Consider the following 56,233-nt stretch of genomic DNA (forward strand, 5'->3'; position numbering starts at 1 on the left):
ATAAAAACCGCTGCCTCAACCACCCGCCGAACACATTCACGACCAGTCCGACCATCACCAGCACCGCCCCCACGAATTGCATCGGGCTGAGTCCTTCATCGAGCAGCAATGCCGCTGATGCCAGCCCGACAATGGGCACGAGCAACGAAAACGGCGCGACCTGACTTGCCGGATAACGCGCCAGCAGCTTTCCCCACAAGGTGTAGCCAAGCATCGTCGCGATGAATGCGAGATAGACGATCGCCATGACCGACGTGAGCGAAATGCCCGACAAGCTGGCCGAAATGCGCGCGGGCCCCTCAACCATCAGCGAAAGCACGAGGAACGGCAGCGGCGGCACCAGGCTTGCCCACACCACGAGCGACAACAGGTCGACCTTGCCCATGCGCTTCGTGATGACATTGCCCATGCCCCACATGGACGCCGCCGCGAGCGTGAGCAGGAAGCCGGCAACGGTCATGGCGTGGCCCGCCTGAGCGCCGATCACAGCCAGCCCGCACGCAGCGATCAGCAAGCCCACGACGTTCGGCGCGCGAAAGCCCTCACCGAGGATCATGGCCGCGAAGATCAGCGTGAAAAACGCCTGCGCCTGCAACACCAGCGACGCAAGCCCGGCCGGCATGCCAACGGACATTGCGTAGAAAAGCAGCACGAATTGCCCGAACGAGATAGTCGCGCCATAAGCGAACAGCCAGCGAAACGGGATGGCTGGGCGCTTGACGAAGAACACGGCCGGGAATGCGACCAAGGCGAAGCGCAAGGCGCCAAGCAGCATGGGTGGAACGCCGTGCAAGCCCACCTTGATCACGACGAAGTTCACGCCCCAGGCGAGAATGACAATCAGCGCGGACAACAAATCCTTGGGCGACATCGCCGTCTCCGTGAGTTTTTTCGAAGCTGTGTTCAGGATCAGACCGGAGTCCCGAAGCCCCGAGTCAAGATCGAACGCAATTCGACACTGTAGCGGACGATTTTGCAAATGCGCTGCACAAACTCACGTCATAGACCATTCGGATAAGGCGATCTCTCGTGACGGACCAACGAAAAAAGCGCTTGCGCCGGTCAGGGCACAAGCGCTTTCTATCTGAAACGTTACCTCTTGAAACGAAATGCCCCGGGCGTCCCAAACTACTTGCTTTGACCGTTTTCCGTCGCGGCACTGGCGCCCGTTTCCACTGCGGGTGTTTTGCTCGGGTTAGCCGACTGCCCGACCGACGACTGCGGGTTCGCGTGCTTGCGCATCTTGTGCTTTTTCATCGGCGCGGAAGCGGCATCGGAAGAATCAGCGCCTTGCATTGCCGGCGCGGTCGATGAATCGCCGTTCGACGTTTGGGCGTAGGCGCCGCTGGTGGCGAACAGTCCGGCGGCTATGGCGATCAAAAGCGTGTTCTTCGTCATGGTGAAACTCCTGTTTAGGCTAGGTGAAAAAGGTCCATCGCAAAGGTGTATCGAAATGGTCCGTCGAAAGTTGCACGCTTGAACGCCCTGCCGAATGGCCTATCGCGCGGATACCGCTTGCGTACTTCCACACGGTGCCCAGTAGAATTGCAGTTCCGAGCACGCAACCCGGACGTCCTTATGTCTTCCACAATCCAAGCGTTCCTCAAGCCGCATCAGCACGACGTCGGTAACCTCATGGTGCGTCGGGTACTGCCTGCACTGGCTGCCCGTACTATCGGACCGTTCATATTCTTCGACCATATCGGCCCTGCAACGCTCGTGCCCGGCGTCGGGCTGGACGTGCGCCCCCACCCGCACATAGGCCTCGCGACGGTCACGTATCTCTTCGAGGGGGCGATCATGCATCGCGACAGCGTCGGCTCGGTCCAGAAGATCTCGCCCGGCGACGTGAACTGGATGACGGCCGGCGGTGGCATCGTGCATTCCGAGCGCACGCCCGACGAGGAACGCGCCGCCGGGCAGACCATGCATGGCATCCAGACGTGGGTTGCGTTGCCCGTCGCGGAAGAGGAGTGCGCGCCGTCATTCGAGCACCATCCGGCCGCGACGCTGCCTCAAATCGAAAGTAATGGCGTGATCTTGCGGGTGATTGCCGGCAGCGCCTTCGGCGAAACGGCGCCGACCACGACGTTCTCTCCCACCCTCTATGTCGCGGCGCGATTTTCGGCGAACAGCGCCGTGACACTCGACACGGAGCATGAGGAGCGCGGGGTGTATCTGCTGGAAGGCGATCTCTCCATTGACGGAGACGTGCTCCCCGCCGGACAGATGGCCGTTTTGAAGCCGGGGATTTCCGCCGATCTGCGCAGTACGGAAGGCGCCATCGCAATGCTGCTGGGCGGCGCGCCGCTGGACGGCCCGCGCTTCATCGAGTGGAATTTCGTCTCGAGTTCGAGGGAGAAAATCGAGGCAGCAAAACTGGCGTGGAGTGAACAGCGGATGGGCCAGGTCCCCGGTGAAACCGAATTCATCCCGTTGCCGCCGCCGCGCCGTCAAGCCAATCCGCCTGAATAGACGTCAAGCTTGAGACTGGTGGGACTTAGGATCCGGACCCCAAGCCTTCAACTGAATCAGGCACGCACCCGGTTGAACTTGGCCGGCTTGCCCCAAGATAATCGTTCATCTCGAATTGTTCATCGTTTAAGCGTTTTTGGAGGAACACCATGGATACAACACTCGCCACGTTCGAACAGGACGTAATCGCCGCGTCCACGCTTGCACCGGTGCTCGTCGATTTCTGGGCGCCGTGGTGCGGTCCATGCAAGACGCTCGGCCCAATGCTCGAACGGCTGGAAGCAGAAGGCGCGGGCAAGTGGAAGCTGGTGAAGGTCAACGTAGATGAAAATCCGGAACTGGCGCAGCACTTCCAGGTGCGCAGCATTCCGCACGTGGTCGCGTTCGCGGACGGCCATGCCGTTGACCAGTTCATCGGCGTGCTGCCGGAAGGCCAGTTGCGCGAGTTCATCGACAAGCTGGTTCCGGACGGTGCGGAAGCCGAGCGGCGTGCCGCCCATGCGGCGTACGAGGCCGGCGACGCCGATCTCGCTATCGACCATATCAAGGCAACGCTGGCGCTGGACCCCGGTTATGACGACGCGCGGCTGGACTTGATCGAGTGGCTGCTTGCCGCGAGCCGGACCGACGAAGCACGCGATGAAGAGAAGCTGCTGTCGCCAAAAACCACGCAAGGAATCGATGCTCGTTACAACGCGCTAAAGACCGAACTGGACGCCGCCGATGCGGCCGAGAGCCTGCCGCCCGCCGACGCCCTGATCGACGCCGTAAACGCCAATCCGGACGATCTGGAGGCCCGTTTCGCGCTGGCCAACCGGCTGATTGCCGGCCGCGACTACAACGGCGCGCTGGAGCAATTGTTCGCGATCGTGACACGCGACCGCAAGTTCATGGACGACGTGGGCCGCAAAACCATGCTGTCGGTATTCGGCCTGGCGGCGCATCAGCCTGAAGTGGTTTCGCAATGGCGGCGTAAATTGAGCGCGGCGATTAATTAACGGAAACCGACGCGAATTAACGCATTAAGCGTCTGAAGCCAGAAACCTTTCAAATAGTTTAATTTGATATAGACGAGCAGGGCACCGTGAAAAATGGCCGCTTGAAAGCGGCCATTTTTTTAACTGAAGCGACGTTCAAGCCCGGCCCGCGATATTTCTTAATACATAGGCCGCGGCGGCGAATCCGAAACTCGCCGTCACGCAGACACTCGATCCAAACCCCGCGCAATTCAATCCAACCGGTCCCGCGACGGCAGGTAGCGCATCGTCCGATCCGGCCACTTCGCCGGCATCGGGAACGGGTACTTCCGGGTAGATCAGCGGCTCGTCGGAATAGACCGCGCTCACCTTGAACTTCACTTTTGGTCCGCGCGGAAAGCCGTGCAATTTGCGCAGTTGCCCGCGCACTTTCGAGAGCAGCGGGTCCTGGATCGTGAGCGCCAGATCGTCGATACGAATCCGCGTCGGATCGAGTTGCCCACCCGCTCCGCCAACGGTGATCAATGGTTGCCCATGCTCGACGCACCACGCAATTAGCGCGGTTTTCGTACGCACGCTGTCGATTGCATCAATGACGAAATCGAAACCGCCGCCGAGCACCGAATCAAAATTCGCGGGCTCGATAAAATCCTCAACCTGCTCCACGCGGCATGCCGGATCGATCAGGTGAATCCGCTCGGCCATCGCGCTGACCTTCGCCTTGCCGTAGTTGCCATCCAGCGCGTGGACCTGGCGGTTCGTATTGCTTTCGGCCACGTTGTCGAGATCGATCAGAGTCAAACGCCCAATCGCATTGCGCGCGAGCGCTTCGACCGTCCACGAGCCCACGCCGCCAATCCCGATCACCGCAACATGCGCGCGTTCGAACGCCGCGAGCCCGGCCGGGCCATACAAGCGCGCCACGCCGCCAAAGCGCCGGGCGCGGTCGGCGGCTTCAAACTCCGGCGCGGTGGAGGTAAGATTTAAAGTGTCGGCGGAGGCAGGAAAAGCGGTCATGATCAGGTAGCCGGCAGGGTGGCAGAACAAGCAAAAACAAGGCAAGGAAGCATCGGGAAATCGGCAAGCGGCACCGGTCCGCGCTGACGCGCTATCACAACGATAGAACCGGATATCAGCAAGAATTCGCCGAATTGCGTATTCTGCCTTATCGAAGATTGGACGTAAGAAATCACCGGCCAGTTTTTGAAAGCAAAATGAAAATAAGTGCCGAATTGGGTCAAATTCTGTCGCCCGGGAAACATGATCTAAATCATTCAAGATCAAAGGGACGTTGGCAGTAAAGCGCAGAATTTGACGACCTTGGCTATACTAATGCGATTGAAGCGTTTGCATAAAAAATGACGACCCTCGCTGATCTTCGAAAGAATTATTCCGTCGGATCGCTGGAAACATCCGACGTGGATCCCAACCCGATTCGACAATTCGAAGCGTGGTTCGCGCAGGCGCTCGACGCACAATTACCCGAACCCAATACCATGACGCTCGCGACTGTGGACGAGCATGGACGCCCATCGGCACGCATCGTACTGATCAAGGGCGTAGACGACCGGGGTTTCGTTTTCTTCACGAATTACCTCAGCCGCAAGGGTCATGAACTCGCGAGCAACCCCGCCGCGAGCCTGCTGTTTTACTGGATCGAACTCGAACGCCAAGTGCGTATCGAGGGCTCCGTCGTCAAGACAAGTCCGGAAGATAGCGATGCGTATTTCGCGTCGCGCCCGCTTGGATCGCGAATAGGCGCGTGGGCGTCGGAGCAAAGTGAAGTGATCGAAAGCCGCGCGGTGCTTGAAACCCGCGAGCGCGAATTGGTTGCGAAATACGGTGACAACCCGCCGCGTCCGCCACATTGGGGCGGCTACCGGCTCGTCCCCGACACCATCGAATTCTGGCAGGGCCGTCCGTCACGGTTGCATGACCGTGTCGTCTATAAACGTGCTGCACACACGCTTGGGGCGAACGGCCAGCAATGGCAAATCGTCCGCCTATCGCCTTAGCCTTAGCAAGACTTCTACTTTCACCGGGTTCCTCGTGAACCCGTATTGACTGAACCGGCATTCATCCGCGTCTCGTTGCGGCGTGTGCGGGCGGTGAGGGTGAGAGAGAAAGGCGAGACGGAAAGGTATCGCGAGCAATGTGGAAAACGTGCAGTGCAATCGAACCGGTTTAGCTTCATTTTCATCTGAGCGCGGAGAACGAGCATGTTTTGGGAGAAAAAGCTGACGCAGTGGGTGCAGGACATCCGGGACCGGGCCAACCTGCCCGCCCGCTTGGTTCTGTGGGATGGACAGCAACATGACTTCGGAAGTTTCGCGGCGCCGCAAGTCACACTACATGTGAAGAGCGCGACCGCCCTGCCCTATCTGCTCGAACCGAGTCTCGACAATCTCGGTGAAGCCTATGTGAAGGGCAAGATCGACATCGAAGGCAAGCTGTCGGACATCATCAACATTGGCTACGGCTTGGCCAAGAACACGGTCACGAGCGCGAGCAAGCTGGCGCGCGTGCGGCGCTACTTCAATCATACGAAGGCGTCGGACAAGAAGGCCATTCAGTACCACTACGATGTATCGAACGAGTTCTACGAGCTGTGGCTCGACAAGAACATGGTCTACTCGTGCGCGTATTTCGAGAATGGCGATGAAGACCTCGCGACCGCGCAGATCAAGAAGATCGACCACATCCTCACGAAGATCCAGTTGCAGCCGGGCCAGCGTCTCCTGGACATCGGCTGTGGCTGGGGAGCGCTCGTCTTGCGCGCCGCCCAGAAATTCGGGGCGAAATGCGTGGGCGTCACGCTCTCGCAGAACCAGTTCGACCTCGCCACGAAGCGCGTGAAAGACGCCGGGCTGGAAGGCCAGATCGAGATCCGCCTGCAGGATTATCGCGACGTGCAAGGCCAGTTCGACCGGATCACCAGCGTCGGCATGTTCGAGCACGTCGGCCGCAAGAACCTGCCCGGCTACTTTGCCAAGGTGCGCGATCTGCTGGTCGACGACGGCATTGCGATGAACCACGGCATCACGTCGACTGACTTCGATAGCGGCGAGACAGCGCTTGGCGGCGGCGAGTTCATCGACCGCTACGTGTTCCCAGACGGCGAGCTGCCGCACATCGGGCTTGCGCTCGAAGCGCTGCAGAAAGGCGGCCTGGAAGCCGTCGACGTGGAAAGCCTGCGCCGTCACTACGCGCGCACGCTCGACATCTGGGCGGAAAATTTCGAGGCGAAGGCGGAGCAGGCGAAGGCGCTCGTCGACGATGAAAAATTTCGCATCTGGCGCGTGTATCTTGCGGGTTGCGCGTACGCGTTCGAGAACGATGACGTATCGATTTATCAGATCGTGTGCCGCAAGGCCGGGCGCAGCGCGAAAACGCTGCCGTGGTCACGCCGTTATATCTACGATAAACCGCTCTGAGTTCAACGCCTGATTCCGCCGCTGCTCATGAACCCGCATCCGATGACGAACTGGATGCGGGTTCGGAACCGCGCGTGCAATCCGCGCCGCAGGTCAATTTATTTGGCGTGGTGGAAGATCCGGAAACGTGCGCAAGCAAACCTGCTTCTGCTGCCCCATCTCCCGCCAAACCGAAATCACGCGGCGGCGTCTTGCCCGTTGTCGCCGCGCCTGAACATCACGCGTTAGCTCAGCGTCTTCCGGACACCGTTCATATCGGCCCATCGACGTGGTCGTTTCCCGGCTGGCGTGACATCGTCTATGGCGACCAATACTCGTCCCAGAAACTGTCTCGCGATGGCCTCAACGCGCTCGGCGCGCATCCGTTGCTGCGGTGTGTATCGATAGACCGGTCGTTCTACGGGCCGTTATCGGTAGCCGACTATGCGCGCTATGCGAACCAGGTGCCGGCGCACTTTCGCTTCATCGTCAAGGCGCCCGCTTCAGTCACCGATGCCACCGTCCGTGGCGACAAGGGCGCACCCGCCGGCGACAACCCCGCTTTCCTGAACGCGCAAATTGCCATCGATGAATTCGTGCAGCCGTGCATTGCCGGTCTGGGTGAAAAAGCCGGCGCGCTCGTGTTCCAGATTCCGCCGTTGCCGGATGCGCTGATCGTCGATCCAGCCCTATTCCTTGAGCGCTTGTCCGCGTTCCTCAACGCGTTGCCGGCGTTGCCGGGTGAAAGTTGCTACGCGGTGGAATTGCGCGACGCAATCATGCTGACGCCTCGGTTTATCCGCGTGCTGCGTGACGCAAGGGTCCGATATTGCGTCGGCATTCATGCACGCATGCCCGATCCACGGCGTCAGGCAAAAGCGCTCGCGCTGCTGGACGAAGGTGGGCTGGGCCCGCTGATCGTACGCTGGAGCTTGCACGGCGGATTCAAATACGAGCAGGCGAAAGCGAAGTACGAGCCGTTCGATAAACTCGTCGATGAAGATCCGGACACGCACGAAGCGCTCGCCGAACTCGCGCTGCGCTACGCGCTCGCAGGGCAGCCGGTGGTGATCGCGGTGAACAACAAGGCGGAGGGTTCGGCGCCGCTGACTTGCTTCAAGATCGCGATGTACCTGGCGGCTGGAATGCCGCTCCCGCGAGAATAAAAAACGGGCTTCGATTTCGCGAAGCCCGCTTTGACTCTACGTGCCACCAAACGCTCAGCGTTTCAGCCGATGCGCGAACTTCTGTCTGAACTTCGCCACCTTCGGCGCGACCACGAACGCGCAATATCCCTGATTCGGGTGCTGCTCGAAGTAGTTCTGGTGATAGTCTTCGGCCGGAAAATAATTGCCGTTCAACGGCGCGACGTCGGTAACGATCTTGCCATCAAAAACGCCTTCCTTCTGCAATTCGTCGATCACGTCCAGCGCGATCTTCCGCTGTTCGTCGGAGTGCGTGAAGATGGACGACCGATACTGCGTGCCAACGTCATTACCTTGCCGGTTGAGTTGCGTTGGATCGTGAGTAGCAAAGAAAATCTCCAGCACGTTGCGATACCCAATCACCGCCGGATCGAATTCCACCTTGATGACTTCGGCGTGCCCCGTCGTGCCGTCGCAGACTTGCTCATACGTTGGGTTTTTCACCTGACCGCCGGCATAACCCGATTGCACCGACAGCACGCCTTCGACGCCTAAAAAAACCGCTTCGGTACACCAAAAACATCCACCGCCAATGGTGGCGGTCTCGCGCTTTGCCTGCGCGTCATGTTGCGTCATGCTGGCTCCTGGTTCGTGTTCCGCGAGAGCTATCAAATGCGTGCGGAAGCCTGTGAATCAACCCTGCCAGCTTACTGGTTTTCGGTTGTCCGCGTTGGCTGTACGGCCTTTAGCACAGAGGCGAACGAGTCGATTCCGATAGAATCGTAACAATCGCAATCCTCCGATGACTTCGAAAACTTCATCCGGCTTATTGTTCAGCTATTGTTTGCCGCCTGGATTCCGCCGATACCGTCGAACCTGATCCCATCCCGATGAAACGCGCTAATCCACCGAATTTCGACGCCACCGCTTTCCGCGACGCCCTCAGCCAGTTTGCCACCGGCGTCACCGTGATCACCACGCGCACCGAGTCCGGCCAGTTGATCGGCATTACTGCCAGCTCGTTCAATTCTGTTTCGCTCGATCCGCCGCTGGTGCTGTGGAGCCTCGCGACCAAATCCGCATCGATGCCAGTCTTCCAGGCCAATAGTCACTACGTGGTCAACGTACTCGCCGCAACCCAAGTCGATCTTTGCAAACGCTTTGCGACGGTCAAGGGAGACCGTTTTGCCGGCGTGTCGCACGCCGCGGGCGACACCGGGATGCCGGTGCTCGATGGCGCGCTGGCTTGGTTCGAATGCCACAATCGCAGCCGTTATCAGGAAGGCGATCACGTGATCTTCGTGGGCCAGGTCGAGCGATGCGGCGTGCATGAGAATGCAGCGGAGATTGCCCCGCTCGTGTTTCAGGCGGGGCAGTTTCATACACTTGGATCGTTGTAACCGGCGCAGTCAGCCTAGGCGGAACCGGACACGCTGCCCGTTCTGTCGATCAGGGCGACCGGCACGCCCGCTTCGTCCTTCATGGTCTGAAGCACGATGTTCGAACGGATATCGATCACACCCGGTGCCTTGTACAGCTTGCTCAGGATGAAGTCCGAGTAGTGCTTGAGATTGTGTGCAAGCACCCGAAGCACGTAATGCGTGTCGCCGGTCACAACAAACGCGCCTACCACTTCCGGCCATTCCCGCACCGCGGCGGCGAATTTCTCGTGCCAGTTTTCCTGGTCGTTACGCATGGAAACGTGGACGAACGCCTCCAGTTCCACGCCGAGCCGTTCCCGGTCCAGACAGGCGCGATAGCTCGCGATTACCCCTTCTTCCTCGAGCAGCCGCATGCGCCGCAGACATGCCGACGGCGAAAGCGAAATACGCTCAGCCAGATCGAGGTTGCTGATACGTCCATCTTCTTGCAGCACCGACAAAATACGGCAATCCGTTGCGTCCAGTGAGAACCCGGTCATTTTTTAGTCTCCCTGCGGCTGTTTCATCGAATTATGTTCTAAGAGCCATGTTTTGGGATGTTATTTCTAAATCACTTTTTGACCAATTTCGACCCGATTTCACTATTAAGCGGCTTTATTCGGGCTCAATCAGGCGTCCTTCACGCCAGTCGCGCCGCTAACATCCGTAGCTTGGGCGCAACAATATTGCGGAAATAGGCTTCATCCATCGACGATGCCGGCCCGCTGCTGCTCAGAACCAGCCATCGCCCGTTGCGAATATCGCGTAAAGGCGCGGCGATCGCGTTCACATCGGCATGCCAGTCGCGAAACGAATAACAACAGCCATCGCGGGCGTAATCGTCGATCGCCTCTTTCGCCGCCTTCACCAGCCGCGCGCCGTCTTCGCCGTTTTTCACCGCTGCCGCGCCGAGTTCTTCGAGCAAAGCCGCCCGCTGATCCGGGTCCTGCACCGCCAGATATGCGCGCCCCATTGAGCTGGTCAGCATCGACAGCCGTGAACCGGGAGCCAGACCCAGTGTCAGCGCCGTCTCGCTGCGGATGGTCTCCAGATAGATCATGTCGAGCCCATCGCGGCATCCTAGCGACACCGCCGCGCCAATTTCCCGCGCCAGAACCCGCATGTGCGGACGCGCCAGTTCCAGCGCATCGGCGCCGGCCAGCAACGCGAAGCCCAGCGACAGCACGCCCGTGTCGAGCGCGTATTTGCCGGCCGGTTCGTCGAAACGCAGATAACCCAGCGTGGTCAACGTGTATGCAAGCCGGTTGACGGTGGCTTTGGGCAGGCCGGTTCTATCGACGAAATCGCGGTTGCCCAGCAAGGTCTCGCCCGGACGGAACGCTCGCAGCATTTCCAGGCCGCGAGCGAGCGCGACGACAAACTTGCGTTCATCGATTCCTTCTGACGAATCGGCAGACTCCGCGGACGATTCGGAAGACGTCGGCGACTCGGAATTCCGGATGGAAGTGCTCGGCATTGGATGCTAGACTCAGTTCTAATTTGCAAAACATTGTTCCGCTTAGCGGAACTAGAGTCAAGTCCGAAAATCGGGAATAGAGGAAACAGGAGAAAGAACATGGCCGATGACGCCCGCTTCAGTTGGGAAGATCCGTTGCTGCTCGACCAGCAACTCAACGACGAAGAACGCATGATCCGCGACGCCGCGCACGCCTATGCGCAGGACAAGCTGCAGCCGCGCGTGCTCGACGCGTTCCGCAACGAACACACGGACGTGGCGATCTTCCGCGAGATGGGCGAACTTGGCCTGCTTGGCCCGACCATTCCCGAACAGTACGGCGGTCCGGGTCTCAACTACGTCAGCTATGGGCTGATCGCGCGCGAAGTTGAACGCGTGGATTCGGGTTACCGGTCGATGATGTCGGTGCAATCGTCACTCGTCATGGTGCCGATCAACGCATTCGGCACTGAAGCGCAGAAGCAAAAGTATCTGCCGAAGCTGGCGACCGGCGAATGGATCGGCTGCTTCGGGCTCACCGAGCCGAACGCCGGCTCCGATCCGGCCAGCATGACAACGCGCGCTAAAAAGGTGGACGGCGGTTTTTCGATCTCCGGGCAAAAAATGTGGATCTCGAATTCGCCTATTGCCGATGTGTTCGTCGTGTGGGCGAAGCTGGAAGAGGATGGCCGCGACCTGATTCGCGGTTTTATCCTGGAGAAAGGCTGGAAGGGCTTGAGCGCGCCGGCCATTCACGGCAAGGTCGGCTTGCGGGCATCGATTACCGGCGAGATCGTGATGGACGAAGTCTTCGTGCCGGAAGAAAACCTGATGCCGAACGTGAGCGGGCTTAAAGGCCCGTTCACCTGCTTGAATTCGGCGCGCTATGGAATCGCGTGGGGCGCGCTGGGCGCGGCCGAAGCGTGCTGGCACATGGCTCGTCAATACACGCTGGATCGCAAGCAGTTTGGCCGTCCGCTTGCCGCGAACCAGTTGATTCAAAAGAAACTCGCGGACATGCAGACAGAAATCACCCTCGGGCTTCAAGGCGTGCTGCGGTTGGGCCGTATGAAGGACGAAGGCACGGCGGCGGTCGAAATCACGTCGATCATGAAACGCAATTCGTGCGGCAAGGCGCTGGATATCGCGCGACTGGCGCGTGACATGCTCGGCGGCAATGGAATTTCAGACGAATTCGGCGTGGCGCGTCACTTGGTGAATCTTGAAGTGGTGAACACGTACGAAGGCACGCACGATATCCACGCGCTGATCTTGGGACGCGCTCAGACAGGGATTCAGGCGTTTTTCTGAATTCGTTCCTATCGGGGTCTTGAAGGTTTCTCAAGGCGGCCGAAAAGCAAAAAAGCCAACGTGTTTCATGCGTTGGCTTTTTTGCTTTTTTGCTTTTTTACGCCTTCCAGCCGGCGCTTACTTCTTGTCCGGCTGCGGCGTCAGGCGCAGATACGGGCGCACAGCCTTGAAACCCTTCGGGAACTTGCGCTTGATTTCCTCCGGATCTTGTAGCGACGGAACGATGATCACGTCATCACCCTGCTTCCAGTTACCCGGCGTTGCAACCGAATGGCTATCGGTCAGTTGCAGGGAATCGATCACGCGCAGGACTTCATCGAAGTTCCGGCCGGTGCTCGCCGGATACGTAATGGTCAGGCGAACCTTCTTTTTCGGATCGATGATAAATAGCGAGCGCACCGTCAGCGTGGCATTCGCGTTCGGGTGAATCATGTCGTAGAGCTCTGACACTTTGCGGTCACCGTCGGCCAGGATCGGAAAGCCGACATTCGCCGCCTGCGTCTCGTTGATGTCCTTGATCCACTCCTTATGCGACTCCACGGTATCGACTGACAGCGCAATCGCCTTCACATTACGTTTCTCGAACTCACCCGCCAGCTTCGCGGTCAGGCCCAGTTCCGTGGTGCAGACCGGCGTGAAATCCGCTGGATGTGAAAACAGCACGCCCCAGTTGTCACCCAGCCATTCGTGAAACTTGATTCGGCCAATGCTGGAATCCTGTTCGAAATCGGGCGCCGTGTCGCCTAGACGCAAGCTCATGATGGTCTCTCCTCGAAGTAATGCACCGCGTGAATCATCGCGCAGTGCAGGTCTGATGTAGGTAGGTTGCAGGGAGCCCGGCAAAAGTTAAAGCATACGGGAGTAGACCTGCACAACGAACGAACATTCCGTCACATCGTCATGCATTTTTGTAATTTTTCGGCCTCGGCCGGAATGTTCTTGGCTGGAGCGTTCACCGTTCGCTGTGAAGTTACACGCCCCGTTCACGTAATGGCTGGCGTGTAAGCGGTGACGCAATGCCCTTTTAAATATCCTTATGACGCTCATCATGACAGCAGGAACAAATCCTGCATAACTTGTTTCAGGGGCCGGATGGGCGCCAATCAGCACCCGCTTCTTTGGTACGATTGGCGTTGCCTCACCTGTTTGGAGCCATCAATGTCACAAATCAATAAGGAGCGATTCATGTCGGATATTAAAACCGTTCTCGCAGACGCCGAAGACCTGTTGAAACAGGCCGCAAGCGCCACAGGCGAGCGTGCATCCGAGTTGCGCGAGACCGCTCTAACCCGCTTGAAACAAGCGAAGGAAAAGGCTGCCGACGCGCAAGTCGTGGTGATCGAAAAGGGCAAGAAAGCTGCTCGTGCCACCGACGATTTCGTTCACGAACGCCCGTGGGCATCAATCGGGATTGCTGCAGGATTAGGCGTGGTCGTTGGTTTGCTAATCAATCGCCGCTAACTCTCACAATTCCAGAGGCCAGGTTAGCCATGGTTCTGGTGCGGTTCGCTATTTGCTGCATTTGCTGCATCAGGGCTAACTTCGCATGGCTGACTTCGCCGGTGAAAATCGTAACCACCTGGGACCGTCGGGGCCTTGCTGACCGGCGTCCAGCTTACTAGACCGGCCGGCGCTGCTATGCGACCCGGCCGGAAACCTTCGCGCCTAAAATAACGCGCTCCTCGCGCTCAAGCCATGACGACAGAAAGGCAATCTCAGCACGATACGCAAGGGCCGTTGCGCCGCATTGTCACTTCCGTGTTCGCCATTTTCGAAACTCGCCTGGAGCTGATCGGCATCGAGCTCGCGGAAGAGAAGGAGCGGTTGATCGGCGTACTGTTCCTCGGTCTGGCCGCCATGATGCTCACCATGATGGCGCTCATCACGCTCACGGTGCTTGTCGCGATTGCGTTCTGGGACACGTACCGGTGGCAGTCGCTGGCAGGGATCACGGTTGCGTATGCGCTGGTTGCAGTGTTTTGCGCAATTCGGGCGCGCGCCGGCCTGCTGAATGCCCCGAACGTTTTCGACAGTACGATTGCCGAATTCAAGAAGGACCGCGACACCTTCAATTAACGTGCGCCAAGGGCTCACCTCATGGCGACGCCCGCGCAGTACGACGAAACAGTATTCATCGACGACTTTCCAAGAGCCCGCCACGCCATGAGTCACTACGACGATACCTTCAAAGCCCAGAAGCGAGCGACCGCGCACAAGCTAAGCACGCCCCACATGCGCGCATTGCGTAAAGAATTGCTGATCGCGCGGGCGGACGTCGAGCGCATGGAACTTGCGCAAGCGAGCGCCGATTTGCGTTACAAGTTCTCTCATTTCAGCGTCCTGAGTTTGCTGATGCCGGGGCGCCGCAAACGCGGCCGGGCATCGAGCGGCAACGGCTTTATGAGCCGCTTGGGTGGGCTGAGCGGCCTGTTCAGCGGGGGGGGAGGCCTCGGCCTGTTGCTCAAGCAATACCCCGTTGTAAGTTCGCTCGCTTCGCTGGTGCTCACGAAACCCGTGCGCAGCCGGCTGCTCGCGAGCGCGAAGCCGATACTCAAGTGGGGCGGTTTGGGCCTGGTGGGTTGGGAGGCGTATCGAGTGTGGCAGCAGATCAAGTCGAATCCGGACAAGCCGGTGGTGTCCGACGTTGTTGTCGATCCGGAAACTTGAGGCGCTAGGAATTCGTTCATTTTCGACTCCAGCACGCCGCCACTTTGGGCGGCGTGAGTTTTTCCGCCGACCGAATTGACCTGACACCCGTCGCATCCAGCGAATAGATTCCGCACACGTCGTTTGCGTCGACCGGCTGGGCTTCAATCGAATACCCGCCGTTCTGCTCCGTCTCGCCGAGCATCCGCAACACGTAAATTGGCGCACCCCACGCCGGCGCCTGATTCAAGCCAAGCGGCAGCTGGGCAGCAACTTCATTGCCCGAACCCGTTCGCGCACTCTCCACGTATTGAGCGGCGCGATACAACGCGCTCACCGCGTCCAGTCGACGCCCTCTTGCCACCTGTTCCCGATAAACCGGCATCGCAAACGCAACGATGATCGCCGCCATGCCGAGCGTGATCATCAATTCGAGCAGCGTGAAGCTCGACCAGCGTGAAGCCTAACGGACATATTAAATTCATCTGCATTCCTTATCGATTGGACTGAATCAACGCTCAATCTAAAGAGAATTTTCGATGTCCGCTATTAGCCGATCGGTCGAGTATCGGACGTGCGAAAGCTTCGACATGCTATCGAAACGATCCCAGGCTCAAGCGAGAGAGGACCAACGAAATGCAGAAACGCTCAGCGTTTGCGGGGACTGGTTTTGCGCGGCGCGGCGCGCCGGAATTCCTCGAGCACGTCCTCGAATTCGGACACGTCTTCAAAGCGTTTGTAGACCGAAGCAAAACGCACGTAGGCAATGGTGTCCAACTGGCGCAGCTCGTTCATCACGAGTTCACCCAGACGGTCGCTGCGAACTTCGCGCTCACCGCTGCCAAGCAATTGGTATTCGACCCGCGCAACGGCGGCGTCAACTGCGTCAGCCGCAACCGGACGCTTGCGCAGCGCCAGTTGCATGCTCGCTACAATTTTCGCGCGATCGAATTCGGTACGGCTGCCATCCTTCTTTACGACCGACGGCAACGCGAGTTCCACGCGCTCATACGTGGTGAAGCGTTTGTCGCAAGCGGGGCAACGCCGCCGCCGGCGAATTGCCGCCCCGTCTTCCGACACGCGCGAATCCGCCACTTGCGTGTCCTCATGCCGGCAAAAGGGGCAGCGCATGGCTTAGCCGTAGACCGGGAATTGCGTGGTCAACGCGGCGACCTTCGCGCGTACGCGCTCGAGGTTGGCTTCGTCGTCCGGCGCATCCAGCACGTCGGCAAACAGGTTGCCCACCTGCTCGGCCTCAGCCACGCCAAAGCCGCGCGTGGTCATGGCCGGCGAGCCGATACGCACGCCGCTCGTGACGAACGGCTTCTCCGGATCGTTCGGAATCGCGTTCTTGTTCACGGTGATATGCGCTTTGCCGAGTGCAGCTTCCGCTGCCTTGCCGGTGATGTGCTTGGCGCGCAGGTCGACGAGCATCACGTGGCTTTCAGTGCGGCCCGAGACAATTCGCAGGCCGCGCTTCACCAGCGTTTCGGCGAGCACCCGCGCGTTGTCTACGACTTGCTGCTGATACGCCTTGAATTCCGGCGACAACGCTTCCTTGAACGCAACAGCCTTGCCGGCGATCACGTGCATGAGCGGGCCGCCTTGAATGCCCGGGAAGATGGCCGAGTTAATTTGTTTCTCGTACTCGGCCTTCATCAGGATCACGCCGCCGCGCGGACCGCGCAGGCTCTTGTGAGTCGTAGTCGTGACGAAATCCGCGAACGGCACCGGGTTCGGATAAACGCCGGCTGCGATCAGACCGGCGTAATGCGCCATGTCGACCATGAAATACGCGCCAACGCTCTTCGCAATCTTCGACAAGCGCTCGAAATCGATCTTCAGCGCGAACGCCGAAGCGCCTGCCACGATCAGCTTCGGCTTGTGCGTTTTGGCGAGCTCTTCGGTCTTGTCGTAGTCAATGTCTTCGGCTTCGTTCAGGCCGTAGCTCACCACGTTGAACCATTTGCCCGACATGTTCACCGGCGAACCGTGGGTGAGGTGACCACCTTCGGCCAGGCTCATGCCCATGATGGTGTCGCCCGGCTTGAGCATGGCGAAAAACACGCCTTGATTGGCTTGCGAGCCGGAATTGGGCTGCACGTTGGCGGCTTCGGCGCCAAACAGTTGTTTCACGCGGTCAATAGCCAACTGCTCGACAATATCGACGTACTCGCAGCCGCCGTAATAGCGCTTGCCCGGGTAGCCTTCTGCGTATTTGTTGGTGAGTTGCGAGCCCTGAGCGGCCATGACAGCCGGGCTCGTGTAGTTTTCCGACGCGATCAGTTCGATGTGATCTTCCTGGCGCTGGTTTTCCTGTTCGATCGCCGCGAACAATTCCGGATCGACTTGGGCGATAGTACTTTGGGCTTTATCAAACATACGTTTTCCGTTGAATGGATGCCAGTTGACCGGATCGCGCGTGCACATATGCACCGCGTTCGCCTACAGCGCGAAGCACGATGGGTCCCAAGCGAGGCGGAAGAGAGAAGCTCCGGTTACGCGAGACGGACAGCCACCGGCAACGCAACGAGCGCGTGCGGATCTCAGCTGCCCAGGCGAACGGCAAAACGACACCCTGCGCTTCCCGGTGGGTTAATCCACCTTGGATCCGAAGATCCTTGTCGCCAGTTACGCAGGGCTGGAGCGCCCTAGTTTAATGGGCTGCCTGAGAATAGGCAACTGCCGGAAAACGCCTTAAACAGGTGCTTTCAAGGCCATAAAGTTCCGTCGGCCGCGGCGTGCGAGTGTGACAAAGCGGCTAAAATTGCCGGCCGGGAGCGAAATTTGCACTGCTCCGCGGTCCTGTCCAGTCGAATTGAATGATTCATTGGCATAAAAACTGGCAACTTGTCGCGTCGCAGCAATGGAAGTACGCTGTTCGGCTTTCCCGCACGCGCCCAGGTGCCGCAGCGTGAAAACTCGCTTACCGTAACCTGAACAGCAACCTTACAACCGGAATCCGCACATGATCGTATTTGTCACTGGCGCGTCCGCCGGCTTCGGCGCAGCTATCGCCCGCACGTTTGTAAAAGGTGGCCATCGCGTGATTGCAACCGCGCGCCGCAAAGACCGTCTGTTGGCGCTATCGCAGGAACTTGGCGACGCGCTGCTGCCCGTCGAACTCGACGTTCGCGATGAAGCCGCGATCAAATCGGCTGTCGCGGCGCTCCCGGAAGCCTTTTCGCAGATCGACGTGCTCGTCAACAATGCCGGCCTGGCGCTCGGCCTGGAACCGGCACAGCGCGCGAGCCTCGACGACTGGAACAACATGATCGATACCAATTGCAAGGGGCTCGTCACGGTCACGCACGCGTTGTTGCCGGGCATGGTCGAACGCAATCGCGGGCACGTGTTCAATTTGAGTTCGGTCGCGGCGACGTATCCCTATCCGGGTGGCAACGTCTACGGCGCGACCAAGGCGTTCGTGCGCCAGTTCAGCCTGAACCTGCGTGCAGACCTGAACGGCACGGCGCTGCGCGTAACCGATATCGAACCGGGCCTGTGCGGCGGCACTGAGTTCTCGAACGTGCGCTTCAAAGGTGACGACTCGAAGGCGGCGAACGTCTACAAGGACGTGCAACCGCTGACGGCCGAAGACATTGCCGACTCCATCTATTGGATCGCCACCCGCCCGGCGCACGTGAATATCAACACGATCGAGTTGATGCCGGTCGCTCAGTCGTTCGGGCCGCTGAACGTGCATCGCGGCTGATCCAGGTATCCGTGAATACGACCGGCGCTCAGTCGATAGTTGCCGGAAAGCAGCAACCGGCACCACGATTCGACGGACGTTTCGCGGCTTCCGGTAAAATGCGTGGATGAACATGTCCACCAGCGAGCCTCAGCAGGCGAAAGGCCTCTTGACCTTCGATTGGCCGCTCCGGGTCTATTACGAAGACACCGACGCTGGCGGCATCGTCTTCTACGCGAACTACCTGAAGTTTTTCGAACGGGCGCGCACTGAATGGCTGCGCGCGTGCGGCATCGACCAGCGTGTATTGGCCGAGTCAGACGGCGTATTGTTCGTCGTCAAGCGCACGGCGGTGGAATACTCGGCGCCGGCGCGCCTTGACGATGTCGTTCACGTGATGAGCCGGATCGAGCGTATTGGCCGAGCATCGGTGGATTTCCATCAGGAAGCCTGGCGAGACGGCATTTTGCTCGCGTCCGGCAACATCAAGGTGGCGTCGGTCAGTCTCGGCGCTATCCGCCCGGTCGGCATTCCCGCCTGCGTGCTCAACGGGTTGCGTCGCGGACCGCAAGAGTCTGTCTCAATTAACGCGTCAACCGTGCCAATGTCAGCACCGTTTAAAACATCTTGTTCAGAAAAACCCATGTAGACAAAGACCTTTTGACTCCATCAAGACCTGAACCGAACCGAATCGAGCCCGCGTGCCATCAGGCATGCGGGCACAGAAGTACCGAGCATCTGCTGGCAAGCCTGCCGACGCTTTCAGTCATTTATCGAAAGCCTGACAGTTCCCTGCCAGCGCGCCTCGGACGCCCCTTTGGGACGTAACAGCGGACTTTTATGAACACTACACAAGACCTGTCGATCATTTCTCTCGTCATCCATGCCAGCCTGTTGGCGCAGGCCGTCATGGCGCTGTTGCTGATACTGTCGTTGTTGTCGTGGACCTACATCATCCGCAAGTGGTTTGCCATCCGGCGTGCGCGCAATCAGACCGAGCGCTTCGAACGAGACTTCTGGTCGGGCGGCGACCTGCAGGCGCTTTATCAAAGCGCTGCCAACAACCGCCACACCATTGGCGCGCTCGAGCGGATCTTCGAATCGGGCATGCGTGAGTTCCTCAAGGGCAAAGAGCGCCGCATGAACGATCCGGCGGCCATTCTCGATGGCTCCCGCCGCGCCATGCGTGCCGCGTTCCAGCGTGAAATGGATGTGCTCGAAGTGAATCTCGCGTTTCTCGCGTCGGTGGGGTCGGTCAGTCCGTATATTGGTTTGTTCGGCACGGTCTGGGGGATCATGAATTCGTTCCGCGGCCTCGCAAACGTCCAGCAGGCAACGCTTGCGAACGTGGCGCCGGGTATTGCCGAAGCACTTGTGGCTACGGCAATCGGCCTGTTCGCAGCAATTCCGGCGGTGGTGGCGTACAACCGCTATGCACACGATATCGACCGGCTGGCCATCCGCTTCGAAACGTTTATCGAAGAGTTCTCGAACATCTTGCAGCGTCAGGCTCACTAAGGAGTTCAGAATGGCCGGAGGTCCAATGCGTTCCAGCATGCGCGGCAGTTCAAGGCGCGCCATGTCCGACATCAACGTCGTGCCGTACATCGACGTCATGCTCGTGTTGCTCGTTATTTTCATGGTGACCGCTCCGCTCGTCTCGCCGTCCATCATCAACCTGCCAACGGTCGGTAATGCAGCGCCGCAGGAGCAAACGCCTCCGGTCGTGGTCAATATCAAGGCCGACGGCAGCATGAACGTGCGCTACAAGGACGACGGCGGCGCGGCACAGCAGCAGAACATGACCGAAGGCGACCTCAAGACTTTCGTGCTGAATCGGCAGGAGTCGCATCCCGACCAGCCGGTCGTGATTGCCGCCGACAAGACCGTGAAATATGAAGTCGTTATGAACGTAATGTCCGATATGAAGGCGCGAGGCGTCAAACGGGTCGGATTGTTAGTTAAATCGCAATGATGAATCAGCAGCCCAGCGGGCACCCTGGCGCGCGGACCAGCGCGCGCCCCATCCGTCCGCCGCGTGAACGCGGGACATGGAAGGCGTTCGCGCTCGCCGCGCTGATGCACGTGCTGCTTGGGATCCTCCTGTATCACGGCGTCAACTGGCAAAACAACACCCCGGCGGGCGCCGAGGCGGAGCTGTGGACCGAGATCCCGGATCTGTCGGTGCCTACGCCCCGCGTTACGCCGCCGCCCGCCCCGCCGATCAAGGTGCAGCCTGCGCCGCCGCCGGCGAAGGACGAGGACGCTGACATCGCCTTGCAGGAAAAGAAGCGTAAACAGCAGGAGGCGACAGCGCGCGCCGCGCAACTCGCCGAACAGCAGCGTGCGCAACAGCTGGCCGATCAGGAAGCCGAAGCGAAGCGCCAGCAGCAGCTCGCAGCACAGCAGGCCGCGCAGCAAGCTGCTTTAGCCGCGCAAAAGGCGGTTCAGGACAAGCAAAAGCAAGCCGATAAGCAAAAGCAGCTCGCTCAACAAAAGCTCGAGCAGCAGAAGACGCAACAGGCTAAGGAGAAGGAAGCTGACGCAGCGAAAGCCGCGGCGCAGCAGAAGGAAGCCGAAGCGAAGGCACAAGAACAGGCAGACGCCAAGGCTAAGGCTCAGGCGGATGCGAAGGCTAAAGCCAAGGCCCAGGCCGACGCGCAGGCGAAGGCGAAGCTTGATAAGGAACGTAACGCCCGTTTGGCAGCGCTGCAAGGTCAGGCTGGCGGGGGCACGAGTTCAAGCGGTGACGGGCTCGCCAAGAGTGGCACGGGTCACGGCGCGGGTGGGACGGCAACGTCGGCTGGCTATGCGGAGAAGGTGCAGCGTCGCGTGCGTCCGAACATCGTGTGGGCGGGGGAAACGGCGGGACTTGAGACGGTGGTCTCGGTACGCGTGTCGCCGTCGACGGGTACGTTGTTGTCGTCAACAATTCAGCGCTCGAGCGGCAATGAGCAGTGGGACCAGGCGGCGTTGCGCGCAGTTCAGCGCTCGGATCCGATGCCCCTGGATACCAACGGCCAGGCGCCCGGCACGTTTACGATCACATTGCGTCCGGCGGGTGGTTGAACAGACATGGTAAAACGACGGTGCACAGTGAGCCCTAACGGGAACGAATTGTGCATCCGGCGGTCTGTTCTGCTGCCGCCGGTAGTTTAAAAATCGCTTTTCTGGAACCAGATACATGAGTTTGATGACGAAGCTTGGCCTGAAAACACTTGTTGCATCCTGCCTGATCGCCGCGGGCAGCGCTGCCCACGCGCAGTTGAACGTGCTTGTCACGGGCGTGGGTTCTACCCAATTTCCTATTGCCACCGCCACGTTTGCCAACGAAGCCAGTTCGCCGCAGCAGATCAGCGCGATTGTTCGTCAGGATTTGGCGCGCAGCGGTAAGTTCACGAATATTGATGCGGGTGGTACGCCTGTTTCGGAAACGGACTCGGTCGATCTCGGCAGCTGGAAAGCCAAAGGCGCGGACGCGTTTGTCTCCGGCAGCGTGAATCGCCTGCCGAACGGTCAGTACGAAGTGCGCTTCCGGCTTTACGACACGGTCAAGCAGCAAAGCTTGGGCGGCCTGTCGCTCGTCAGCCCGGAAAGCGGTCTGCGCATGAGTGCGCACAAGATTGCGGACTATATCTACGCAAAATTGCTGGGTGATCGTGGTGTTTTCGCGACGCGCCTCTCGTACGTGATCAAGACCGGCGGCCGTTATCAGTTGCAGATTTCGGACTCCGATGGTCAGGATGCGCGCATTGCGCTGTCCAGCCCCGAGCCGATCATCTCGCCGGCGTGGTCGCCTGATGGCACCAAGGTCGCGTACGTCTCGTTCGAAAAGAAAAAGCCCGTTGTTTATATACACGACCTGCCGACAGGCAAGCGTGTGATCGTATCGAATCAGAAAGGCAATAACAGTGCACCGGCATGGTCACCGGACGGCCGCAAGCTCGCGGTCGCCTTGTCGACTACCGGCAACACGCAGATTTTCCAGGTGAACGCAGACGGCAGTGGTTTGCGTCGCCTGACGCAGGGCAGCTCGATTGACACCGAGCCGGCTTACTCTCCCGATGGCAACACGATTTATTTCACGAGCGACCGCGGCGGCCAGCCTCAGATCTACAAGATGTCGGCGAACGGCGAAAGCGCCGGCCAGGCACAGCGCGTCACATTCACGGGCAATTACAATACAAGCCCGCGAGTGAGCCCGGACGGCAAGCAGATTGCGTACATTTCGCGTGTTGGCGGCGGCTTCAAGCTGTATTTGCTGGACCTCGGGTCCGGCACGGCGACGGGCCTGACCGACACCACGCATGACGAATCGCCCAGTTTTGCGGCGAATGGTCAGTACATCCTCTACGCCACCCAGGTGGACGGGCGTGGCGTGTTGGCTGCCGTATCGACCGATGGTCGTACGCGGCAAGTCTTGTCGCTTCAGGGGGGCAGCGTACGCGAGCCATCCTGGGGTCCGTTCATGCAATAAACCTCACGCAATAACTTAAGCAGCAACACACAAGGAGAGTAACCATGATGTCTAAAATTCGTTTCGGCTTTGCAGTGGCGATGGTCGGTGCATTGGCCGCATGTCATTCAGGCGTCAAGCTGGATGAAGGTGCAAACAAAGGCGCGATCGGCACGCAACCCGACGCGAACGCCGTTCAACAGGTCAACGTCGACCCGCTGAACGATCCAAACAGCCCGCTGGCAAAACGCAGCATTTACTTCGACTTCGACAGCTACGCTGTTCGTGACGACTATCAGCCGCTGCTGCAACAACACGCGCAGTATCTGAAGAGCCACCCGGATCGTCATGTCCTGATCCAGGGCAACACCGACGAACGCGGCACGAGCGAATACAACCTGGCATTGGGCCAGAAGCGTGCTGAAGCGGTGCGTCGCGCAATGTCGCTGCTGGGCGTGGCCGATTCGCAAATGGAAGCCGTGAGTCTGGGCAAGGAAAAGCCGCAGGCAACCGGGCATGACGAGTCGTCGTGGGCGCAGAATCGCCGCGCTGACCTCGCTTATCAACAGTAACGTAACCAGTCACGGGTGAGTCGCCGTATGTTGTATCGCTTCCCCTCGCTGCGCGCGGTCGCAGTTGCATGTTTGTTAGGTTCGGCCGTGGTCGGCGGGTCGGCGCACGCGGCGTTGTTTGACGACAATGAAGCACGTAAAGCCGTGCTCGATTTGCGCACGAAAACGGACAGTCTGGCTAGCCAGTTGTCCGCCGCTCAGCGCACGATCCTCGATCAATCGAATCGTCTCGACCAGTTGAATCAGCAGGTCGCTACGCTTCGAGGCCAGAACGAGGACTTGGCCAATCAATTGACGACGGTGCAAAAGCAGCAAAAGGACTACTACACCGACCTCGATGGCCGGTTGAAGAAGTTCGAACCGCAGCAGCAGACGGTGGATGGCGTGCAAGGGACGGTGCAACCCGGCGAGACTGAATCGTTCAATGCGGCGTCAACGCAGTTCCGTAACGGCGACTTCAAGAATGCTGCAGCGTCGTTCAAGACGTTTGTCGCCAAGTATCCGGACAGCCCTTACCAGCCGACCGCGCAATATTGGTTGGGTAATGCGCAGTACGCTCTGCGTGATTACAAGGGATCGACAGCAACCTGGCAAAATCTGGTGACGAAATATCCGACGCATCCGCGGGCAGCCGATGCGCTGCTCGCGATCGCGAACAACCAGATTGAACAGGGTCAGAAAGCGGCCGCGAAAAAGACGCTGGATCAGGTCATCTCGCAGTACGGTGGAACGGAAGCCGCGCAGTCGGCTCAAAGCAAGATGTCGCAGGTGAAGTAAGCGAAGCTGGTCTTTGCGCCTCTCGTTGAAAGAGCCCGTAGCGTGGTTGCTGCGGGCTTTTTCTTTGGTTTTTCTCCGTTCCGCGATGCGGTGCTTTTTTACGCTCCGTTGACAACTTATGGTCTGTGTGACTATAATTTCGGCTCTTTGGGTCGTTAGCTCAGCTGGTAGAGCAGCGGACTTTTAATCCGTTGGTCACAGGTTCGAATCCCGTACGGCCTACCAAAGACATAAAGGGCTCAGCGCAAGCTGAGCCCTTTTCTCGTTTGTGGGCGCTGAACGAATGTCACGATCGCGGCCTGTGCACAGGTCCGGCCTCGGGAATCTCTCGCAAAAATTCAGTTGCGAGAGCAACGGCACGATCGAAGGTGGGCGTGTAGCCCAAGGTCCGAATGTCTGAGAACCCTTGACGGATGAACACGTCGCGCGCAGCCAGCTGCTCAAGAAAAGTGTCTCGATGGCGGACCAGGAATTCCCCAGCCGCCAGCAATGCAGCGGGGTCACGCTCAATCACGAGGCTGAGGTCGAAGAAATCACGCGCGGTCGCTCGATCACCCCGATGCCACATTTTCTTCGCCACGATTTCAGCCGCCGTCTCCACTTTCACCGCACGATCGAGCAAGGTCCATTGATCGTATCCAGGGTCGGTCAGATTCGGAGAAACAACGAAGTCGATCTCGCTTCAGGCAGAAGCAGCTTCACGAATTGCGTGCTCTTCATACTCGGTCGTGATGTACGAGGCGACCTCGCTGATGCGCGGATTCACGAAACCCAGGTACTGCGGATCTGGCACAAAAATATCGATGTCCTTGCTGAGCCTATGACCGTATCGCAACATCAGCACGGTGCCGCCGCCAAAGGTCCAAAAGGGATCGGAGCGCTCGTGCTCGGCGATTTCATCGATGAGCGTAAGCGCGTGACCAGGCAGGCTCTTCCACGGCCCGTCCGGTAACGCATGAGAGGAGTGAGTAGTCATCAATCCCACACCCGACGATAGAGATGCAGGTCTTTCGACCACGTAGCGAGATTTTTCCAGATCTTCTTGGGCGCGACGCCGGACGATCTAGCCGCCTCCTCAACAGCTTTAACCACAACCGGAACGGGCACCTCATCCAGAATGACGGAGACCTGCGGCTCATAGCCAGCGGGAATTTTTCCCGTTGCGAATGCGCGAGCAAGTTGGACTTCCGTCAGCGTTCGCTTATAGCTAACGTTCGCGCTCACGGATGCCTTGAACAGCCCCTTTTGTTCGGGCCGCGGACTGGCCGTCAGTTCGATCCCAAGAACGGTGAGAAGCGGGATAAGTTTGTTGATTCCCAGATCCTTCACCTTGCCAGTCTCAAGTTGGTTGACCGTGAACCGGGAGAGCCCGCTAAGCTTCGCGAGTTGCGCTTGCGTCAGGTCGAGCTCCGCCCGCCGTCTCGCGACTGACTGACCAATCTCGTAGAGTTGCATGATTACTCCTGCGCCAGAACGGAAAACACGATATCGAATATGTAAAGTATATCCTACATGTTTGCGCAGGTATCTCGGCCGCAACATCTAATTGAGCTGCCAGTTCCGCAACATGTAACGTCGCCTCGCTATCAGACTAAACGCGCCCAAGCGCACGCAACGACGCCCCGCGGCAGTCTGATACGATTTCTACAACATACGGACGGCTCTCGCAGCAACGCCAAGGAGATTGCTTTGCAATTCAATTCGGCCATCGACCCGGACATGCTCCGGGCTTATGAGGAAACCTATTATCGTGTCTTGGGCGATGCCCCGGTAACGCTGCGTGTAGGGCACGCCAATCCCGATCTGGCCAAACTTCATCGGACCTTCGGCGTCGACTGTAGTGCGTTTATTACCGCGGCGAATCCGTTGAGCACATTGACCAGCGCAACGGTGAACGCGGCCCGGCAAGCCGCACTTGCCGAGCAGCTTGCACTAATGAGCCTGCGTTTTATCGAAGGGATCGGCGAGCATCCGTCGGGAACATGGCCGGGTGAACCAAGTTCTCTGGTCCTTGGCCTAAAACTTAGTGATGCCAAACAACTTGGTACGAAACACGCGCAAAATGCAATCATATGGTGCGGTTCGGACACCGTGCCTCAACTGATCCTGCTACGGTAATTCGTGCGAGCGGCTAAAGTGGCTCACGGTAAAAGTCTTAGACCAGGGCGGCCATCACGAACCCGCATAGATGTTGCAGAAGCTGTACGGCCCGACACAGGCTTCATGACTCAGGCTGCTCATATTCGCCGAGCGCGACGAACTGGCACTCGAACCGGAGGCAACGCCGCCATAAGCCGACGCGCCTTGCTTTGCCTGCGCGACCTGATTCGTATAGATGCGAGCCACATCGGGATATGACGCGTTGCTAACGCGCTGTGACCCGTCTTGTTGCGCTTCAGCGAGTTGCTGACGCACATCGGCGCGCGTCAGTCCTTGAGACTGAGCAAATGCGCTTGACGATGCAAGAACAGCGGCGGACATCACGAACAGGGCGATCTTTTTCATTTTCGACTCCAGAGTGTTTAACGGGTTGGTACTAGGGCGAACCCATTTTTTTCCCGTCTATTCCGGATAAATCGAAAATAATTTGCGAGGGTGTCTGGCGACGCTTATCGCTGACTCGCACTCGTCATTGGTGTCAGATCGTCGATCGCCGGCAGTCGCGTGCCACCGCTTCTTCTTTGCGACGGTGTCGGCGCGTCGTATACGCCCCGGCGCCTGCACTCGGCACACCATCGTCGTGTGGCAACCTCGGCTTGCGCGTCCCAGCTATGTCCGAACGCGCATTCCCATTGCAACGCCGTGGCGGCATCGACATAGCTCGCCGACAACAATCTCCCGCCCCGCTCCTCAGCAAGGGCCTTGAGACGCTCGGTGTGCTGCTCGCGGCGCTGAGTCGCGCAGTTCATGCAGCGCACGTTCTGCGCGGCGCTGACGCCGTCGTCCCACGCGTGTCCGCGCTCGCATTGCCAGCTCGCGTTTGCCGTTTCAAGCGTCCCAAGCGCTGCAAACGCCGTCGCCCGGTCCGCGCGATGACGCGCCGCCAGCGTCATGAGCGCCTCGCGCTCAATAGCGTGTCTTGATTTCTGGTGATCCATCGGTCGGGGTACCGCGATGTTGAAACGACCCGTGAAACGCCCCGCCACGCGACTCAATGCTTGCCGCCGCCCAACGCTTCCGATCGCGACGTGGTCGTCACAATGCCATCGGGGCCGAAATGCGCGTTGAACATGGCGTCACGCGTCACGCCGCCCTCTTCCCAATGCCAGCTCCACACGCGCTCTTGCTTGAGCGGATATTCGGCGATGGTCGTCGGCTTGCCCAACAAGCGCCGCACTTCGTCCTGCGTCATGCCCGGCCGGATCTTGGCGATGTTCGCAGCCGTCAGCACCTGCGTAACCGAAACGAATTTGCCGTTAGGATCGATATCGACGAAATAGGTGTTCGTCCCCGCCGGACCACGCGGATATTCGAAACGCTTCGAGCCGTCGGTGTAGTTGCGCGTCGTTTCAGGTTCGCCCATCTGGTCGAGAATCTGCGCCTCGGTCGTCACGCCCGGCGTCAGGTCCTTCAGCAGCAAGGTGTCGGGTTTGACGGCGTTAAAGAACGCTCTGAGCTTGTTCATGGCGTCCGCGTTTTGCTGGTCGTTGCAACCCGCAAGCAGCACGGCAGATGCGCACGCGGTGGCGAGCAGGAACCGTTTCATATTGGCCTCGCTCCCGTTGTATGCGCGCTCTGAACCGTGTTCATCACCCGGCCTTCTTCAGCGACGGCACCGGATCCACGGCCTGCCCCGACTTGCGCAGTTCGAAGTGAAGCAACGGCTTGTTGCTCGGCCCGTTCCCCATTTCCGCGATATTCGCACCCTGGCGGACGGTATCGCCTTCCTTCACCAGCAGCTTGCCGTTGTGCGCGTAGGCTGTCAGGAAGTCGTTGCTGTGCTTGACGATAATCATCTGGCCGTAAGCGCGCAAACCGCTGCCCGCATACACGACCCTGCCAGCCGCCGCGGCTTTCACCGGTTCGCCGAGCTTGCCGCCAATATCGATACCCTTGCTGCCGCCTTCGCCGAACTTCGTGATCACGTCGCCTTGTGCCGGCCACGTGAGCCACGCGCCCTTCGAGTTGATTGCGGGCGTGCTGGTGTCGGCCGGGGCGCTGTTGTTGCTCGCGGTCGCGGCCGGTGCGCCGATGATCGGCGGCCCGGCCTTCGATGCCGCCGCCGATGAAGCCTGTTTGCTCCAGTCGTCAGCGCTGGCGGCCGTGCCCGTGCTACCCGGCGGCGCGACGCGCAACAACTGGTCGACGTTGACCTGCATGCTTTCCGGCAGGTTGTTCCACTTGATGAGGTCGGACGGGCGCTGCTTTTGCGCGCGGGCGATGCCATACAGCGTATCGCCCGGCTTCACGCGATAAAACCCTGGCCCGGCATCGGCCTGCACCGGCGCGATGGCAGACGGTCCGGCCGCTGACCCGGCGCCCGGCGGCGTAGTAGAGATCACCGCAGGCGAACTCGCGCCGCCCGTGGACTGCTCGACGATAGGCGCGGGCGTCATCGCTGTCCCGCAACCGGCTATCGAGACAGCCACGCCAATGGAAACGAGCGCACCGAGCACTCCCCCGCGGCCGTTGACGGCCCATCCTGAATTACCTGAACGCGATACCGCCATGCTTGCCGTCTTCCCTGACTTCCAGATATTGATATTTCCGGGCTGCTTGCGAGCGCTCAGAACCGCATGCCGGCGCCACATCCGCCAAAAGCCCCGCCGTTCGTCGCGCTGCCGCCGCAGCCAAAAATCCCGCAGCCGCAGAGCAGCGCCGTGACACCCAGCACCGCCACCACCAGCCTGAGACGGCGCCAGTTGCGCGCCGCTCCCGCTTCACTTCTTGTTCGTTCCAACATTTGCTATAAGACCTCGCCAACCTTCGCCAGCATAAAACATTTAACGTTGGTTCACGAAATAACAGCGTCGTTCATTTCGATATTCGAAACACCGAGCCAACCATTCGGCATTCTAACCTTTTACGTTTTGGCGGCGAAGACGCCGGCGGTCCGAATACCTTGCCCGTCATATTCACGCTTTTGAACCGCGCGTTTGAACCAACCAATCCCGTTTAATTACTCGCTTTACGCCGCATGACTTTCCACAACGCGCCCAGCGCGATCGGTACGATTGCCGCGCACACGCCGATCAGCGCGATCACGTTTAAGTACTGGCGGATAAACGGAATATTGCCGAAGAAATAACCGAGCAATACGAGCAGCAATACCCAGAACAGTGCGCCGAGTATGTTGAACAATTGAAAGCGCGAGGCTTTCATCGCCGATGCACCCGCGACGAATGGCGCAAACGTCCTCACAATCGGCACGAAGCGCGCGAGAACGATGGTTTTGCCGCCGTGGCGCGCGTAGAAACCTTGCGTCTTGCGAAGCGCTTCGCGATCAAGGAAACGTTCGAGCACGGGAATGTGGGTATCGAAGACCTTGGGGCCGATCGCGCGGCCAATCCAGTAATTCACCGTGTTCCCGAGGATCGCCGCGATCAGCAGCAGCACGATCAACGCACCAAGATCCATCGATCCGCTCGCCGCGAACGCGCCGCCAATGAACAACAGCGAATCACCCGGCAGGAACGGAAACACCACGAGTCCGGTTTCGCAGAACACGATCAGGAACAGCACCGCGTACACCCAGCCGCCGTAATGCTGGATGAAAAATCCAAGCGATTTGTCGATATGGAGAATAAGACTCAGGAATGACAGCAGCGTATCCAAAAGAGGGCCTCGACCAAGATGAAATAAGCGGAAAACTGGCAACGACTGCGTGCGTGCGCGGGCATATCGTTGCAAAAACGTTGCGATAAAAACAGTCGCGCCATGATACCGAACTCGACGCCCGAAAATTCGCGAAGCGCGGTCTCATTGGCGGGTTTTCACGCCAATCGGCCGGTTTGCGCCGCTCCGGAACGCGTAGACCAGCTCGCCGTTCGATGACTCCGGCGAACGCGTAGTGGCAGACCGGACGGCGGCGAAATCGTTCACGGGCGTGAAGCTTTATAATTTCGGCATGCCCGATCTCATCGATTCATCCGACACGATTTCCGATTCCCCCGCCGCCGGGCGCTTGCCGCGCGCCTCGCGCGCCATACAGCCACTGCCCGACCAGCTGATCAGCCAGATCGCGGCGGGCGAGGTGGTGGAACGGCCGGCGTCCGTGGTCAAGGAATTGCTCGAAAACGCGCTGGATGCCGGCGCGTCGAGCTTGCGAATCACGCTCGACGAAGGCGGCGTGAAACGCATCATGATCGTCGATGATGGCTGCGGCATTCCCCCCGCCGAGCTTTCCTTGGCTTTGTTGCGCCACGCCACCAGCAAGATCCGCTCGCTCGCCGAGCTGGAAGCGGTGGCGTCGCTCGGGTTTCGCGGCGAGGCGTTGGCGTCGATTGCGTCGGTGGCGGAGCTTTTCATCACCAGCCGGACGGCGACTTGCGCGCATGCTACGAAGATCGATGCCCAGACGGGCGCTATTTCGCCGGCGGCCGGAACAATCGGCACCACAATGGAAGTGCGCGAGTTGTACTTCAACACGCCCGCGCGCCGCAAATTCCTGAAAAGCGAGCAGACCGAACTCGGACATTGCCTCGAAGTGATCCGGCGAGTGGCGCTGGCGAGGCCTGACATCGCGATATCGGTGATCCATAACGGCAAAGCCGTCGAGCACTGGAACGCGTCGGACCCGTCCACGCGCGTCGCAAAAATTCTCGGCGATGTCTTTGCCACCGCGCATCTGCCGCTCGATGAACGTGCCGGACCATTGGCCGTGTATGGCTGCGCCGGCCTGCCGACCGCGAGCCGCGGCCGCGCCGACCAGCAATACTTCTTCGTCAACGGACGTTTCGTGCGCGACAAGCTGCTGACGCACGCCGTGCGCGCCGCGTATGAGGACGTGCTGCATGGCAATCGGTATCCGTCGTACGTGCTGTTCCTCGATTTGCCGCCGGAATCCGTCGATGTGAATGTGCATCCATCGAAGATCGAAGTGCGTTTCCGCGATTCACGCTCGATTCACCAATACGTGTTCCATGCGGTGCAACGGGCGTTGGCGCGTAACGCGGGGGCATCGCCGGAAACGACGGCCGGCGGTCACGCCGCGCAGCTGGAGCCGACGGGAATCGCGTCTTTTACCGCCCGGCCTTACGCGGGCGCGGGTTTCGGTGGTACGCCGAGCGGTGACCCAACGCCCGGCCAGAGAAACGACACCGGTACAAACTGGCTGCGGCAATCGCGGATGACGCAAGGCAATCTGCCGGTTGCACAGCCGCTCGCGCTGTACGACGCGCTGTTCGGACGCCGCGATGTCAACGCCGGCACGCCGCAGGGCGCAACGCTTGCCGGCAGCGTAACGACAGACACCGACTCTCCGACTCAGCCCAGCGCTCCGCTTTACGCCTCGATGCCGGGCGCATCGGATATGGCTGCCGATGAGCAGCCGTTGGGCTTCGCGCTCGGCCAGATTCACGGCATCTATGTGCTCGCGCAGAATGCGCAGGGTTTGATCATCGTGGACATGCACGCGGCCCACGAGCGCATCCTCTACGAGCAGTTCAAGAACTCGCTGGCCGACCGCGCAATCGCGGTTCAACCGTTGCTGATTCCGGTGACGATGACCGTCGATGCCGTCGAAATGGGCGTGGTCGAGGAAGAACGTGAAGTGCTCGACGCGCTGGGATTTGATCTGGCGATTTTGTCGCCCGGCTCGATCGCAATCCGCGCAGTCCCTGCGCTGCTCAAAGATGCCGATTTGCAATCCCTCGCGCGTGCGGTGATTTCGGATCTGCAGGCTTATGGCGGTTCGCGCGTGTTGACCGAGCGCCAGCATGAATTGCTCGGCACGCTCGCCTGCCATCACGCAGTGCGGGCAAACCGGCGGCTGACGCTGGACGAAATGAACGGCCTGCTGCGCCAGATGGAAGCTACCGAGCGCGGCGACCAGTGCAACCACGGCCGCCCGACCTGGTTTCAGCTGACGCTCGGCGATCTCGATCGACTTTTCATGCGCGGCCAATGAGCGCGCGGCGAATTGCTTGTTTGCTTGGGCCGACGGCATCGGGAAAAACGGCTGCGGCTTTAGCGTTCGCACAGCGCAGGCCGGTGGAAATCATCAGCGTGGATTCGGCGCTGGTTTATCGCGGCATGGATATAGGCACGGCTAAACCGACTGCGGAAGAACGCGCGCTGGCGCCGCATCATCTAATCGATATCATCGATCCGGCTGAATCGTATTCAGCTGCTCAATTCCGCAATGATGCGTTGAAGCTGGTGGCAGAGATTAAAGCACGTGGACGGATTCCGTTATTGGTCGGCGGAACCATGTTGTATTACATGGCTTTGACGCGTGGATTAAATGATTTACCGGAAGCGAATCCGGAAATGCGCGCGGCACTCGATGAAGAAGCAGCGCGTGATGGCTGGCCGGCCTTGCATGCGCGACTGGCTGCAATTGATCCGGATACTGCGGCGCGACTCGCACCCAACGATTCGCAGCGAATCCAGCGTGCGCTGGAAGTGTTCATGCTGACGGGCAGAACTTTATCCGTAATATTGAAAGACCCGAAAAGGAGTCAGGAAAGCGAACCTGAGTTTGTTCCGATTTCGCTGGAGCCATCGGATAGAAGCGTGTTGCATCGTAGGATAGAAAAGCGCTTCGACGATATGTTGAAAGCGGGCCTGATAGAAGAAGTCGAGGCGTTACGCGCGCGAGGTGATTTAACGCCGGCCATGCCATCGATGCGCTGTGTGGGATACCGGCAAGTCTGGGAATATCTGGACCGGACCATTGACTACGCGACCATGCGCGATAAAGGCGTGTTCGCGACGCGTCAGTTGTGCAAACGCCAGCTGACGTGGCTGAGAAGCATTGAGAATCGAAGGATTATGGATTGCGCCCGCGACGATGCGATGGAAATGACGGTGGACGAGATTGAGCGGGTCGTTTGTATTTAGCGCGGGGTAAGCGAATACGAGATGGCGTGATACTAGTCGACGCACTTCGTGCGACGCGTATCGGCCACAAACGGTCATTCGACATGGTCGCCCAGATCGCCGACAATCCCGTTCATCGCCTTCACCGATACCGACCGATTACCCCACTAAACGTAGCAACAATACCGACGGAATGTTCTTCTGTGGCATGTGATCGATGTGCGGACCTCTGCGTTCGCTACGCAGTTAGGCTTCCTCGCGAGCTACGCAAAGCGATACAAATCGCCGCGGAAAACATCGCCGACAAAACACTCGTAGAGGTGCTTCCCAATAGCCCTTGGGTCTCCGTCTCGTTTGACGAACTCGCGAAAGGCGCAAGATGGGACGACTACGCTGAGTACCATTTTCGCTGCCTACATTGCGAGGAGAGGTTCTGGTTGCACGCGGAAACCTACCACGGCAGTGGCGGATACTGGGAACCGAAAGACCCAAAATCGATACGTGAAAACGTCACCAACTGGCCATATGCTTCCAGTCGCGACCGTGCGACATCGGCCAGGAACGGTCCTTCGCCGATGCCGGCTGGATCGTCAACAATCGCGATATCGTTAATAACTTGCCGAGAGCCCTCAGCGACGTTCTAAAATCCCCGTTGACCCGGCCCTTGGGGTCACCCTCATGCTGACTGCTGGTCAACAACAAAGAGGTGACTTATGAGTTCTTCCGCCAGATGTATGAACGCGTCAGAGGCTGCCGGACGTCTAGGTGTATCGATCAAAGCCCTACGGCTATATGAGCAGCAAGGATTAGTAACTCCCGGCCGTACGGCTGCAGGATACCGAGCGTATGGGCCCACCGATATGGTTCGTGCTGCCGAGGTTGTGGCCCTGCGCGCACTAGGTCTCAGCCTTGCCCAGGTTACGCGAGCGTTAGATGGTGATTCTCGAAGTTTGGGAGCAGGCTTAGCTGCGCACGAAGCCACACTTGATGATGAAATCCATGACCTTGTCCGTAAGCTGGACAAGGTCCGGAGCATCCGGTCCGATCTTGCGCGAGGTCAGATGCCAGGCGACGGTGAACTAGCACGCCTGCTCGATAGGGCAAAGCACTGCGTGGCATTCGAACTCCCGTGGCCATGGGGTGGTGAATGGTTTGAACTTCGTGATGTCCGCCCATTGAATTACATCATTGGTTCGCTGGGCAGTGGGAAGACTAGGCTGGCCGGTCGCCTGGCAGAAACTTTGCCTAACGCAGCGTTCCTGGGTTTGGACCGGCTGGAAAATGGCGGCGCTTCGGCTATTAACTTGCTGAACGCTGATCCGGCTCTCAAGTCACGCGTCAATCAGGCATTGGGGTGGCTCGCCGACGAGGGCGCAACAACATCCGAAGCCCTAACCGCGTTGCTCGTCGGTTTGGAAACTGAAGGCTCTGATGTCCTGGTCGTGGATATGATCGAACAGGATCTCGGACAGGCAACGCAGGAGGCATTGATCAACTATCTGCGCCACCGAGCAAAAACCGGCGGTCGGCCTCTCTTTCTGCTGACGCGCTCTTCAGCAATCCTGGATTTGGCGGCAGTTGGAGCTGAAGAGGCCATCATTCTTTGCCCGGCAAATCACAGTCCACCCGTCCGGGTAGCACCTTACCCCGGCGCGCCGGGTTACGAGGCAGTTGCAACCTGCCTGGCATCACCCGACGTACGAGCACGGATCGCATGTCGCCCTGAAACAAGTTAATCTTTGCCTCCTGACGTCAGAGGAGCGGCGAAGCGGCGGTGATCGGTCGCCGTTCGACAGGGGCGGAGGATACTGACCTCCGCCCCTGTCGCCTCCGCGAGAACAAAGAGGAACGTCAATCAGTGACCGCTTACGGCCATAGTGACCTGCCTCCTGCCCTGGCCCAACTTAAGCATTTTGTGATCGAGACTGCGACGTGAAATCTCGACGCGTGAAACACGCTCAAGACAGCCCTGAGGGTGGGCTTGGAACGTGAGCTCAAATGTCCTTTGCGGAGCGAGCTGGCCGGGCGATTGTGGGTCGACTTCTGCCGAAACGTGACAGGCAAAAGCCGGCCTGTTGCAGTCATTCGACATCTGTACCTGGATCGGTGACAATCCGGGCTGCCGATTATGAGGAAGCTAACAAGATTGCGACGGATGACCCGACCGTGAAGTCGCGGCTCTTGAACGTTGAAGTGAAGATGTTCTGGGTACCGTTCCACGCGTAGGCAGTGGCGCCGGCGAGGCAGACGATAGCAAGCTGGTGGAGCCCTTCGGGCAGCAATGCCCTTTGGGCTTAAGGAGCATCGCACAGGTGACTATCCGCATGCCGATTGGCAAGAAATTGGGAAGCCGACACCCCGACTATATGTCCGCTTCCGCGATTGGCGAAGCACTTTGTCGGGTCGATTTTTGCCAATCGTCGGTAGTCGACACCGGCCCCTATATTCGTTATCGGTCTTGCCAGACGAGACGCTCGAACCGTTTCCCCTTAAATCTGATCGAGCGCCAAAACCCGTACACGATCGCGCGCATCTGCCAGTGTCTCCAATAGCGCGGCACGGGGCGCAGCCTCGACGTTTTGATTACGTTCAATCTCACACTGTAATGCATCAACTTCAGCGCTCATACGCTCAACCCATTGCGCCGTTTCGTCGCCGTTTAACGTCGCGTTGCTGGTTTGAATCGCTATCCGTGCAGCTAGGTTACTCAACTTGGCTTCATACATGATTGGTATCCTCTTGGGTTGATTTGCATATTGAGTCATGCACACGCGGCAGCAACGAACGTCGCCTGCAGTCACGCGTCCTTCGGACATTCGACATTGCTACGAGGTCCCCTCAGCATCGCTAAATTAGTCACTGGCGCTCTTGTTGTCACGATTCACATACACGAGTCCCTCCGTAATGCCACCCAAGATCGCCTCGGCATCGGTTGGCCACGCTGATTGACCGCTCATTGCCGACCGGACGGGAACATCTGAGCCATCCTTTGCCAGACTGATCGCTGATGACCAGGAGCCTGTGTTGCTTTCTGTGGATTCGACGGTCACGGTGTATTTGCCGTGCAAGAAGGTCTTTTTGCTCATTTATGATCTCCGCGAGGTAGACGATCGAATTCGCTAGCATGCGCCTTTTCTAACAATGTTGTTGCTCGCTGATGGATCCATGATGCATTCGACGATGACACGCATCCGTGACTCGCAAAGCAAAGCCATCGCCTACGACTGGGTCGGTGGGCTCGACGTCACGAGTCGGTTCCAGTTTTCGCTTGGGGAAAGGGAAGGCCGCTGGCTATATGCTTCAGGAGAAGCGAGCCCACGCCACTGGTGCGAAAGTTTCATACGGGTGATAAGCCCTACGATACCGAATCGCGCGCGAGGTTCTTGAAAGCCGGATCGCAAGGCTTTGACGATACATAAAATTACATAAAACGCGCGACATTCATCACTACACCGTCGGCAATGCGGTGTTGTTCTGGGCCTAATGCGTGTCACACCACTTTTCGGCCCAAGAGCGGGCGAATCCTAGAGCCTGTGCCTCACTATCAAAGGATCGAAGGTAGCCTGACTCTATGCCGCTTTCTCCCAAGCCGGGTGACGAAGGTCGCCATATCGTTGCCTGTCCTAAGAAACGTCCGGCGGTTTCGGATGCTAAACATTCGATATTGAAAGAGTTGTATTGGAATTTCACGAATCCTCCTAAGGATAGCGAAATTTCAGTATGCACCAGTTAGTCCGCATCGGCAGAGACCTTGAAAGCCGCATGTGCGCATTCCAGCACGTAGATAGTTTTCACAATTTGCTATGCGCTTCTACCCGAAGTGCAAAACAGATTTGATGCGAAAGAATGCGATAACCCGGTGAAGGGATCCGTTCCGGAAAACACTATTGCGCGTGAAGCGCTCGATCGAAATTCATAATCACCCTACGCAGTTCGGCGTTGCTTCCGCGTGTCGTACATCCATCTGTGATTGTCAAAGGCTGTACCTTGCGAGACGAACGATTTTGCGTCTAAAACTGACAGCAAGGGGCCATGTTACGATCGGTACGCTGAGGCCATGCGGATACTGCCAGCCGAGATACTCGCGCACGATCTGAAGCCATTCATGAATATGGAGAGCTTGTGAGTCGTCTAGTTGTCGTTTCCAATCGTACCGCCGATCCCCGCAAATCTGCAGCCGGAGGGCTAGCTGTAGCGGTGAAGGAAAGCTTGCAGCAGACTGGCGGCCTGTGGTTTGGCTGGAGCGGCAAAATCCGTGACGTAGCGGAGCCCGCCGTTGGGAACCAGGATGTTCGCGTGCAAACGGTCGGAAACGTGACGCTAGCTACGATCGACCTGAGTCAGCGCGACTACGACACTTACTATCTTGGGTACTCCAACGACGTGTTGTGGCCGGTATTTCACTACCGGCTCGATCTAGCCAATTTCGACGTTGACTTTGCCGCCGGGTATCGGCGGGTGAACCAGTTGTTCGCGCAGAAGCTGATGCCACTGCTTAAGCCCGACGATCTCATTTGGGTCCACGATTACCATCTGATTCCCCTTGCGGCCGAGTTGCGAGCCATGGGGTGCACTAACCGGATCGGCTTCTTCCTGCACGTTCCGATGCCTCCGCTGGAAATCATGGCGGCAGTTCCCGAGCATGAATGGTTGATGCGCTCGCTGTTCGCATACGATCTGGTCGGCTTCCAGAGTGAAACCGATGTAACGCACTTCACTCACTACGTCCAATCCGAAGCGCCAGCTGAGCAGTTGAGTCACGATCGTCTTCGCGCTTTCAATCGCACGCTGCGCATCGGCGCCTACCCAATCGGTATTGATGTCGACGAAGTCGTCAACCTAGCCCAGGCAAAAGAGGGACACGACACGTTTGAACGTATGCGGGAAGAATATTCACGGCGGCGTTTGCTGCTAGGCGTTGACCGCCTTGACTATTCGAAAGGACTACCGCAGCGGATCCACGCTTTTCGTGAACTGCTGGCTCAGTATCCGGAGAATCGTAGCAGCGCAACTTTGATCCAGATCGCTTCTCCCAGCCGCGAAGCAGTGGGTGCCTACGACGATTTGCGCCGCCAAATGGACAGTCTGTGCGGTGCGATAAATGGTGACTACGGTGAACTCGACTGGATGCCGGTCCGCTATATCCACCGCAATGTTGCCCGCAAGCGCCTACCGGGGCTTTATCGCGCGAGTCGTGTTGCCTTGGTCACGCCGTTGCGCGACGGGATGAATCTGGTGGCGAAGGAATTCGTTGCTGCGCAGGATCCGACAGATCCCGGCATGTTGGTGCTTTCGCGTTTCGCGGGCGCTGCAGAGCAACTGAAAGAAGCGCTGATGGTCAACCCGTACGACGCACACGGCACAGCGCAAGCCATCCAACGGGCGCTGACGATGCCGCTCGAAGAGCGCATTCGGCGCCACGAAGCGCTTATGAGTCGGATTCGCAAGCAGGATGTCCACTGGTGGAGTTCGAGTTTCCTTCAAGCGCTAAAGCATGTCGAGCAGGATCAAGGGTTAGATCGCAACGCCAGGTCCGGGTAGTTGGTACTCGACACCCACGTCTGAAAGAAAACTGGCTATCAGCTAGACGCGTGCGGCTTAGCTGTTAAGAGTTGACCATCAGCGGTACAAAAAATTAGGCCGGTCCTTCATCGCGTTGAAGTCGGCTACGACCATGCGACGAAGTACGCGCTTGAAGTACTTTTCGAGACTCTGGTCACGGAGATGGCGCCGATCGGCGTGAGTGTGACGGTCGTTGAGCCCGGTGCGTTTAAGACCTGACCGTACGCATTAGGCATGAAACTGAACGTTTGTTGTCGCTTTTGCACACGCCGACCATTGCGTGACATCCGCAGACGCTTGAAACATCTAAAATGAAAGGTTGCTAAGTCGGCTTGTTAAGCAGAGACTCATATCGGGCTCATCCGTACAAAATCGAATAAGCAGTAGCCCTCAATTCACCGCACTCCTCATCGCAATGCCTCAGCAGGGGCATTTGCACCACCGCTCCCATCCCAGTTCCACGCGAGGCCTGACGGCAACGCCATGCAATCAAAGGTCGAAAGCTGCGATCTCGAGCCCATCCATGCTCTCGGCTTGATCCAGGGACACGGCGCGCTGGTGGCATTCGATCGAGCGGGACTGGTAGTCGCTCGTTCCGTCAACGCAACGTCATTACTCGGACTTGTGCCTGACGTAGGCACAAAAACGACCGAGTCGCATTTTGACCCAATTGCGAGAGACGCCATCTTCCGGGGACTCGACAATCCCGAGATAGTCGAAGAAGGCCTGCAATGTTTCGGGCCGGATTACCGTCGTTTTGATCTCGTCATGCATTGGACCGATGGGTTGTTCGTGGTCGAGTGGGAATCAAAACCGCTGAACGCCCCGCCGACGACGCACTACGCCAACCTGGTACACCAAAGCATCCAGCGGCTGCAGCGCAGTGCTGCTTCGTCGCTCGAACAATTGCTGCAGGTGGCGACCGATGCCATTCGATCGCTGACCGGTTTTGATCGTGTCATGGCGTATCGATTTTTGCCTGACGGCAGCGGCAGTGTCAGCGCAGAATCGCGGCGCGCCCAGCTTGCGCCCTATCTTCATCTGCGGTACCCGGCCGGCGATATCCCCGCGCAGGCGCGACGCCTCTATGTGCTCAATCCGATCCGCCACATTGCCGATGTGGAAGACGTCCCGGTGGCGATCGAACCCGCCACCTTGGAAGCGGGCGGTAAGCCGCTCAACTTGACCCATTCGGTGCTGCGCAGCGTCTCGCCGATTCACATCGAATATTTGAAGAATATGGGCGTCACGGCCTCCATGAGCGTTTCTATCATCGTTGATGGCAAACTCTGGGGACTTATTGCCTGCCATCACATGGAGCCGTTGTCGATTTCTCACGCAGTTCGACTGTCGTGTACGGTCCTGGCTCAAGTGCTGTCGATCACCGTAGAGCGCAATGAACTTTCGCAACGGGCGATGGCTGAGAGCCGTATCGAAGATCTCCGTGGTCAGGTCGCGAGCGCGCTGGCATCGGCTGACGACGCGACGGCCGGGTTGCTGGCCGCGAACGAGGCCATGCGCGGATTGATCGGTTGCGATGCGCTGTCGGTGCTCGTAGGCCATCGTGTGGGGTCGTTTCCGGCCAACCTTGATCGCGCGGCCGCGATCAAGGTAGCTGATTACCTGAACGATCATCGTCAGGACTTGCTGGTGACCGACTTCGTTTCGCGCGACGTGCCGGAACTGAGTGGTCTGCATGCCGATATCAACGACGCGCCCGGCATTCTCGCGATCCAGTTAAGCGGCACGCCCGCGATCACGATCATCTGGTGGCGCGCCGAGCTCGTTGAAACTATTCATTGGGCCGGGCAACCGGAGAAGGTCGAGGAGGCCGGTTCAAACCCGCAGCGAATCAGGCCACGCAAATCGTTTGAGACGTGGAAAGAGATTGTGCGCGGCAGCAGCAAAGCCTGGGATGCGACGGACCGGTTTGCGGCTCGCGAACTGAAGGCCATCTTGCAAGAGGTGGCGCTCAATCACATGCAGGCGGCCGAGTACGAGCGGGCTACCTTGCTCGCCATCATGGGACATGATTTGCGCGATCCCCTTCAGGCTATCGATATGGTCGTGACCTTGATGGGACGCGGACTTGTCTCGAATGCGGACGGCGTGAAACGCATCGCATACTCGTCTCAGCGGATGCAGTCGTTGATCGCCTACATCCTGGACGTCAGCCGCTTGCGCACCGGCGTGGGTCTAGCCATGGATATCCGCAAGATCGCGCTCTCGCCGCTCCTGTATGCAACGATCGAACGGGCGCGGGAAGCGCATCCCGGGGTCGAAATGACCGTGGCGATCGACGATCTTGGAGATTGTCTGGTGGATCCGGATCGTCTTGTACAGGGTATATCGAACTTATTGAGCAATGCCCGGCATCATGGCGATATGCGTTATCCAATTGAGATAAACGCGTGGCGGTGTGGAGACCAACGGCGAGTCTCCATCACTAACCGCATTCCGGTCGGCGCGCCGTTTACGCCCGGTGCGATGACAAGTCCCTTCAATGTATCGTCGTCGAGAAACCCCCGGAACAAAACGGGTCTTGGTCTTGGGCTATATATCGCTAATGCCATCACCATCGGACTAGGAGGCGCCTTGGAAGTCGATCGCGTCAATGACGATGCCCGGTTCGTGATCGTACTCAGGGATGACCTGTCAGGTGATACCGTTCGCTGAAAACAGCTAGACAAGAGAGGCGCTCACGCAAGCCGGTCGAACCGAAACGCAAAACTGGCTCGGAACGAGTGTCCGCTTTGTGCTGGTCCACAACCATTTATACCGAGCAGCTTGAGCGGCGGGTTAGGGTCGTTATGCGCCGACCACGTCAGGCGGTATCCGACCACTTTCCGCCGTCCGCGCACGTCGCTGCGCGGAGATTCGAACGTCGCTTGCATCTTCGTCTACGGAAGTTCCGTGCTGGTCGACAGCCGGCGTCGAGCGGCGTTGGTTATTCGTCTCTGTGTGTTTAGGGTTGAAGGATGCCTGCCCTGATCCGCGTGCAAGCGAACTCGCGCAGAAGCCGGCGGGCAGGCGTCTTACAAGCCCCAACGGAGGAAACCGCGGAGTGCTCCGATGTGATCGAAACGTTCACTGCTATGGCGATTTATCAGGGCGGATCGTGCGTGGGATAGATTGAAACGCGGATGACGGTGAATTGAAATCGGCAAGATCGTGGCAGCGACAGTGCAGCGTATCGCTATGTAGAGGGTTTGACGAGCGCCAAACCGCTGGTTTGGTGCGATGCGCGCAAGCGTCTCCTTTAAGCTCTCGTTGCTGAAGAGCCGACAGTCGATCGGTGCGCGCTGACATGATGGCGCTCATGCGTAGGCTCGCTCAACCGGTGGCGCCCGGATAGGTCTGCTACGTTGCAGTATGTCGATGATGATGATCATCGGCGAACCGCAGTGCCGGCAAACAAAGGTTGACGGTACTGCGGCTGTGGCTACGACGTCAGCATTGGTTTCGATAAGGGCAGGCACTACGCCAAGCAACTCGCGTATCTTCGCGAGATTCTCGCGCCGCGAAGGGTTCGCGAGCAGACCGTAATGACGGATGCGGTGGAAGCCGCCCGGCAGCACGTGCAGCAGGAACCGTCGCACGAACTCATCGGCTTCGAGTGTCATGGTCTTGTTGCGTGTGCGTCCATTCACACGGTAGTCCTTCCAACGGAAGGTGACGCCGCGTTCGTCGAGCGCGACCAGGCGTTGGTTGGAGATCGCGACCCGGTGCGTGTAACGTGACAGATAGGCGAGCACCGCTTTGGGTCCCGCAAATGGGCGTTTGGCGTACACCACCCATTCACATGCTCTCATCGGCGCAAGCCATTGTGTGAAGGCTGTGAGCTCGTTGAGCTCGGCGTATTCGCCGAAGAAGCGCAACTGGCCCCGGCGATAGGTGGTCTCCAGTTCTTCGTGGAAGCGTCGGCGAAACAGCCGCGAGAGTACGCGCACTGGAAGGAAGAAGCCTGGCTTGCACGCTACCCACCGGCTTCGGTCCGGCGACAACCCGCCGCCAGGAACGATGCCATGCACATGGGGGTGATGTGTGAGCGCCGAGCCCCAGGTATGCAGGATGAGAGTGGCACCGATCTGTGCCCCGAGATGCTTCGGATCGGCGGCGATGGTGCGCAACGTCTCAGCCGCGATATCGAACAGCAGCCCGTAGATGACGGCCTTGTTGTAATACGCAATTGCGCTGATCGCAGCCGGCAGCGTGAAGACGACGTGGTAGTACTCGATGAGCAGGAGATCTGCCTCACGCGCTTCAAGCCATCGGCGCGCAGCGGTAGCCTGGCACCTTGGACAATGTCTATTGCGACATGTAATGGAGTGCACTCCATGGCCAGTTGCGGACGTTGGCCCGCGCTTTCACTCGGACGTTCGAACGTCGGCTCCGCCCGGACAACGGACCTTCGTGCGCGGATCATGTCAGTCGCGTTGTCGGCCGAGGAGCGTACGGTCGCGCGGTGAACTCATCAGGTGATGCGAACGTCTGCTTCGGCGCAGCGCGCCCAACAGCGAGCCCCAGCAGCACGGCGTAGGCTTGCCCGAGGTCCTGATTGCTAAAGCCACGTGCGACGAAGACGAACATCACCAACCCATGCAGAAGGGCCTGGACCTTCGGGTCGGCAAAGCGCGGTGCCGCAGCACGCTGCCCGTCAACATTGCGCGGACGCTGCAGGTCCTGGAACGCGGCTTCGCCCAATGCGCAGTCGTGGCTGATCTGCTCGATCTCGAGCATGCGCCGATTGGCGGCAAAGCCGATGCTGCGCAACTCGGGCAAGTTGCGCAGCAGTCGTCCCACGATGAAGTCGCGGGTGTCGTTGATGGTGGTCTCGATACGGAGCGCCCGGCCCTCCTCGTGGTACTGACTTCCCGATGCTTGCCACGAAAGTCACGGTCCTGGGCGCCACTGTCGCCGCCGAGGCAAAGCGCTGACCGAGATGGCCGCGCAGGTATCACACCACGCCACCTACACGCTGCAACTGCTGCACGCACACGCCCAGGTACATCCGGTCGCTGCGCCGCTCTAGAGCACGACGTGGTCCCCTAGAACATCGCACACACTCTGTGATAGCGTCATGTCTGGCTCCGGTAGTCCACGGGGTGTTCAGACCCCATTGAGCTTCGAGCTCGTACATTCCTGGGCTTGTCCCAGCTGGCTCGATCGGAGCTGCCCTGCACCCCGAGCGTCACGCAGTCATCAATACCACTCGTGGCTCTGAGGCGGAGCCTCGTTAGATCCTCTATGGACAGGATGCTTTGGCGGTGTGGCGTTAGCGCATGGCAAGTCCAGGACCGACACCGCTGAGCGACATCGGCCAAGCTTGCGTATTTGCACTCATGCAGTGTGGTGACAGTGGCGGGAACTTGCGGCCTAGCGCGGTGGACGGAACGGATAGTCCGGGTCAAAGGTGATGCGTGGAAGCAGAAGGACAAGGTGCTCGAAGAGTTGCGCACCAAGAAATATGCCGGGCTGCGGAGTCGACGAGGCTGGTATCTATCAACCATGATTACGCGGAAGTAATGAAACGCAAGCGCAATGTTGCAAAGACGGCTAAAGCCCCGAAGCTTTCTCGTACCCAAGCCCCGGATCACATGACTCCCGCCGATTGGCAGCGCGCCTTGCGGCGGCAATTTGGGCGCGAGCAGGTGTTCGGGCTGGAGAATCTCGGGACGGAGCCGTTTTTCTCCGAGTTTCGCGTCGGCAATCCGGAGTCGAAATCCAATTATCGTGTAGCGATCCGCGGGACACAGCCGGGCGAGAACTTCTGCGCCTGTCCCGACTATGCGACCAACGAATTGGGTACCTGCAAGCATATCGAATTCACGCTGGCCAGACTGGCAAAAAAACGCGGTGCGAAGGCGGCTTTTGCCCGCGGCTACCAGCCTGCGTTTTCGGAACTGTATCTGCGAAACGACGGTGAGCGAACGATCCATTTCCGCGCCGGTACAGATTGTCCGGCGAAGGTGGCGAAGGCCGCCGCGGTGTTGTTCGACGTATCTCATGATTGGCGGATACCGGAGGTTCGTTTCGACGAACTGGGACGTTTTCTCGCCGACGCGGCGAAGACAGGTCACGAATTGCGCGCTTACGACGACGCGCTCAATTTCGTCGCCGGCCGGAGCGATGCGTCGCGTCGCGCCACGGCGCTGGACGACATGTTCCCGCGTGGCGCTGCCGATCCGCTGCTGAAGAAGCTACTCAAGGTGCCGCTTTATCCCTATCAGGCCGAAGGCGCGTTGTTTGCAGTGCGCGCTGGGCGTGCTTTGATCGGCGACGAAATGGGCTTGGGCAAGACCATTCAGGCGATTGCGGCAGCGGAGATTCTAGCGCGTCATTTCGGGGTGTCGAAGGTACTCGTGGTCTGCCCGACTTCGCTCAAGTATCAGTGGCAGAGCGAAATTCTTCGCTTCTCCGGTCGCGCGTCGCGAGTGGTCGCTGGAAGCCTCGTCCAGAGGCAGAACGAATACGCGGAGGAAGATTTCTGCAAGATCACCAACTACGAGAAGCTGAAATCCGACCTTGACCTGATCTCCGCATGGGCACCGGAACTTGTGATCGTGGACGAAGCGCAGCGCATCAAGAACTGGAACACCATCGCGGCGAAAGCACTCAAGCGCATCGACAGTCCTTATGCCGTTGTGCTGACGGGCACACCACTGGAAAACAAGCTGGAAGAACTCGTTTCCATCGTCCAGTTCGTCGACCAGCATCGCCTCGGACCCACCTGGAAGCTGCTGCATGAGCATCAGGTCAAGGATGAATCCGGACGTGTGACGGGTTACACCAGACTTGAGAAGATCGGCCAGACCCTGGCGCCGATCATGATCCGCCGGCGCAAGTCCGAGGTGCTGCTTCAGTTGCCGAACCGTACCGACCAGAACCTGCTGGTACCGATGACCGAGATGCAGATGGCCCATCACACGGAAAACGCGGACGTCGTGGCCAAAATTGTCCAGCGCTGGCGCAAAACGAAGTTTCTGTCGGACCAGGACCAGCGACGACTCACCTGCGCCATGCAGAACATGCGCATGTCGTGCAACAGCACCTATCTTCTGGACCAGGAAACCGACCATGGCGTCAAGGCTGACGAGTTGGCGGCGTTGTTTGAGGGTCTCTTCGTCCAGCCGGAAGCGAAAGCGGTGGTGTTCAGCCAATGGACGCGGACTCATGAAATCGTCATTCGCCGGCTCAAGAAACTCGGCATCGGTTATGTTAGCTTCCACGGCGGCGTGCCTTCGGAAAGGAGGCCTGCGCTGGTGGAGCGTTTCCGCAACGATCCGGACTGCCGCGTCTTCCTGTCGACGGACGCGGGCAGCACGGGGCTCAACCTGCAACACGCCTCGACGCTCGTGAACATGGATCTGCCGTGGAATCCGGCGGTGCTTGAACAGCGTATCGCGCGTATCCACCGCATGGGGCAGCGGAAGCCCGTACAAATCGTCAACTACGTTTCCAAGGGAACGATCGAGGAGGGCATGCTGTCGGTGCTGTCTTTTAAGCGCTCCCTGTCGGCGGGCATCCTCGACGGCGGCGCAGGCGAGATTTCGCTCGGGGGCTCACGTCTCAACCGCTTCATGAAGGACGTGGAAAACGTCACAGGCCGCATGGGAGAGGGCGAGGCAATGGCCCCTATGGAAGAGGCGGTCAATGTCGCTGCTGCATCCGACGAATTGAAGGAAAACGCGGCAACTGTGGAAACGAACATCGACGATGCCGGGACCCGACCAAAAGCCTCCGTCATCAAAACAGCGCCACAAGACGGGAGTGCCGAGCCCTGGTCCGGGCTGTTGCAGTTCGGCGTGGAACTGGCATCAGCGCTGAGCGCGTCGGACGATGGGGCTACCGCCACCCACCCGTGGGTCGAACGCGACCCAGCCACAGGCGCACGCAGCCTCAAGTTGCCCCTACCACCACCGGACACGGTAAGACGGCTTGCTGATGCACTCGCGGCGATTTCGGACGCTTTGCTTCGCAAGGGTATCGAAGAGGGAAGCAGCTGAGGGCGTCAGATGGAAGGTTTCCTCTTACGGTTGATGACCTACCTGAGCATGCCCAGAAACACGAGTGGCGATTGTTGACGGTAAGATCGACGGTCAAAGGAGATCAGGGCTTTCAAATCCCTTTTGCAGCAATGGGTTGTATGCTCAGAAACTCAGAAACAGTTTAGTGGGGGTAGGGGTCGTAGTCTATCGCTGGCCATCGAAGGCTTGGTCCGGTGGGGTTCCAGTAGCCTGGAATGTGCGCCGCTGGTGCCAGAAATCCTCGCCAGAGCGAAGCTTAAACCTGACAGCGAGTCCTTCTTGTTGAGGCGGCATGAAGTCCTGGAGGATGCGCGTCGTAAATGGCCGGGACCGGCGGTAGCGCTTGGCGTGAAGGAAAAGGCTCAATGGTGGGCGATCGCGATCGTTGCATAGCGGCCAAGATGCGAAGGCCACTTGCCGCTCAACACTTTCGCGGACGTTCCCGTCACGGTGCTGGTCGGCCACCGCCCGCGATTCGCGACCGTCCGCAGCGGCCGATGACTTGACGGGAAGCACGCGTGCACGAATGACCGCTGGACCTCGGAAGCCGCCGTTCACGTCGCGCTGGCTCCAACGGCCGGAGAGGGTCGGTAGCCGCCGGTCGCGATGATTCGAAACCGGCGCTGTTCAGCGTGCGGCAAGATCAACCCACCGCATTAATCGCATCCCGCGTGCGCTTAGCGGCTTCTCTGGCGGCATCGGCAAAATCATCTCCCTTGCCGGCATAGATAATGGCGCGCGACGAGTTGATCAGCATCCCGCCTTTGCCCGACGAATCGCGTCCGGCACGAACCGTCGCTTCAACATCACCGCCTTGAGCGCCAATGCCTGGAATCAAAAGCGGCATATTGCCAACAATTGAACGCACGACCTCAATTTCGCGAGGAAACGTCGCGCCAACCACAAGCCCCAACTGTCCGTTCGCATTCCACTTCTCAGCCGCAAGCCGCGCCACGATCTGATAAACCGGCGTTCCATCGACTTCAAGAAATTGCAGATCCGAGCCACCGGCATTCGACGTGCGGCACAACACGATCACACCCTTTCCATCATGTTCCAAGTACGGCTGAACCGAATCGAACCCCATGTACGGATTGACGGTAACGGCATCGGCTTTATATCGACCAAACGCTTCAATGGCGTATTGCTCGCCGGTGCTGCCGATATCGCCGCGTTTGGCGTCCAGGATCACCGGCAATCCCGGATGCCTGGCATGGATATGCTCGATCAACTGCTCAAGCTGATCTTCCGCCCGATGCGCGGAGAAATACGCAATCTGCGGTTTGAACGAACAGGCATAAGGCGCCGTCGCGTCGACAATGTCGCGGCAAAATTCGAAGATTGAATCAGCACGCCCCTTCAACGCACCCGGAAACTTTGAAGGCTCCGGGTCGAGCCCGACACAAAGCAGGGACTGGGTCCGCGACCACGCGGCATTGAGCGATTCGATGAAAGACATGGGCATCCGGGGCGAGAAAGCTAAAGAAGACTAACAAGCGATCCCGCATTTTAACGCGCTGCGGCCTCGTTCCTTCACGCGCAGCGATCCGCTAATCGCTACCGCGCCGCCACCGCCGTCTTGCGCGCCTTCTGCCCTGCAGGCTGCTTCGGCCGTCCACGCCGCTTCGCTTCCCCCGACCGTTCAACCGTAAAGCTGAACTCGCGGGTCAGGCGCTCGCCCGGCGCCAGCACCGTCATGCCGTGAGCCGCACCGCCACCGGGAAGATTCACCGCATTGATCGGGTGATCGACGGGTTCAAAGCAGAAGAAATTCTGACCAGCCGGCGCGTAGAGCACGTAGTAGTCGGTATCGGCGCAAATGGTCAGCGACAAGCGCCGCTTCGGCCACATCACGCTCGTACGCCCGCTCCACCCGGTGAACGCGTTGTTCACCATGGCGGCGGGCATGGGGTAAGCCACGCCGAATTGCCACGCGGGCGGCGCCGGAACGTGACGGATCGGCAGGAAATCGTCGCCGCAAAGCCACAAGCCATCGGCCGCGGCGGACAACTCGGTATCGGCTTCGCGCGTGATGAACGGATGCAATCCAAGCCCGAACGGCAACGCATCGCGCCCCGTATTCTCGACAGAAAGCGTCACCACCAAGGTTGACGTTTCGAGCATGAACGACTGGCTCGCCGTGTACGAATAGGGCGAGCCATTGCGACGATCGAGCGTCAGCCGCACATGCGTGGAGCTCTCGGAGGCCACGTCCCACGCGCCCAGCCAGCCATCGCCATGAAGCGGCAGCGGCTCGCCGGGCCGATTGCACGGCACATCGACACCGCGGCCGAGAAACTGGAACCGCCCGCCACCGATGCGATTCGAATACGGCAAAAGCGGATAACACGCGAGTTCATTCGGATCGGTGGCCGCGCTCGGTGCGAGGCACGGCCGGAAGATGGGCACAAGCGCGCCATCGCTGCGCCAGTCGAAGCGTGTGATGCCGCCGCCGAGCGCCGGCGCGACATCGAGACGTAGTTGTGCGTTAGCGAGCGTGATGCAACCGTTGACGCCCGCGCCACCCATCGCGACGACCGACGTGGCGGGTCCCGGGCGAATAGGCGGCTCGGTTGCGGCCGCGAGCTTCGACCGGCGGCTGGGCACGGCTGGCCGGGACGACGCTGGCGGTGGCGTGGAGCTTCCTGCTGGGCGGGCAACGGTCATGGTGGCTGACTCCGAACGAGAGGCGATCAATCCCGTGGTCCTGGTCTGAGGCGCCAGCGTGCCCGGGATGCTGCGGGCAGCGCGTCATGCGCGCCGCCTTATATTTCTGCTGCGGCTCTGCGGCGCAACGCGTATAGCGCACGCCGCATCCGCTCAATGCGTGTGGTTATGCCCGCGAAACACCGGCTCGGCGATACCCGTTGCCGACGGTGTCGCAACAAATATCCCACCCGCGTGCGGATCGACCTGTAACGCGTCCGAATCTAATCCGACCCGCGCACTCGTGATGTATGCGGTGTCGAGTTGCGCGCCACCGAACGCGACGCAGCTCGGCTGCGCCGTCGGCACGTCGATACGCGCTGTCTCGCGGCCATCGGCGTCATAACGCACTACACGCCTGCCGCCCCACTGAGCGTTCCACAGGCCGCCATCGCTATCGACGGCAGACCCGTCCGGCTCACCGGTCGCATCCGTCAACTCGACAAACACGCGCTGGGCGCCAAACGAATCGTAGTCACATACGCGAATCACGCGCTCCGGCGAATCGCAGAAATACATGCGCGATCCGTCCGGGCTGAACGCGATGCTGTTCGAAATCGCGCACTCGCCAAGCGGCAAGCGCTCGAGCGACAAATCCAGGTTAAATCGATAAAACCCGCCAATCTTCTCCGCCTTCGCCACGTCGTGTTTCGTCCCGAACACAAAGCGGCCCTGGCGATCGCATTTGCCGTCGTTGATGCGCGTCGGCAGATCGGCTTCCACCGGCATGATCGTTTCGATCGCGCCAGTCTTCAGGTTAAAAAACGCCAAACGCGAAGCCAGGCCGAGCAATAGCACGTCAGCATCGGCGCATAACGCGAAGCATGCAAGCCGTTCCGGCATGTCGAACGAAACGATGCTGGCATCGCGGGGATCGTAGCGCCACAGGCGCTCGCCTTCAATATCCGTCCAGTAGAAGCGCCCGGTTTCAGCGCACCACGTCGCGCCTTCACCCAGCGCGCACTGACTGTCGACCAGCAGGTCCGCTTTCATGCCCAGCCTCCGTCGATGACCACTTCCTGCGCGGTCATCATGCTGCTGTCCTCCGATGCCAGGAACAACGCCGCGCGCGCGAGATCCACGGGCAGCAATTCGGCATCAATGCACTGACCGTCCTTGATCGCGCGGCGGCCGGCGTCGTCAAGCCACAGACGGCGTTGCTTGTCGGTCATCACCCAGCCCGGCACGAGCGTGTTCACCCGGATATTGAACGGTCCGAGATCGCGCGCGAGGCCATTCGTCATACCTTGAATGGCGGCCTTCGCCGTGGTGTAGACCGGGAAATTGCCTTGTTTAAGCATCCAGCTAATTGAGCCGAGATTCACGATCGAGCCGCCGCCAAGCTGCTTCATATCGTCGATAACCGCCTGCGCCGCGAAAAACTGATGACGCAGATTCACCGCGATACCCGCGTCGTAGGACTCGGGTGTCACATCCTCGATCTTGTGGCGCTTGTCGTTCGCCGCGTTGTTCACGAGCACGCCGATAAGCCCCAGCGTGCTGCGAACATCGGCAATGCCCTTGCGCAACGCATCGATATTCGTAAGATCGACGCGCAGGAACATGGGCCGGAACTGACCATCGGCCAGATCCGCGCCGAGCTGATCGGCGAGCGCCTCGCCGGCGTCCGTATCGATATCGAAGAACGCGACTTTCGCGCCCTGATCGAAGAAATGCTCGACGAACGCCGCGCCAATGCCCGTCGCGCCGCCGGTGATCAGCACGACTTTTCCGGCAAGGCTCGGATAGCGCGCGAGGTTTTTATCGACTGAACTGGCCATCTGTTTCAACCCCACAATTAGTCTCGTGAGCCACGGTTCTTCAACTGGTCGAGCAGCACTGCGGCAAGCAGGATCGCGCCGCGCACGAGATACTGGTAGAACGCGTCGATGTTCATCAGGTTCATCACGTTCTCGACCGTACCCATGATCAGCACGCCGATCACCACGCCCGAGATGGTCGCGCGGCCACCCAGCAGCGACACGCCGCCGAGCACGCACGCCGAGATCACGTTGAGCTCGAAGCCGTCGGCGGCGTTCGGTTGACCCGACGTAATACGCGACGCCAGGATCACCCCGGCGAGCGCTGCAACCGCGCCCTGGATCAGGAAAATCCAGACACGCGTGCGTTCTACATTAATACCTGCCAAACGTGACGCTTCCGCGTTACCGCCGATCGCGAGCGTATTCCGTCCGTACACGGTCTGATTCAGCAGCACGCCGAACACGATAAAGCACGCGAGCGTCACCCAGATCGGCAGCGAGACGCCGAACATGGTCAAGCCGCCGAGCGCGATAAACGTGTCCGACGACACGCCCACCGCTTGCCCGTGCGAGACGATAAACCCAAGGCCGCGCACGACTTCCATCGTAGCCAGCGTAGTAATCAGCGCGTTGATCCGCAAGTACGCAATGACCGCGCCGTTCACGAAACCGATAGCCGAACCCGCCGCCACCGCGGCGATAATCGCGATGAACGTATTACCTGTTGCGTTCAACACCATCGCGCAGAGCACGCCGGCGAACGCCACCGTGGACCCGACTGACAAGTCGAAATCGCGCGAGGCGAGGCAGAACATCATCGTGCAAGCGACCATGCCGATCTGCGAAATTGACAGGGCCAGGCCGAGCATGTTCTCGATCGAGAAGAAGTGATCGACCGTGAGCGACATTGTGATGAACATCAAGACGAAGATCACGACGAGACTGTATTCAGTGATCTGCTGCCACCACCGCTGCTTGTCGTTTTTCGCTGGCACCAGCGCGTTGGTAATGTTTTCCCTGACTTCCATGATGTCCTCCATCTCCACTTTTTTGCTTCAGGCTGCCTTCGCAGTCGGTTCCGATTGCACAGGCAGCGCAAGATTTAGCACTGATTGTTCGTTCGCGGTGCCACGCGGCAATTCGCCCGCGATCCGCCCTTGCCGCATCACCACGATCCTGTCCGATACGCCGAGCACTTCCGGCAACTCAGACGAAATCATCACGATCGCGCAGCCGCGTTCTGCCAGTTGATAGATCACGTTATAGATCTCGTGCTTCGCGCCCACGTCAATGCCGCGCGTGGGTTCATCGAGGATCACGACTTTCAGTTCCGGCTCGGCGAGCCAGCGCGACAGAATGGTTTTTTGCTGATTGCCGCCGGAGAGAAAACGAATCTTCTGCTTGCGGCTCGGCGTCTTGATCTTTAGCAACTGGATGAAACGCTCGGCCGTTGCGGCTTCTTTCTTGCGATCCAGGAAGAGCCCGGCGCGCAAATAGTGCCGGCGACACGAGATGTTGATGTTCTCGGACACCGACGCCATGGCCACGATGCCTTCTTCTTTCCGGTCTTCAGGACACAACACGATGCCGTGCCTGATCGCTTCGCCCGCGCTGCGAACCTTGATCGGCTTGCCATCGAGTGTGATCGTGCCGGCCTTCTTGTGATCCGCGCCATAGACCAGGTGCATCAGCTCGCTGCGCCCCGCGCCCACCAGTCCGAAGAAGCCGACAATCTCGCCGCGGCGCACTTCAAAACTTGTCGGTTCACGCAGCGAGTGACCTTCGATATTCGTCACGGCGAAACGCACGTCGCCGAGCGCACGCGGCTTGTAATCGTAGATATCCGAAATTTCACGCCCGACCATTTCCTGCACGAGCGTATCGCGCGGAACCTCGGCGAGATTCGGGTGCGACGCGATCTTGCGGCCATCGCGGAAAATCGTGCATGTATTGCACAGCTCGTAAATCTCGTCCATGCGGTGCGAGATGTAGATCAGCGCGCGGTTGTCCGCTTTCAGATCACGCACGAGCTTGAACAGCACTTCCGTCTCGCGATGCGACAGCGACGACGTGGGTTCGTCGAGCGCAATCACGCGGGCATTGCGCAGCAACGCCTTGCAGATTTCCACCATCTGCCGTTGCGCGATGGAAAGCTTCTTGAGCTTCGCGTTCGGGTCGAGATCGACACCCATTTGCAGCAAGCGCTCGCGAACGTGCTTTTTTCCTTCGCGCTTGTGCACCCAGCCGAACGTGTTCGGCAAGGAACCGAGCAGCAGGTTCTCGGCGACCGTGAGATCGGGCACGTACTGCAATTCCTGGTGAATCACCGCGATACCCGCCGCAATCGATGCAGCCGCGCTCCCAAATTTCACCTCGTTGCCATCGATCAGGACACGCCCGGAATCCGGCTGATATTCACCGCCCAGCACTTTCAGCAAAGTCGATTTGCCCGCGCCGTTCTCGCCCATCAAGCCATGCACTTCGCCGGCGTTGACGTCAAACGACACGCCGTCGAGCGCGCGCACGCCTGGAAAAACCTTACCGATATTGTCAAAACGCAGCGTCGCTGACACATCGCCTCCTTGGAATTCGTGCGGATCGCAACGCCTCAAGAGACGCTGCGATCCGTGTTGCTCTACCCATACCTGATACGAAGAGACCTTACTTGGCCGATGCCAGGCCCATCTTCTCGCGCACTTCGCCTACGTTGTCACGCGTTGCCAGCATGCCGGTCGTCAGCGTCACGAGCGGCGGTTCCTTGCCGTCCTTGATCCACGTGTACATGAGTTCCGACGTTTCCTCGCCATGACGCTTCGGGCTGATGATCACCGTGCCGTAGAAGCCGGTCGGGTTCGGTTTCTTGAATTCGTTCAACGCCGAATCCGAGCCGCCGATACCCACGCCAATCATGTTGTCCGCCTTGAAACCACGGCCTTCTGCAGCACGCACGGCGCCGAGCACGGCTTCGTCGTTCAGGCCGAACGCCACCCAATGCTTGAACTGGGTGTTTTTCGTCAACGCGATGTTGGCTGCGTTGAAAGCGTTTTCCGTATCGGTCTTGGCTTGCGGCGCCATCACGATATTGGCCTTCGGAAAGCCTGCAGCAACCAGCGCCTCCACAGCACCCGCGGTGCGGTCATGCGCCGTCGGAAGCTGTTCATACGTCACGTCGATAGCGCCAACTTCGGCCATGTTCCAGCCGCGCTTCTTGATCTCGGCAGCAATGCCATCGCCAACCTGCTTGCCGATGTTGAATGCCGAAATGCCCATGTACGGAACCGATTCAATCGGCTTGCCCGAACCATCGACCAGGCGGTCATCCACCGTCATCATCTTGAGCCCGGCAGCTTTCGCTTTGGCAACAATGCCCGGTCCGAGCTTGACGTCAGGCGTGCAGATCACGAAACCCTGGGCCTTTTGCGCGGCGAGGTTATCGATCGCGCTCATCACCTTTTCGCCCGACGGCGCGCCGATCTTCACCAGGGTGAAGCCCTTCGCCTTGGCCGCCATTTCGGCGAATTTCCATTCGTCCTGGAACCAAGGTTCTTCCGGCTGCTTCACGAGGAAGCCGATCTTGACGTCATCGGCGGCTTGCGCCACCGGCGCCGTGAACAAGGTCGCGCTTGCTGCGGTGGCCGTGGCAACGAGCGTGAGGAACATTCTGCGTTTCATGGTCTGTCTCCTGACTTGACTGTCTAGTTGGTACGAAGGTATTGGCCGCGTCTTGTTGTAGTGACGTCGCACCGCGGCCAGTGCGTCATCCTTTACTGCTGAATCGGTCTAATCGTGATACAGCGCCGAGCGCCCGCCATCCACCGTGATGCAACTTGCGTTGATAAACGGCGCTTCGTCGGACGCGAGGAACACGGCGGTCATCGCCACTTCCTCCGGCTGGCCGATGCGCTTCATCGGTTGAAGATCGAGCGTCGCCTGTTTTGCCTTCGCCGGATCAGCCTGTTCGTTCCACCAGTCGTGCGTGAGCTGCGTCTCGATGTAACCCGGCGCGATCGCATTCACGCGAACCTGCCGCCCCGCGTATTCGATACCCAACGCCCGCGTCAATCCAATCACGCCATGCTTAGCCACCGGGTACGGAAAACATCCCGGGATGATCTTGAACGCGTGCGTAGAAGCAATATTCACGATGCTGCCGCGCCCGCGTTCGACCATGCCCGGCAACACCGCGCGGCAGCCGTTCCAGACGCCGTCGAGATCGACGGCAAAGCAACGGCGCCAGTCATCGTCGGTCATGGTCAGCGGATCGCAGAACACGTTGATGCCCGCGTTGTTCACCAGCACGTCGACCGGACCGAACTTCGCTTCGGCTTCACCGACCGCGTTCCGCACCGAAGCGCTCTGCGTCACATCCGTTTGCACCGCGAGCACGTTGGCCGCTGTTCCGATCCGCGCCGCCGTTTCCCGCGCTAACGCAATATCGAGTTCCGCCAGTACCACCGACGCGCCTTCGCGAATGAACGCGCCGGCAATCGCCGCGCCGATGCCGCGCCCGGCGCCAGTAATGACCGCGACCTTGCCTGCGAGCCGGTTCATTTCTTCTGGCCTCGCGCAACCGCCAACCCATTGATGAACGCCTTCGCGTGCGAGGCCGTGGTTGCTGCGCTCTGACCGGGTTTGTACAGCGCTGAGCCCAGACCGAAACCATTCGCGCCCGCCGTCAGGAACGGCCCCATGTTGTCCGGCGAAATTCCACCGACCGGCACGAGCGGTACTTGCGCCGCGATCACCGCGCGCCATGCCTTCACCACATGTGCGCCAAGCTGCTCGGCGGGGAACATTTTCAATACGTCGGCACCGTTTTTCAGCGCGAGGAATGCTTCGTTCGGCGTTGC

The 56,233-nt window shown here is 59.3% G+C and carries 55 protein-coding genes, 1 tRNA gene, 2 pseudogenes and 1 riboswitch (2 of these 59 running past the window's edge); of the genes and pseudogenes, 26 read left to right on the forward strand and 32 right to left on the reverse strand.

Annotated elements, in window-relative coordinates; all coding sequences use genetic code 11:
* Both ACMX25_RS09685 and ACMX25_RS09690 read right to left on the reverse strand, forming a co-directional pair.
* Nucleotides 1–871, reverse strand: the 5' portion of a protein-coding gene (locus ACMX25_RS09685) for an EamA family transporter (RefSeq protein WP_414949514.1). It extends 14 nt beyond the left edge of the window; only the first 871 of its 885 coding nucleotides appear in the window; its start codon is at nt 869–871; the stop codon falls past the left edge of the window.
* Nucleotides 872–1,128: 257 nt separating this feature from the next.
* The gene (locus ACMX25_RS09690; protein WP_414949515.1) at nt 1,129–1,398 is read right to left on the reverse strand and encodes a hypothetical protein; all 270 of its coding nucleotides are present in this window, start codon (nt 1,396–1,398) and stop codon (nt 1,129–1,131) included.
* Nucleotides 1,399–1,578: 180 nt separating this feature from the next.
* Here ACMX25_RS09690 and ACMX25_RS09695 point away from each other — a divergent pair, with 180 nt between their 5' ends.
* Together ACMX25_RS09695 and trxA are read left to right on the forward strand one after the other, a co-directional pair.
* A complete protein-coding gene (locus ACMX25_RS09695; RefSeq protein ID WP_414949516.1) occupies nt 1,579–2,475 on the forward strand; it encodes a pirin family protein in 897 nt (298 codons plus the stop codon).
* A 149-nt stretch (nt 2,476–2,624) separates the two neighbouring features.
* Nucleotides 2,625–3,473: a thioredoxin gene (trxA, locus tag ACMX25_RS09700; RefSeq protein WP_414949517.1), complete on the forward strand. Its 849-nt coding sequence runs from the start codon at nt 2,625–2,627 to the stop codon at nt 3,471–3,473.
* 135 nt (nt 3,474–3,608) lie between these two features.
* On the opposite strand, the gene ACMX25_RS09705 is transcribed toward trxA, so the two are convergent.
* Entirely contained in the window at nt 3,609–4,469 is an 861-nt protein-coding gene (locus ACMX25_RS09705) for a tRNA threonylcarbamoyladenosine dehydratase (RefSeq protein ID WP_414949519.1), read from the reverse strand.
* A 2-nt stretch (nt 4,470–4,471) separates the two neighbouring features.
* Complete coding sequence (locus tag ACMX25_RS09710) at nt 4,472–4,693, reverse strand: hypothetical protein (protein ID WP_414949520.1); 222 nt, start codon at nt 4,691–4,693, stop codon at nt 4,472–4,474.
* A 117-nt stretch (nt 4,694–4,810) separates the two neighbouring features.
* Between ACMX25_RS09710 and pdxH the strand changes: the two genes are divergently transcribed.
* From pdxH to ACMX25_RS09725, 3 genes are all read left to right on the forward strand, one after another.
* The gene (pdxH, locus tag ACMX25_RS09715; RefSeq protein WP_414949521.1) at nt 4,811–5,467 is read left to right on the forward strand and encodes a pyridoxamine 5'-phosphate oxidase; all 657 of its coding nucleotides are present in this window, start codon (nt 4,811–4,813) and stop codon (nt 5,465–5,467) included.
* Between the two features lie 204 nt (nt 5,468–5,671).
* The gene (locus ACMX25_RS09720; RefSeq protein WP_414949522.1) at nt 5,672–6,886 is read left to right on the forward strand and encodes a class I SAM-dependent methyltransferase; all 1,215 of its coding nucleotides are present in this window, start codon (nt 5,672–5,674) and stop codon (nt 6,884–6,886) included.
* A gap of 74 nt (nt 6,887–6,960) precedes the next feature.
* A complete protein-coding gene (locus ACMX25_RS09725; RefSeq protein WP_414949523.1) occupies nt 6,961–8,031 on the forward strand; it encodes a DUF72 domain-containing protein in 1,071 nt (356 codons plus the stop codon).
* A 54-nt stretch (nt 8,032–8,085) separates the two neighbouring features.
* Here ACMX25_RS09725 and msrA read toward each other — a convergent pair whose 3' ends face one another.
* Entirely contained in the window at nt 8,086–8,646 is a 561-nt protein-coding gene (gene msrA, locus ACMX25_RS09730) for a peptide-methionine (S)-S-oxide reductase MsrA (RefSeq protein ID WP_414949524.1), read from the reverse strand.
* 254 nt (nt 8,647–8,900) lie between these two features.
* Here msrA and ACMX25_RS09735 point away from each other — a divergent pair, with 254 nt between their 5' ends.
* Nucleotides 8,901–9,410 (forward strand): flavin reductase family protein, encoded by a 510-nt coding sequence (locus tag ACMX25_RS09735; protein ID WP_165092496.1) that lies wholly within the window; start codon nt 8,901–8,903, stop codon nt 9,408–9,410.
* Nucleotides 9,411–9,424: 14 nt separating this feature from the next.
* Here the strand turns inward: ACMX25_RS09735 and ACMX25_RS09740 are convergent, their stop codons facing one another.
* Together ACMX25_RS09740 and ACMX25_RS09745 are read right to left on the reverse strand one after the other, a co-directional pair.
* Nucleotides 9,425–9,931: an Lrp/AsnC family transcriptional regulator gene (locus ACMX25_RS09740; RefSeq protein WP_414949525.1), complete on the reverse strand. Its 507-nt coding sequence runs from the start codon at nt 9,929–9,931 to the stop codon at nt 9,425–9,427.
* Between the two features lie 140 nt (nt 9,932–10,071).
* Entirely contained in the window at nt 10,072–10,908 is an 837-nt protein-coding gene (locus ACMX25_RS09745; protein WP_414949526.1) for an IclR family transcriptional regulator, read from the reverse strand.
* A 99-nt stretch (nt 10,909–11,007) separates the two neighbouring features.
* Here ACMX25_RS09745 and ACMX25_RS09750 point away from each other — a divergent pair, with 99 nt between their 5' ends.
* On the forward strand, nt 11,008–12,198 hold the full coding sequence (locus tag ACMX25_RS09750) for an acyl-CoA dehydrogenase (RefSeq protein ID WP_414949527.1): 1,191 nt from the start codon (nt 11,008–11,010) through the stop codon (nt 12,196–12,198).
* Between the two features lie 117 nt (nt 12,199–12,315).
* Here the strand turns inward: ACMX25_RS09750 and ACMX25_RS09755 are convergent, their stop codons facing one another.
* A complete protein-coding gene (locus ACMX25_RS09755) occupies nt 12,316–12,957 on the reverse strand; it encodes a peroxiredoxin (RefSeq protein ID WP_414949529.1) in 642 nt (213 codons plus the stop codon).
* 399 nt (nt 12,958–13,356) lie between these two features.
* Between ACMX25_RS09755 and ACMX25_RS09760 the strand changes: the two genes are divergently transcribed.
* The 3 genes from ACMX25_RS09760 (at nt 13,357) to ACMX25_RS09770 (ending at nt 14,865) form a co-directional block, all read left to right on the forward strand.
* Nucleotides 13,357–13,659, forward strand: coding sequence for an ElaB/YgaM/YqjD family protein (locus tag ACMX25_RS09760; protein WP_299708871.1), 303 nt, complete (start codon nt 13,357–13,359; stop codon nt 13,657–13,659).
* A 234-nt stretch (nt 13,660–13,893) separates the two neighbouring features.
* On the forward strand, nt 13,894–14,274 hold the full coding sequence (locus tag ACMX25_RS09765) for a phage holin family protein (protein ID WP_414949530.1): 381 nt from the start codon (nt 13,894–13,896) through the stop codon (nt 14,272–14,274).
* Between the two features lie 87 nt (nt 14,275–14,361).
* The gene (locus ACMX25_RS09770) at nt 14,362–14,865 is read left to right on the forward strand and encodes a DUF3318 domain-containing protein (RefSeq protein WP_414949678.1); all 504 of its coding nucleotides are present in this window, start codon (nt 14,362–14,364) and stop codon (nt 14,863–14,865) included.
* A gap of 16 nt (nt 14,866–14,881) precedes the next feature.
* Here the strand turns inward: ACMX25_RS09770 and ACMX25_RS09775 are convergent, their stop codons facing one another.
* From ACMX25_RS09775 to glyA, 3 genes are all read right to left on the reverse strand, one after another.
* Nucleotides 14,882–15,271, reverse strand: coding sequence for a type IV pilin protein (locus ACMX25_RS09775; RefSeq protein ID WP_414949531.1), 390 nt, complete (start codon nt 15,269–15,271; stop codon nt 14,882–14,884).
* 221 nt (nt 15,272–15,492) lie between these two features.
* Entirely contained in the window at nt 15,493–15,975 is a 483-nt protein-coding gene (gene nrdR, locus ACMX25_RS09780) for a transcriptional regulator NrdR (protein ID WP_414949532.1), read from the reverse strand.
* A 3-nt stretch (nt 15,976–15,978) separates the two neighbouring features.
* Nucleotides 15,979–17,226, reverse strand: a complete 1,248-nt coding sequence (glyA, locus tag ACMX25_RS09785; protein WP_414949534.1) for a serine hydroxymethyltransferase — start codon at nt 17,224–17,226, stop codon at nt 15,979–15,981.
* 163 nt (nt 17,227–17,389) lie between these two features.
* A riboswitch (ZMP/ZTP riboswitch) is annotated at nt 17,390–17,489 on the reverse strand.
* 323 nt (nt 17,490–17,812) lie between these two features.
* Between glyA and ydfG the strand changes: the two genes are divergently transcribed.
* From ydfG to ACMX25_RS09830, 9 genes are all read left to right on the forward strand, one after another.
* A complete protein-coding gene (gene ydfG, locus ACMX25_RS09790) occupies nt 17,813–18,559 on the forward strand; it encodes a bifunctional NADP-dependent 3-hydroxy acid dehydrogenase/3-hydroxypropionate dehydrogenase YdfG (protein WP_414949535.1) in 747 nt (248 codons plus the stop codon).
* 112 nt (nt 18,560–18,671) lie between these two features.
* Nucleotides 18,672–19,187, forward strand: a complete 516-nt coding sequence (ybgC, locus tag ACMX25_RS09795) for a tol-pal system-associated acyl-CoA thioesterase (protein WP_414949536.1) — start codon at nt 18,672–18,674, stop codon at nt 19,185–19,187.
* A gap of 191 nt (nt 19,188–19,378) precedes the next feature.
* Nucleotides 19,379–20,056 (forward strand): protein TolQ, encoded by a 678-nt coding sequence (gene tolQ / locus ACMX25_RS09800; RefSeq protein ID WP_299705389.1) that lies wholly within the window; start codon nt 19,379–19,381, stop codon nt 20,054–20,056.
* A 10-nt stretch (nt 20,057–20,066) separates the two neighbouring features.
* Complete coding sequence (tolR, locus tag ACMX25_RS09805) at nt 20,067–20,513, forward strand: protein TolR (protein WP_299705386.1); 447 nt, start codon at nt 20,067–20,069, stop codon at nt 20,511–20,513.
* The gene (tolA, locus tag ACMX25_RS09810) at nt 20,510–21,607 is read left to right on the forward strand and encodes a cell envelope integrity protein TolA (RefSeq protein WP_414949537.1); all 1,098 of its coding nucleotides are present in this window, start codon (nt 20,510–20,512) and stop codon (nt 21,605–21,607) included. The genes tolR and tolA overlap by 4 nt, the downstream gene beginning before the upstream one ends.
* Nucleotides 21,608–21,722: 115 nt before the next feature.
* A complete protein-coding gene (gene tolB, locus ACMX25_RS09815; RefSeq protein ID WP_414949539.1) occupies nt 21,723–23,015 on the forward strand; it encodes a Tol-Pal system beta propeller repeat protein TolB in 1,293 nt (430 codons plus the stop codon).
* Nucleotides 23,016–23,059: 44 nt separating this feature from the next.
* Entirely contained in the window at nt 23,060–23,566 is a 507-nt protein-coding gene (gene pal, locus ACMX25_RS09820) for a peptidoglycan-associated lipoprotein Pal (protein ID WP_299705380.1), read from the forward strand.
* A 27-nt stretch (nt 23,567–23,593) separates the two neighbouring features.
* The gene (gene ybgF / locus ACMX25_RS09825; RefSeq protein WP_414949540.1) at nt 23,594–24,343 is read left to right on the forward strand and encodes a tol-pal system protein YbgF; all 750 of its coding nucleotides are present in this window, start codon (nt 23,594–23,596) and stop codon (nt 24,341–24,343) included.
* Between the two features lie 149 nt (nt 24,344–24,492).
* Nucleotides 24,493–24,568 (forward strand) — tRNA-Lys (locus tag ACMX25_RS09830).
* 61 nt (nt 24,569–24,629) lie between these two features.
* Here the strand turns inward: ACMX25_RS09830 and ACMX25_RS09835 are convergent.
* Together ACMX25_RS09835 and ACMX25_RS09840 are read right to left on the reverse strand one after the other, a co-directional pair.
* Nucleotides 24,630–25,319 (reverse strand): annotated as a pseudogene (locus ACMX25_RS09835) (nucleotidyl transferase AbiEii/AbiGii toxin family protein).
* Nucleotides 25,319–25,798, reverse strand: a complete 480-nt coding sequence (locus ACMX25_RS09840; RefSeq protein ID WP_414949542.1) for a helix-turn-helix transcriptional regulator — start codon at nt 25,796–25,798, stop codon at nt 25,319–25,321. The pseudogene ACMX25_RS09835 and the gene ACMX25_RS09840 overlap by 1 nt, the downstream one beginning before the upstream one ends.
* Before the next feature lie 234 nt (nt 25,799–26,032).
* Between ACMX25_RS09840 and ACMX25_RS09845 the strand changes: the two genes are divergently transcribed.
* A complete protein-coding gene (locus ACMX25_RS09845) occupies nt 26,033–26,461 on the forward strand; it encodes a DUF3293 domain-containing protein (protein WP_414949543.1) in 429 nt (142 codons plus the stop codon).
* A gap of 54 nt (nt 26,462–26,515) precedes the next feature.
* On the opposite strand, the gene ACMX25_RS09850 is transcribed toward ACMX25_RS09845, so the two are convergent.
* The 6 genes from ACMX25_RS09850 to ACMX25_RS09875 all read right to left on the reverse strand — a co-directional run bounded on the left by ACMX25_RS09850 (nt 26,516) and on the right by ACMX25_RS09875 (nt 30,118).
* Nucleotides 26,516–26,848: a DUF4148 domain-containing protein gene (locus tag ACMX25_RS09850; protein ID WP_414949544.1), complete on the reverse strand. Its 333-nt coding sequence runs from the start codon at nt 26,846–26,848 to the stop codon at nt 26,516–26,518.
* Nucleotides 26,849–26,952: 104 nt separating this feature from the next.
* The gene (locus ACMX25_RS09855) at nt 26,953–27,441 is read right to left on the reverse strand and encodes a hypothetical protein (RefSeq protein ID WP_414949546.1); all 489 of its coding nucleotides are present in this window, start codon (nt 27,439–27,441) and stop codon (nt 26,953–26,955) included.
* Between the two features lie 53 nt (nt 27,442–27,494).
* Complete coding sequence (gene bamE / locus ACMX25_RS09860) at nt 27,495–28,049, reverse strand: outer membrane protein assembly factor BamE domain-containing protein (RefSeq protein ID WP_414949547.1); 555 nt, start codon at nt 28,047–28,049, stop codon at nt 27,495–27,497.
* 43 nt (nt 28,050–28,092) lie between these two features.
* Nucleotides 28,093–29,013, reverse strand: a complete 921-nt coding sequence (locus tag ACMX25_RS09865) for a peptidoglycan DD-metalloendopeptidase family protein (RefSeq protein ID WP_414949549.1) — start codon at nt 29,011–29,013, stop codon at nt 28,093–28,095.
* A gap of 56 nt (nt 29,014–29,069) precedes the next feature.
* Nucleotides 29,070–29,246, reverse strand: coding sequence for a hypothetical protein (locus tag ACMX25_RS09870; RefSeq protein WP_414949550.1), 177 nt, complete (start codon nt 29,244–29,246; stop codon nt 29,070–29,072).
* Between the two features lie 212 nt (nt 29,247–29,458).
* A complete protein-coding gene (locus ACMX25_RS09875; RefSeq protein WP_414949551.1) occupies nt 29,459–30,118 on the reverse strand; it encodes a VTT domain-containing protein in 660 nt (219 codons plus the stop codon).
* A gap of 292 nt (nt 30,119–30,410) precedes the next feature.
* Between ACMX25_RS09875 and mutL the strand changes: the two genes are divergently transcribed.
* The 3 genes from mutL to ACMX25_RS09890 all read left to right on the forward strand — a co-directional run bounded on the left by mutL (nt 30,411) and on the right by ACMX25_RS09890 (nt 35,061).
* Entirely contained in the window at nt 30,411–32,411 is a 2,001-nt protein-coding gene (mutL, locus tag ACMX25_RS09880; RefSeq protein WP_414949679.1) for a DNA mismatch repair endonuclease MutL, read from the forward strand.
* A complete protein-coding gene (gene miaA, locus ACMX25_RS09885) occupies nt 32,408–33,346 on the forward strand; it encodes a tRNA (adenosine(37)-N6)-dimethylallyltransferase MiaA (protein WP_414949552.1) in 939 nt (312 codons plus the stop codon). Before mutL ends, miaA begins: the two co-directional genes overlap by 4 nt.
* 692 nt (nt 33,347–34,038) lie before the next feature.
* Nucleotides 34,039–35,061, forward strand: a complete 1,023-nt coding sequence (locus tag ACMX25_RS09890; RefSeq protein ID WP_414949553.1) for a MerR family transcriptional regulator — start codon at nt 34,039–34,041, stop codon at nt 35,059–35,061.
* 753 nt (nt 35,062–35,814) lie between these two features.
* Here ACMX25_RS09890 and ACMX25_RS09895 read toward each other — a convergent pair.
* Together ACMX25_RS09895 and ACMX25_RS09900 are read right to left on the reverse strand one after the other, a co-directional pair.
* Nucleotides 35,815–36,051, reverse strand: a complete 237-nt coding sequence (locus ACMX25_RS09895) for a hypothetical protein (protein WP_414949555.1) — start codon at nt 36,049–36,051, stop codon at nt 35,815–35,817.
* Between the two features lie 126 nt (nt 36,052–36,177).
* Entirely contained in the window at nt 36,178–36,411 is a 234-nt protein-coding gene (locus ACMX25_RS09900; RefSeq protein ID WP_414949556.1) for a DUF6566 family protein, read from the reverse strand.
* Nucleotides 36,412–37,447: 1,036 nt separating this feature from the next.
* Between ACMX25_RS09900 and otsA the strand changes: the two genes are divergently transcribed.
* Both otsA and ACMX25_RS09910 read left to right on the forward strand, forming a co-directional pair.
* On the forward strand, nt 37,448–38,866 hold the full coding sequence (otsA, locus tag ACMX25_RS09905) for an alpha,alpha-trehalose-phosphate synthase (UDP-forming) (protein ID WP_414949557.1): 1,419 nt from the start codon (nt 37,448–37,450) through the stop codon (nt 38,864–38,866).
* 504 nt (nt 38,867–39,370) lie between these two features.
* Nucleotides 39,371–41,563: a GAF domain-containing protein gene (locus ACMX25_RS09910; protein WP_414949558.1), complete on the forward strand. Its 2,193-nt coding sequence runs from the start codon at nt 39,371–39,373 to the stop codon at nt 41,561–41,563.
* 641 nt (nt 41,564–42,204) lie between these two features.
* On the opposite strand, the pseudogene ACMX25_RS09915 reads toward ACMX25_RS09910, so the two are convergent.
* Together ACMX25_RS09915 and ACMX25_RS09920 are read right to left on the reverse strand one after the other, a co-directional pair.
* Nucleotides 42,205–43,221, reverse strand: a pseudogene (locus ACMX25_RS09915) (IS91 family transposase); the annotation flags it as partial.
* Between the two features lie 88 nt (nt 43,222–43,309).
* Nucleotides 43,310–43,690, reverse strand: coding sequence for a hypothetical protein (locus ACMX25_RS09920; RefSeq protein WP_414949560.1), 381 nt, complete (start codon nt 43,688–43,690; stop codon nt 43,310–43,312).
* 722 nt (nt 43,691–44,412) lie between these two features.
* Here ACMX25_RS09920 and ACMX25_RS09925 point away from each other — a divergent pair.
* On the forward strand, nt 44,413–46,893 hold the full coding sequence (locus tag ACMX25_RS09925; protein ID WP_414949561.1) for a DEAD/DEAH box helicase: 2,481 nt from the start codon (nt 44,413–44,415) through the stop codon (nt 46,891–46,893).
* 664 nt (nt 46,894–47,557) lie between these two features.
* Here the strand turns inward: ACMX25_RS09925 and pyrF are convergent.
* From pyrF to ACMX25_RS09970, 9 genes are all read right to left on the reverse strand, one after another.
* On the reverse strand, nt 47,558–48,373 hold the full coding sequence (gene pyrF / locus ACMX25_RS09930) for an orotidine-5'-phosphate decarboxylase (RefSeq protein ID WP_414949562.1): 816 nt from the start codon (nt 48,371–48,373) through the stop codon (nt 47,558–47,560).
* Nucleotides 48,374–48,471: 98 nt separating this feature from the next.
* A complete protein-coding gene (locus ACMX25_RS09935) occupies nt 48,472–49,581 on the reverse strand; it encodes an aldose 1-epimerase (RefSeq protein ID WP_414949563.1) in 1,110 nt (369 codons plus the stop codon).
* A 153-nt stretch (nt 49,582–49,734) separates the two neighbouring features.
* The gene (locus tag ACMX25_RS09940; RefSeq protein ID WP_414949564.1) at nt 49,735–50,613 is read right to left on the reverse strand and encodes an SMP-30/gluconolactonase/LRE family protein; all 879 of its coding nucleotides are present in this window, start codon (nt 50,611–50,613) and stop codon (nt 49,735–49,737) included.
* Complete coding sequence (locus ACMX25_RS09945; protein ID WP_414949565.1) at nt 50,610–51,401, reverse strand: SDR family NAD(P)-dependent oxidoreductase; 792 nt, start codon at nt 51,399–51,401, stop codon at nt 50,610–50,612. The genes ACMX25_RS09940 and ACMX25_RS09945 overlap by 4 nt, the downstream gene beginning before the upstream one ends.
* A 17-nt stretch (nt 51,402–51,418) precedes the next feature.
* Nucleotides 51,419–52,411, reverse strand: coding sequence for an L-arabinose ABC transporter permease AraH (araH, locus tag ACMX25_RS09950; protein ID WP_414949566.1), 993 nt, complete (start codon nt 52,409–52,411; stop codon nt 51,419–51,421).
* Between the two features lie 27 nt (nt 52,412–52,438).
* Entirely contained in the window at nt 52,439–53,956 is a 1,518-nt protein-coding gene (araG, locus tag ACMX25_RS09955) for an L-arabinose ABC transporter ATP-binding protein AraG (protein ID WP_414949567.1), read from the reverse strand.
* An 88-nt stretch (nt 53,957–54,044) separates the two neighbouring features.
* The gene (locus tag ACMX25_RS09960; protein WP_299709134.1) at nt 54,045–55,055 is read right to left on the reverse strand and encodes an arabinose ABC transporter substrate-binding protein; all 1,011 of its coding nucleotides are present in this window, start codon (nt 55,053–55,055) and stop codon (nt 54,045–54,047) included.
* Nucleotides 55,056–55,163: 108 nt separating this feature from the next.
* Nucleotides 55,164–55,934, reverse strand: coding sequence for an SDR family oxidoreductase (locus ACMX25_RS09965; RefSeq protein WP_414949568.1), 771 nt, complete (start codon nt 55,932–55,934; stop codon nt 55,164–55,166).
* Nucleotides 55,931–56,233 carry the 3' end of a 2-dehydro-3-deoxy-6-phosphogalactonate aldolase gene (locus tag ACMX25_RS09970; protein WP_414949569.1) on the reverse strand. Its footprint extends 375 nt past the window's final position, so 303 of the gene's 678 nt are visible here — the last part of the coding sequence; its start codon lies off the right edge, out of view — the gene reads right to left on this strand; it ends in the stop codon at nt 55,931–55,933. The genes ACMX25_RS09965 and ACMX25_RS09970 overlap by 4 nt, the downstream gene beginning before the upstream one ends.

The sequence above is a fragment of the Caballeronia eucalypticola genome (genome assembly GCF_047608185.1).
Lineage (GTDB): Bacteria > Pseudomonadota > Gammaproteobacteria > Burkholderiales > Burkholderiaceae > Caballeronia.

What these genes read in the sequence shown, in the direction of transcription:
- ACMX25_RS09690 (WP_414949515.1), bottom strand. Translation starts at nt 1,398, where the DNA reads ATGACGAAGAACACGCTTTTGATCGCCATAGCCGCCGGACTGTTCGCC.
- ACMX25_RS09695 (WP_414949516.1), top strand. Translation starts at nt 1,579, where the DNA reads ATGTCTTCCACAATCCAAGCGTTCCTCAAGCCGCATCAGCACGACGTC.
- trxA (WP_414949517.1), top strand. Translation starts at nt 2,625, where the DNA reads ATGGATACAACACTCGCCACGTTCGAACAGGACGTAATCGCCGCGTCC.
- ACMX25_RS09705 (WP_414949519.1), bottom strand. Translation starts at nt 4,469, where the DNA reads ATGACCGCTTTTCCTGCCTCCGCCGACACTTTAAATCTTACCTCCACC.
- pdxH (WP_414949521.1), top strand. Translation starts at nt 4,811, where the DNA reads ATGACGACCCTCGCTGATCTTCGAAAGAATTATTCCGTCGGATCGCTG.
- ACMX25_RS09720 (WP_414949522.1), top strand. Translation starts at nt 5,672, where the DNA reads ATGTTTTGGGAGAAAAAGCTGACGCAGTGGGTGCAGGACATCCGGGAC.
- msrA (WP_414949524.1), bottom strand. Translation starts at nt 8,646, where the DNA reads ATGACGCAACATGACGCGCAGGCAAAGCGCGAGACCGCCACCATTGGC.
- ACMX25_RS09735 (WP_165092496.1), top strand. Translation starts at nt 8,901, where the DNA reads ATGAAACGCGCTAATCCACCGAATTTCGACGCCACCGCTTTCCGCGAC.
- ACMX25_RS09740 (WP_414949525.1), bottom strand. Translation starts at nt 9,931, where the DNA reads ATGACCGGGTTCTCACTGGACGCAACGGATTGCCGTATTTTGTCGGTG.
- ACMX25_RS09745 (WP_414949526.1), bottom strand. Translation starts at nt 10,908, where the DNA reads ATGCCGAGCACTTCCATCCGGAATTCCGAGTCGCCGACGTCTTCCGAA.
- ACMX25_RS09750 (WP_414949527.1), top strand. Translation starts at nt 11,008, where the DNA reads ATGGCCGATGACGCCCGCTTCAGTTGGGAAGATCCGTTGCTGCTCGAC.
- ACMX25_RS09755 (WP_414949529.1), bottom strand. Translation starts at nt 12,957, where the DNA reads ATGAGCTTGCGTCTAGGCGACACGGCGCCCGATTTCGAACAGGATTCC.
- ACMX25_RS09760 (WP_299708871.1), top strand. Translation starts at nt 13,357, where the DNA reads ATGTCACAAATCAATAAGGAGCGATTCATGTCGGATATTAAAACCGTT.
- ACMX25_RS09765 (WP_414949530.1), top strand. Translation starts at nt 13,894, where the DNA reads ATGACGACAGAAAGGCAATCTCAGCACGATACGCAAGGGCCGTTGCGC.
- ACMX25_RS09770 (WP_414949678.1), top strand. Translation starts at nt 14,362, where the DNA reads ATGAGTCACTACGACGATACCTTCAAAGCCCAGAAGCGAGCGACCGCG.
- ACMX25_RS09775 (WP_414949531.1), bottom strand. Translation starts at nt 15,271, where the DNA reads ATGATCACGCTCGGCATGGCGGCGATCATCGTTGCGTTTGCGATGCCG.
- nrdR (WP_414949532.1), bottom strand. Translation starts at nt 15,975, where the DNA reads ATGCGCTGCCCCTTTTGCCGGCATGAGGACACGCAAGTGGCGGATTCG.
- glyA (WP_414949534.1), bottom strand. Translation starts at nt 17,226, where the DNA reads ATGTTTGATAAAGCCCAAAGTACTATCGCCCAAGTCGATCCGGAATTG.
- ydfG (WP_414949535.1), top strand. Translation starts at nt 17,813, where the DNA reads ATGATCGTATTTGTCACTGGCGCGTCCGCCGGCTTCGGCGCAGCTATC.
- ybgC (WP_414949536.1), top strand. Translation starts at nt 18,672, where the DNA reads ATGTCCACCAGCGAGCCTCAGCAGGCGAAAGGCCTCTTGACCTTCGAT.
- tolQ (WP_299705389.1), top strand. Translation starts at nt 19,379, where the DNA reads ATGAACACTACACAAGACCTGTCGATCATTTCTCTCGTCATCCATGCC.
- tolR (WP_299705386.1), top strand. Translation starts at nt 20,067, where the DNA reads ATGGCCGGAGGTCCAATGCGTTCCAGCATGCGCGGCAGTTCAAGGCGC.
- tolA (WP_414949537.1), top strand. Translation starts at nt 20,510, where the DNA reads ATGATGAATCAGCAGCCCAGCGGGCACCCTGGCGCGCGGACCAGCGCG.
- tolB (WP_414949539.1), top strand. Translation starts at nt 21,723, where the DNA reads ATGAGTTTGATGACGAAGCTTGGCCTGAAAACACTTGTTGCATCCTGC.
- pal (WP_299705380.1), top strand. Translation starts at nt 23,060, where the DNA reads ATGATGTCTAAAATTCGTTTCGGCTTTGCAGTGGCGATGGTCGGTGCA.
- ybgF (WP_414949540.1), top strand. Translation starts at nt 23,594, where the DNA reads ATGTTGTATCGCTTCCCCTCGCTGCGCGCGGTCGCAGTTGCATGTTTG.
- ACMX25_RS09840 (WP_414949542.1), bottom strand. Translation starts at nt 25,798, where the DNA reads ATGCAACTCTACGAGATTGGTCAGTCAGTCGCGAGACGGCGGGCGGAG.
- ACMX25_RS09850 (WP_414949544.1), bottom strand. Translation starts at nt 26,848, where the DNA reads ATGAAAAAGATCGCCCTGTTCGTGATGTCCGCCGCTGTTCTTGCATCG.
- ACMX25_RS09855 (WP_414949546.1), bottom strand. Translation starts at nt 27,441, where the DNA reads ATGGATCACCAGAAATCAAGACACGCTATTGAGCGCGAGGCGCTCATG.
- bamE (WP_414949547.1), bottom strand. Translation starts at nt 28,049, where the DNA reads ATGAAACGGTTCCTGCTCGCCACCGCGTGCGCATCTGCCGTGCTGCTT.
- ACMX25_RS09865 (WP_414949549.1), bottom strand. Translation starts at nt 29,013, where the DNA reads ATGGCGGTATCGCGTTCAGGTAATTCAGGATGGGCCGTCAACGGCCGC.
- ACMX25_RS09870 (WP_414949550.1), bottom strand. Translation starts at nt 29,246, where the DNA reads ATGTTGGAACGAACAAGAAGTGAAGCGGGAGCGGCGCGCAACTGGCGC.
- mutL (WP_414949679.1), top strand. Translation starts at nt 30,411, where the DNA reads ATGCCCGATCTCATCGATTCATCCGACACGATTTCCGATTCCCCCGCC.
- miaA (WP_414949552.1), top strand. Translation starts at nt 32,408, where the DNA reads ATGAGCGCGCGGCGAATTGCTTGTTTGCTTGGGCCGACGGCATCGGGA.
- ACMX25_RS09890 (WP_414949553.1), top strand. Translation starts at nt 34,039, where the DNA reads ATGAGTTCTTCCGCCAGATGTATGAACGCGTCAGAGGCTGCCGGACGT.
- ACMX25_RS09895 (WP_414949555.1), bottom strand. Translation starts at nt 36,051, where the DNA reads ATGTATGAAGCCAAGTTGAGTAACCTAGCTGCACGGATAGCGATTCAA.
- ACMX25_RS09900 (WP_414949556.1), bottom strand. Translation starts at nt 36,411, where the DNA reads ATGAGCAAAAAGACCTTCTTGCACGGCAAATACACCGTGACCGTCGAA.
- ACMX25_RS09910 (WP_414949558.1), top strand. Translation starts at nt 39,371, where the DNA reads ATGCAATCAAAGGTCGAAAGCTGCGATCTCGAGCCCATCCATGCTCTC.
- ACMX25_RS09925 (WP_414949561.1), top strand. Translation starts at nt 44,413, where the DNA reads ATGAAACGCAAGCGCAATGTTGCAAAGACGGCTAAAGCCCCGAAGCTT.
- pyrF (WP_414949562.1), bottom strand. Translation starts at nt 48,373, where the DNA reads ATGTCTTTCATCGAATCGCTCAATGCCGCGTGGTCGCGGACCCAGTCC.
- ACMX25_RS09935 (WP_414949563.1), bottom strand. Translation starts at nt 49,581, where the DNA reads ATGACCGTTGCCCGCCCAGCAGGAAGCTCCACGCCACCGCCAGCGTCG.
- ACMX25_RS09940 (WP_414949564.1), bottom strand. Translation starts at nt 50,613, where the DNA reads ATGAAAGCGGACCTGCTGGTCGACAGTCAGTGCGCGCTGGGTGAAGGC.
- ACMX25_RS09945 (WP_414949565.1), bottom strand. Translation starts at nt 51,401, where the DNA reads ATGGCCAGTTCAGTCGATAAAAACCTCGCGCGCTATCCGAGCCTTGCC.
- araH (WP_414949566.1), bottom strand. Translation starts at nt 52,411, where the DNA reads ATGGAAGTCAGGGAAAACATTACCAACGCGCTGGTGCCAGCGAAAAAC.
- ACMX25_RS09960 (WP_299709134.1), bottom strand. Translation starts at nt 55,055, where the DNA reads ATGAAACGCAGAATGTTCCTCACGCTCGTTGCCACGGCCACCGCAGCA.
- ACMX25_RS09965 (WP_414949568.1), bottom strand. Translation starts at nt 55,934, where the DNA reads ATGAACCGGCTCGCAGGCAAGGTCGCGGTCATTACTGGCGCCGGGCGC.